The organism is Yoonia sp., assembly GCF_965660735.1.
Lineage (GTDB): Bacteria > Pseudomonadota > Alphaproteobacteria > Rhodobacterales > Rhodobacteraceae > Yoonia.
On sequence record NZ_CBFIBD010000018.1, the window covers coordinates 1 to 53,049 of the forward strand.

The following is a 53,049-nucleotide window of genomic DNA, read 5'->3' on the forward strand; positions in this document are numbered from 1 at the left end:
CAGGCGGCGTTGGGGGCCACACGTTGCAGGGCGCGTGTGGGCACCGCCTCGATCGTGATGTTGGCGGCAGGCGCGTCCGTCAGCCTGATATCAATCCGCGCCTCGTTGCGCAGACGGCCTAGCAGATCGGTCAGGTCGTTGACCATCGCCTGCGATACATCGCCCGCGACGCGCACGGTGATCGGTTCTTCGAAACGTGTCAGGGCGGGCAATTCGCGTCCGCTTTCCATCTGGAACGCCAGATCCATGAAATCCAGCGCGATTTCCGAATTGGGCCGCAGCGCGGGGCCGGGGCTTGCCGCGTCAAAACTGCGCATCGCGGGCATGTCCAGACGGACCGGCGCAGGGGTATCTGGCGGGGGCGCACAGCCGGCCAGCATCAACAGGGCAAGAGCAGCGCGCCGGATCATGCGCGGCGCTGGTATTTGATGAAACTGGTCACTTCGCCTACCTTGTCATAGGGCCTGCGGCCCGCGCCATGCCTGATCGTCTGCCGCCCGAAATGGGCCGGATCGTTATTCTTGCCGGGCCGGTCATGGTTCTAGCCTGTTCTTGTCTGCCTGCCCCCAAGAATACCGCGCTTTCGCCGCATGACCAGTCAATTAGCCGTGCAATTTTGCGCAGGCCGATTGATCTGGCGCAATTGCGTGCCCTGCACATCAAAATAAGACGGGCCTGCCAGCAAGAGGTATGCACATGTCCGACACCGCACCCAAGGAAAAAACCATCGTCATCGAAATCCCCGAGGCCGTGGGTGTCTTTGACAGCTTTGCCGACCTGCAGGCCGCGATCTATGACCTGCGCGCCGCAGGGTTCAGCCGCTATGACATCAGCATGCTGGGCGATGAAGAGGTGCTGCGCGAAAAACTGGGCTCGGCCTACTGGCGGTCCAGGGATCTGGAGGACGACCCCCACGCCCCCCGCGCGGCTTTCGTATCAGAGGAAGCGATCGGCGAATTGGAAGGCGCGATTGCCGGCGGGTTCTTTTTCCTTGGCTCGGCCATCGCCTGGGCGGCGCTCCTGACCCCGCTCAGCACGCTGGCGGCCTCTATTGCGGCGGTGGCGATCGGTGGGACGCCGGGGGCGGTGATCGGGTCGATCCTGGCGCGGCGGGTGGGCAAACACCACAAGGATTACTACCAGCACCAGATCGAAAACGGCGGCATCCTGCTCTGGGTTCGCGTCGCGGACCCCGAAAGACGCGATGTCGCGGTCAAGATATTGCAGGGTCATTCCGGCAAGGACGTGCATGTCCATGACTGGAGCGAGTAGAGCCTACAGGCCGTCGCCGCCAAATCTGCCGGAACACGCGCCAATCCATCAGTTCCATCCGGTACCATGTTTCAGCCACCCGGCCTTAACGCCCTGACCGCGCCATGAAGGCCAGACGTTCGAACAGATGCACATCCTGTTCGTTCTTGAGCAGCGCCCCGTGCAGTTTGGGTAGCGCATTCGCCGCGTCGCGTTTCAGGTCCTCTGGTGTCAGATCCTCGGCCAGCAGCAGTTTCAGCCAGTCCAGCACCTCTGATGTTGACGGTTTTTTCTTTAGCCCCGCAGTGTCGCGGATGTCGTAGAATTGCGTCAGTGCGGTGGTCAGCAGCGCATCCTTGATGCCGGGGTGATGCACGGCCACGATCTTGCGCATCGTGTCGATGTCGGGAAAGCGGATATAGTGAAAGAAACAGCGCCGCAGAAAGGCATCGGGCAGTTCCTTTTCGTTGTTCGAGGTGATGATCACGATGGGGCGGTGGACCGCCCTGACCGTTTCGCCGGTTTCGTAGACGTGGAATTCCATCCGGTCGAGTTCCTGCAACAGATCGTTGGGAAACTCGATATCGGCCTTGTCCACCTCATCGATCAGCAGCACGACGCGGCCGTCCGCGCCGAATGCCTGCCACAGCTTGCCGCGCTTGATGTAATTGGCCACGTCATTGACACGTGCATCGCCCAGCTGGCTGTCGCGCAACCGGCTGACGGCATCGTATTCATAAAGCCCCTGCTGCGCCTTGGTGGTGGATTTGATGTGCCATTCGATCATCGGCAGCCCCAGCGCGGCACTGACCTGGCGGGCCAGTTCGGTTTTGCCTGTTCCAGGCTCGCCCTTGACCAGCAAGGGCCGCTCCAGCGTCACCGCGGCATTCACCGCCATGGTCAGATCATCGGTGGCGACATAACTGTCGGTGCCAGTGAATTGCACGATTGATTTCCCTTACATTTTGGCCACCAACCTAGCAGTTTGCCGCAGATCATCAACACCCGCGCTTTGCATCAAATCAGGGGGTGACAGTTCATCAACAACCAAGTAAACCCCCGACAAAACAAGGGTGATGGCGCATGGTGGTGGGCCAGAATGTGTCGGACAAAAAAAGGTATGAAGATGAAAGCTGAAGCGTTTTTGCCGGAAGACTATCGCCCCGCCGATAACGAGCCGTTCATGAATGAACGACAGACCGAATATTTCCGCCGCAAGCTGCTCGACTGGAAGGCCGAAATTCTCGAAGACAGCCGCGACACCGTTGCCGGAATGAAGGACCAGACGCGCAACATTCCCGATGTTGCCGATCGCGCATCCGAAGAAACCGACCGGTCGCTGGAACTGCGCACCCGTGACCGGCAGCGCAAACTGGTCAGCAAGATCGACGCGGCGCTGCGCCGCATCGAAGAAGGCGAATATGGCTATTGCGAAATCACCGGCGAGCCGATTTCGCTGAAGCGGCTTGATGCCCGTCCGATCGCCACCATGAGCCTGGAGGCACAGGAACGCCATGAACGCCGCGAAAAGGTCCACCGCGACGACTGAACCCGGCTGTAATGCAGACCGCAAGATCGCCATCATCGGTGGTGGTATCGGCGGTCTGACGGCGGCGCTGGCGTTGGCCCGGCAGGGGGCTGAAGTCACTGTTTACGAACAGGCGCCCACAATCACGGCCGTCGGCGCCGGTATCCAGATCACGCCCAATGGCGCGCGTGCCCTGCATGATCTTGGGCTGGCGCAGGCACTGGATGATGCCAGTATCCGTGCGCAGGCTGTTGTGCCGATGGATGGGCTGACCGGGCGTCAGGTCGCCCGATTCGGTCTGGCAGGGCAGGCTCCGCCATATCGTTTCATCCATCGTGCCGCCCTGATTGATCTGCTGGCGTCGGCCTGTGCGGATGCGGGCGTTACGATCACACTGGATGCGCGGATCAGCGAATTGCACCCCGACGGGTCATTTCAGACCGCCGAGGGCCTCGTGCGCCCTGATCTGACCATCGGGGCTGACGGCGTCAAATCTGTTGTGCGCGGCCAGATCAACCGCGATGCAGAACCGTTTTTCACCGGTCAGGTCGCGTGGCGGGCGATCGTCAAACAGCCCGATGCAGAGGCCGTGGCCCGGATCTGGATGTTGCCCGACCGGCATATGGTGACCTATCCCTTGCCTGGTGGCATGATGAATGTCGTGGCTGTGCAGGCGCGCAGCCAGTGGGCCAGCGAAGGCTGGCACCACACCGACGAACCGGGAAACCTGCGGGCTGCCTTTGCCAATGCCAGTTGGGATATCAAGGGGATTCTGGGCGCTGTCGAGGACACCAATCTTTGGGGGTTGTTCCGCCATCCTGTCGCAGAAAACTGGTGGCAGGGGTCCATCGCAATACTGGGTGACGCCGCGCATCCGACGCTGCCATTTCTGGCGCAGGGGGCGAACCTCGCGATCGAGGATGCCTATGTGCTGGCGCGGTCCCTGAATGCCGCCGCGCAACTGGGCACCGGGCTGGACGCCTATCAAACGGCGCGCCGCGGGCGCGTGGTGCGCGCCATCGGGGCGGCCAATGCCAATGCGCGCAACTATCATCTGTCCGGCGTGCAACGGCATGTGGCCCACACCGGCCTGCGCGTGCTGGGGCGTGTCGCGCCCACCGTCTTCATGAACCGGCTGCGCTGGCTTTATGGCCACGATGTAACCGCCTGAACGTTTACCAATTACGGCCTGCCTGATCGGTGACGCGTTCCAGCACGGTGTGACTGCGCCAGTCCACCCGGTAGATATCATCGGCGATCCGCATATAGACCCAGCCATCGCGGGCGTCTGGCAGGCCATAGTAGCGGGCATTCATCAGCATCGAATACTGTCCGCGTTCCAGCGTATCACCGATGTCAACCGGGCCGGGACGCGGGATGGCCGGTTGCGGCACCGCCACGCAGGCGGTACCCGGTATCGTGATGCGGCATTGCGCGAACCCGACTGTCGGTATGATCGCGATGGCAAGCGCGGCGGTGATGGCGATATGGCGCATGACATTCCCACCCTGTCCGTTTCGACAAGGCCTGATTCTATCACATTTTGCCTGTGTCGTCACACCGCCAGATCAATCCAGACCGGTACATGATCGGATGGTTTTTCCCCGGCGCGGACCTCTTTCTCGATCCAGCAATCGTTCAACAGGTCGGCGCATTGCGGGGTCAGCAGGAAATGGTCGATGCGGATGCCGTCATTCTTGTTCCAAGCGCCGGCTTGATAATCCCAGAATGAATAGTGACCCGGGCCGGTCTCGCGGGCGCGAAACGCTTCGGTAAAACCAAGGTTGGTGATGCGTCGGAACGCCGCGCGGGTTTGCGGCAGAAACAGCGCGTCCTTGCGCCAGGCATCGGGGCGGGCGGCGTCCTCGGGTTGTGGGATGACATTGTAATCTCCGGCCATCAATGCCGGTTCTTCCTGCGCCAGCAGATCCTGCGCGCGGGCATGCAATCGGTCCATCCAGGCCAGTTTATAATCGTATTTCGGCCCCGGTGCCGGGTTGCCATTGGGCAGATACAGCCCGCAGATACGCACCGCCGTTGTTCCCACCACGGTCGCCTCGATCCAGCGGGCCTGGTCGTCGGCGTCGTCACCGGGCAGTCCGCGGGTCACATCCTCAAGCGGGAGTTTTGACAGGATTGCGACACCGTTGAACCCTTTTTGACCATGGGTTTCGACGTTATACCCCCTGTCCTCGAACATCTCGCGGGGGAAATTTTCGTCAATGGATTTGATTTCCTGCAAGAACGCGACATCCGGCTGTGCCGCATCCAGCCACTCCGTCAGCGCGCCGATGCGCGCCTTGACGCCGTTTATGTTGAATGTGGCTATTTTCATGACGCCCCCGCTTTGCGACCGTTCTGCCGCAGGGGGCGGCGCTGTGCAAGGCTCACATCGAAAACGATGTGCCGCAGCCGCAGGACGATGACGCATTGGGGTTGTTGATCACAAAGCGCGCGCCGATCAGTTCTTCGGTGAAATCAATCGTCGCGTCGGCCAGAAATGGCAGCGAGACAGCGTCAATGACCACGGTTTCGCCCTTGTCCGACAAGATCAGGTCATCGTCCTTGGGCGCATCAAGGTCGATTTCATATTGAAACCCCGAACAACCGCCGCCTTCGACCGCGACGCGCAGGGCTTTTCCCTGGGCTGCGGCGCCGATTTCGGCTAGCCGTTCAAAGGCGCGGGGGGTGACCTTGGGGGGGATCGTAAGCATCGGACAGACCTATCGGTTTGGGTTCACTTGCAATATAGGGGGCATAGGCAAGACGGACAAGGCAGGCAGAACAATGGCAGCGCCCTATGCAACAGACCCGGCCAATGCGCGCGGGCGGCTATACCCGGAAGAAGAAAGCACATTCCGGTCGCCCTTTCAGCGGGATCGTGACCGGATCATTCATGCATCCGCCTTTCGGCGGCTGAAACACAAGACCCAGGTGTTCATCGAACACGAAGGTGATTATTTCCGCACCCGCCTGACCCATTCGATCGAGGTGGCGCAGGTCGCGCGCACCGTCGCCGCCGCCCTTGGACTGAACGTGGAACTGACCGAGGCGGTCGCGCTGGCGCATGATCTGGGGCATACCCCGTTCGGGCACACAGGCGAGGAGGCGCTGGATGCCTTGATGCAGCCTTATGGCGGCTTTGATCATAACGCACAGGCGTTGCAGATCGTCACCAGCCTGGAACGGCACTATGCCGAATGGGACGGGCTGAACCTGACGTGGGAAACGCTGGAGGGGATTGCCAAACACAATGGCCCCGTGACGGGGGACATTCCCTATGCGCTGGCCGCCTACAACGCGCGTCACGATCTGGAACTGCACACCCATGCAAGCGCCGAGGCGCAGGCGGCGGCGCTGGCTGACGATATTGCCTATAATAACCATGACTTGCACGATGGACTTCGCGCAGAGCTGTTCAGCACCGACGATCTGGCAGAACTGCCGATCCTGCGCGATTGTTTCGCGCGGGTCGATGCAAAATACCCCGGCCTGAACTATTACCGCCGCCGGCATGAGGCGCTGCGCCGGTTTTTTGGCATTCTGGTCGAGGATGTGATCACTGTCAGCCGTCGCAATCTGTCAGGGCTGGCCCCGGCAACGGTGCATGATATTCGCCATGCGGGGCGGATGATGGTGCAGTTTTCGCCAGACGTGTGGACCGACCTCAAGGTGATCCGGCAGTTCCTGTTCGAACGCATGTATCGCGCACCTGCGGTGGTGGACATGCGGGTGGTCGTCACAAAGATGGTGAACGAACTGTTCCCGTTTTTCATGAAAAACACCGGCGAACTGCCAAAACAATGGCGCAAGGATGTGGCTGACGCGCCTGACCAGACCGCATTGGCGCGGATCGTGGCCGATTATATCGCGGGAATGACGGACAGGTTTGCCATTCAGGAACATAAACGCTTGATTGGTGGTGCCGATGTTCCGGCAGGAGTGATTGATGGCAATTGAGAGCGAAGCCGGCGCGATGGCGCCCGTCATGGCGATTGCGCTGGTTGGGGTCTTGGGCGTCGGCTCGCAGTGGCTGGCGTGGCGGCTGCGGATGCCGGCCATTGTGCTGATGTTGCTGGCCGGCATCATTGTCGGGCCGGTGGCGGGGGTCTTTGACCCGCAGCGCGATATCGGGCCGCTGATGGGGCCGATCATTTCCATTGCGGTTGCCATCATCCTGTTCGAAGGCGGGCTGACGCTGAACCTGCACTCGTTGCAGGGGGCGGCGGTCGGGGTCAAGCGGCTGGTCTTTGTCGGTGCACCGCTGGGCTGGCTGACATCGGCGCTGACATTGCATTATGCAGCGGGTCTGAGCTGGGAAAGCGCGGCTGTCTTTGGCGGCATCATGATCGTGACGGGGCCAACCGTGATTGCGCCCTTGTTGCGCACGGCGCGCCTGTCGAAACGTCCGGCCGCCCTGCTGCATTGGGAGGCGATCATCAACGACCCGGTCGGCGCCCTGGCGGCGGTTCTGGCCTTCGAAGTCGTGCTGGTGCTGCACACCGCAACGACGGTCAACGCCGCCCTGATCGATTTGGTCACCGGGGTAGGCGTCGCCACCGTGCTGGGTATTGCGGCAGGTTTCGGGCTGGCGCGCGCGTTCAAACGCGCCTGGGTGCCCGAATACATGAAGGTGCCGGTGCTTTTCGCGCTGTTGGTGGCGGTCTTTGCGGTTTCGGATTGGGTGCTGCACGAAAGCGGCCTGCTGGCCGTGACGATCATGGGGATCGTCATCGCCAACGCCAACCTGCCCAGCTACGAAGAAATGCGCCGGTTCAAGGAACATGCAACCGTCCTGCTGGTCTCGGGCGTTTTCATCCTGCTGGCTGCGCAGATGGATTTTGCGGCCCTGGCCCGGCTTGACTGGCATGCGGCTGTTTTCGTCGTGTTGGTGGTGCTGGTGGCGCGGCCGCTGACGGTGATGGTATCCCTTTTAGGGTCGGGTATCGCCTGGCGCGAACAGGTCTTGGTGGCCCTGACGGGTCCGCGCGGGGTTGTGCTTGTGGCGGTCGCGGGTCTGTTTGGCGAACGCCTGTTGGGTCTGGGTTTTGACGATGCGGCCTTGATCGGGCCGCTGGCCTTTGTTTTGGTGGCCTTTACCGTGATTGTGCACGGGTTCACGCTGGCGCCCTTTGCCCGCTGGCTGGGCCTGACCGGGGCGGATAAACCGGGTGTGATCCTGATCGGCGGATCCGAGTGGACCACCGCCTTTGCCGAGGCGTTGAAAAAGGCGGATGTACCAGTGCTGATGGCCGATCCGAACTTTGGCCACTTGCGCGCCGCCCGCCGTGCCGGAATCGAAACCTTTTCGGGCGATATCCTGTCAGAGGCAGCCGAACAGCGTCTGGAACTGGTCAGCTATGCCACACTTGTCGCGGCCACCGACAATGACGCCTATAATACGCTGGTCGCCACGGACCTTGCCCCGGAATTCGGCCGCGACAACGTGTTTCAGGTCACACGCGAAAAAAGCGACCGCGCCCGCCATCAACTGCCCAGCACATTGGGGGGCCGCGTCTTTGGCCCCGAAGAGACCCACGCCGGGCTGAACAGGATGATCCGCGATGGCTGGACCTTTCGGGTGACCCGTCTGACGGACGAATTCACCTTTGAGGATTGGCGCGCCAAACGTCCCCGCGCGCATCTTGTCGGGCGGATTTCGCCCGCAGGAGAGATACGCCTTTTGCGCAAGGACGAAGATGTCAAACCTGCCAAGGACGTGCGCATCATCGCCCTGCGACCGCCAGAGACGGAAAAATCCGGCAATCAGCCACCCTCGGACACATGAGCCACCCGCGCGCCGCGCTAATTGACGCCCGCGCGCGGGATGCTACACGGAGTTGGAACAAGTTGGACATGACACGATGAACCTTTTTGCCGATATCCGCGTCCTTGTGATGGATTGCCTTGACCAGTTGACAGCCGAAGGTTTTTTGCCCGGCGGACTGTCCACCGATGCTGTGGCCGTAGAGCCGCCCCGCGACGCGGCGCATGGTGACATGGCGACCAACGCCGCCATGGTGCTGGCCAAGCCCGCGAAAATGAACCCCCGCGCCATCGCAGAGGCGCTGGCGGCGCGGCTGCAATCCGATCCGCGTGTCGCTTCCGCCGAGGTGGCAGGCCCCGGATTTCTGAATATGCGCCTGGCATCCGGTGTCTGGCAGGATGTGGTGCGCACCGTGCTGTCGGATGCGGGCTTTGGCCGGTCCACGCTGGGGCAGGGGCAAAAGATACTGGTGGAATATGTGTCGGCCAATCCCACCGGCCCGCTGCATGTGGGCCACACCCGTGGCGCCGTTTTTGGCGATGCGCTGGCCAGTCTGCTGGGTTACGCGGGCTATGATGTGACCCGCGAATATTACATCAATGATGGCGGCGCGCAGGTCGATGTTCTCGCGCGGTCAGTTTATCTGCGCTATCTTGAGGCGCACGGTCAGGATGTCGCGTTCGAGGATGGGACCTATCCGGGTGATTACCTGATCCCGGTGGGGCAGGCGCTGAAAGACAAGGTCGGCGATGCCTATGTCGGCAAAAGCGAACAGGTCTGGCTGGAAGAGGTGCGCGCATTCGCCACCGATGCCATGATGGCGCTGATCCGCGACGATCTCGCGCAGCTTGGCATCATGATGGACAGTTTCTTTTCCGAAAAGTCCCTGTATGGCAGCGGCCTGATCGAAAAGGCGATTGCAGAGCTGGACGCCAAGGGGCTGATCTATCAGGGCGTGCTGGAACCGCCCAAGGGCAAGGTGCCGGAAGACTGGGAACCGCGCGAACAGACGCTGTTCAAATCCACTGCCCATGGCGATGACGTGGACCGGCCCGTGCAGAAATCGGACGGCGCATGGACGTATTTTGCCCCCGACATCGCATATCATTATGACAAGGTGCAGCGCGGGTTCGACGCCTTGATCGACGTGTTCGGGGCCGACCACGGCGGTTACGTCAAGCGGATGAAGGCGGCGGTGTCCGCGCTGTCGGATGGCCGCGTGCCATTGGATATCAAGCTGACGCAGCTGGTGAAGCTGTATAAGAACGGCGAACCTTTCAAGATGTCGAAGCGGGCAGGGACATTCGTGACCCTGCGCGATGTGGTCGATGCCGTCGGCAAGGATGTGACCCGGTTTCATATGCTGACGCGCAAGAACGACGCCCCGCTGGATTTCGATTTCGATAAGGTGCTGGAGCAATCCAAGGATAACCCGGTTTTTTATGTCAATTACGCTTATGCGCGGGTGAATTCCGCGGTGGGCAAGGCGGCGGCTATCGCGGATGTGTCCGATGCCACGCTGGTTGACGTGGATTTGTCGGGCCTGAGCCATGACGCCGAACTGACGCTGATCAGGAAACTGGCGGAATGGCCGCGTCTGGTCGAGATTGCCGCCAAGGGACACGAGCCGCACCGGATCGCATTTTATCTGTATGATCTGGCGTCGGATTTCCACGCGCTTTACCATCATGGTAACAGCCAGCCTGCACTGCGTTTCGTGCAAGAGGGTGATTCAGATACAACACAAACGAAAATTGCGCTGATCCGGGCCGTTGCGATTGTTATTTCGCAAGGTCTTGGTATTCTTGGTGTCACACCGGCAGAAGAAATGCGTTAAACGTGCACTGCCGGAACAGGCTGAATGAATTGACCCCAAAAGCCACAAGGCACGGGGCGCAGTGAGGCAAAGATGGCAGTTTATGATGAGGGGTTCGCCCCGCAAGATAGCGCGTCGCGCGCCGGTTCTTTCGTTAATTTTGCAGGGGCCGCCCTTTCGCTGACCCTGATCGTAGGCGTCGGTTTTTGGGGTTACAAGCTGGTGATGCGTGACGTCAGCGGCATTCCCGTGGTGCGCGCCATGGAAGGCGACATGCGTGTGCTGCCCGATAATCCGGGCGGTGACGTGGCACTTCATACCGGGTTGGCGGTGAACGAAGTGGCCGCAGTAGGCGAGGCTGGCGGCCCCGAGGACCGGCTTGTGCTGGCCCCCGCGACCAGCGGGCTGACAACCGAAGATTTTGATGTGCAGCCTTCTGACGCATCGGAAAATATCGCCCCGGCGCCCGAGGTTGGACAGGTGCCGGTGAACATGGCAGCCCCCGATGTGCCGGCAGCCGCCTTTGAAGATCCCGCCAACGCAGATATCCTTGCCCTGGCTGATCAGATTGCGGCAGACGTGGCAGCGGTCGGGACAGGCATTGAAACCGGCGATGAAACCGATGTGATCGCCCCGTCGGTACCCGGTGTCGTCATGTCACAGCGTCCGGTCTTGCGCCCGGCAGGGTTGCAGGCAACCGTGGCATCCTCCGCGACGGCCACTGTGCGGACTGACGAGGTTGCCATATCCACAACGGAATTTGCAGCCGGCACCAATCTGGTCCAACTTGGCGCGTTTCCCTCTCCGACGCTGGCCGCCGAGGAATGGCGCCGCCTGCAGGGCACGTTCGGGCAACTGATGACTGACAAGGGCCGGGTCATTCAGGTCAGCAACCAGTCCAGCGGCACGTGGTATCGTTTGCGCGCCAGCGGTTTTACCGACCGGGCCGAGGCGCGCCGGTTCTGCACAGCACTTGAGGCCGAAGGCGCGAACTGTATTGCTGTGCTGGTCAACTAGGTGGCGCTGACCGCGACGATCCTGGGGCCTGCGGGCCCGCGGGTCACGGACTGGGAGCGTGATTTTTTCCGCGATGCGGACCCGCTAGGGTTTATCCTGTTTTCCCGCAACGTCGACACGCCCGACCAGTTGCGCGGCTTGACCGCCGATCTGCGCGATGTGGTGGGCCGCGACGCGCCGATCCTGATCGATCAGGAAGGCGGGCGCGTGCAGCGGATGCGCAGCCCGCATTGGCGCGAATACCTGCCCGCACTGGACCAGTTGGCGCGCGCGCGTGATCCGATGCGGGCGCAATGGGTCCGCAGCAGGCTGATTGCGGCGGAACTGCATGATGTGGGCATCGACGTGAACTGCGCCCCGCTGGCCGATCTGGTCGAGGATGCGACCCATCCGATCCTGCGCAACCGGCTTTATGGCAGTGATATCGACACCGTCGTGCAGGCCGCACGTGTCTGTGCCGATGCCTTTGTGTCGGGGGGGGTGCTTCCGGTCTTGAAACATATTCCGGGCTATGGACGCGCAGCCGTGGACAGCCACAAGGCGCTGCCGACCGTAACCGCCCCGCGCGCTGAACTGATAGCGCGCGATTTCGCACCGTTTCAGGCGCTGAACGATATCGCCATGGGCATGACCGCCCATATCGTCTGCGCCGACATCGACCCGGTCCGGCCTGCGACAACGTCCCCCGCCGTGATGCAGGTGATCCGCGACGACATCGGCTTTGACGGGCTGATCATGACCGATGATTTGTCGATGCAGGCGTTGTCGGGCACCATCGCAGAACGGGCGGCGGCGTCGATTGCGGCGGGGTGCGATATCGTGCTGCACTGCAATGGTGACGCGGACGAGATGCGGGCCGTTGTCATGGCTTCTGGTGATATGACCCCGGCAGCGCATGCCCGCGCAGATCGTGCCCTGGCCCAGCGAAAGCCCCCCGAGACGATTGACATCCCTGCATTAGAGGCTGAACTTAACGCGCTGACAGCGTGAGGTGACATGCAGGGCGAGGATTTTCAGGAAGACACGATCAGTGTCAGCGAACGCGTCGCCGCCGAGGCGCTGATCGTGGATGTCGGCGCATTCGAAGGGCCGCTTGATTTGCTGCTGACCCTGTCGCGCACGCAAAAGGTGGATCTGCGCAAAATCTCGATTCTGGCATTGGCGGAACAATATCTGGCCTTCGTCGAACGGGCCAAGCAGTTGCGGCTGGAACTGGCCGCTGACTATCTGGTCATGGCCGCGTGGCTTGCGTTTCTGAAATCGCGCCTGCTGTTGCCGCCCGATCCCAAGGAGGAAGGCCCGTCAGGCGAAGAACTGGCCGCGCACCTTGCGTTTCAGTTGGAACGGCTGGAGGCGATGCGCAATGCCGCAGCACAACTGATGGCGCGCGACCAGCTGGGCCGCGATTTCTTTGCCCGCGGCATCACCGAAGATGTGCAGAGGGTGCGCCGCGTCACCTATACCGCGACGCTGCTGGACCTGATGCAGGGCTATGCGCGCATTCGCACCCGCGACGATTTCCGCCCCTTTGTGATGGACCGTCAGCATGTGATGACGATGGAACAGGCGCTGGAACGGATGCGCACGTTGATCGGCTTTGCCGGTGACTGGACCGATATCGTCAGCTATCTGCCCGATGGCTGGGACGCCGACCCGCAACGCAGACGATCCACAACCGCTGCGACATTCGCCGCCTCTCTGGAACTGGCCAAGGAAGGCAAGATCGAAATCAGGCAGGGCGATACATTCGCCCCGATCCAGATCCGCAAGAAAGACCCCCGCCCATGAGCAAACGCGATAACGACAGCCTGTTCGATGCCCCGCCCATGGGCGAACAGGAACGCATGGTCGAGGCAATCCTGTTCGCAACCGCCGATCCGGTCACGGTGCAGGAACTGGCCGGAAGGATGCCGCACGGCTGCGACCCGGCCGAGGCCATCGCCCATCTGCGCAAACGCTATGAGGGACGGGGGGTGAACGTCGTGCGCATTGACAGCGCCTGGGCGATCCGCACTGCCCCCGACCTTGGGTTCCTGATGCAAAAGGAAACGGTCGAGGTGCGCAAGCTGTCACGCGCTGCGATCGAAACCCTCGCGATCATTGCCTATCATCAGCCCGTCACCCGCGCCGAGATCGAGGAAATCCGCGGCGTCAGCGTCAGCCGCGGCACGATCGACCAGTTGATAGAACTGGAATGGATCAGGTTCGGCCGCCGCAAGATGACGCCGGGGCGGCCTGTGACCTTTGTCGTGACGCAGGCGTTTCTGGATCATTTCGGGTTGGAAAACGCCCGCGACCTGCCGGGGCTCAAGGAACTTCGGTCCGCGGGCCTTTTGGAAAACCGACCGCCACCCGGTTCGGGGGGGCTGACGGACGACGAAGATGATGATGACGATAACCAAAGCGAAATGTTCGAAGATTGAACTTCTTGGGCTATTTTGCCGGAAAAACCGAACAAAAAGGTTGAAGAATGAACATAAACCGTCTGATCAATTTGGCGCTGCGGATGCTGATGAAGCGTGGGGCTGGCATGACTGCCAACCGGAACGGCCCACCAAAAGGCACCGGTCCAGATGGCCGCAAATCGGGCTACGTCAACCGTCAGACCATGCAAAAAGCACGCCGCGGGATGCAAATCCTGCGGCGCTTCATGCGGTAGATTTGAAGTGTTTCGACAGCTTCAGCCCCTGACCTTGATAGTTTGATTTGATCTCGCGGCCATAAAGTGCCTGCGGCATCGCGGCCATGTTTTCGTAGATCAGACGCCCCACGATCTGCCCATGTTCCAGCACAAAGGGCGCTTCGTGGCAGCGGACCTCTAATACGCCGCGCGATCCGGCGCCGCCTGCATCGGCATAGCCAAAGCCCGGGTCGAAAAAACCTGCATAATGCACCCGAAATTCGCCCACCATCGCCAGATAGGGGGCCATTTCAGCGGCTTGCATCGGGGGAATGATGATCGCCTCGCGGCTGACAAGGATATAGAACGCACCGGGATCAAGGATGATCCAGCCGTGTTCGGTGTGCACGGGTTCCCAGAAATCTGCAGGTTCGTAATGGTCCAGCATTGCCAGATCGACGACGCCTGTATGTGGCTTGGCGCGATAGCCGACCAGATTGCCTTTGGCCGGTTTCAGATCAACGGAAAAACCCAAACCGTCTGAAATGACAGGATCACCCGATACGATGGGTGTTTGCGCATGAAGGGCGCGCAGGTCGTCATCCGACAGCCACGTCTTGCCCTGGCGAAAAATGATCTGGTTCAGCATCTGCCCGGGCTGCGCGACGACAGAAAACGACCGCGGGCAGATTTCGACGTATAGCGGGCCGTCATAGCCATCTGGCACACGGTCGAATTCGACGCCGTGATCGGTGATGATCCGGGTCAGCAGATCAAGCCGCCCGATGGACGATTTCGCACTGGCCGCCCCGGACATGCCCGTGGGCAGGGACAGGTTTTCCATCAGGGGCACCACATAGACACAGCCTTTTTCAAGCACTGCGCCGCCGTTCAGGTCGATGGCATGCATCTGAAAATCCGCCAGTCGCTGCTGCACCGTGCGGTGCCGCCCGGCCAGAAACGATGCGCGCACCCGGTATGCAGTGTGCCCCAGCCGCAGATCAAGCGAGGCCGGTTGTATCTGGCCATCAGTCACGGGGATACCGGCGGTGATTCCCCCTGACGCAATCAGCGCGCGGATCTGGTGATCGGCCAAAACACCGGGTTTGGTCATCGCATGGTCCTTTCGGATACCAAAACGCCCGCTGTGCGGTTGCACAAACGGGCGGTTATGATTGGTCGGGCTAGCAGGACTCGAACCTGCGACCTTCCGTCCCCCAGACGGACGCGCTACCAGGCTGCGCCATAGCCCGACTTGGGGCTTTCATAACGAAATTGCATCCGGGGGCAAGCCCGAAAACCTCAGGCAGCACACATCCTCGCACGCAAATTTTCCAGTCGTGCAACAAGGGGTGCGATTTCAGCCGCGCGCGCCTGAAGTCCTGCCAGATCGGCAGGCACACGGCCCAGTAACCTGCCCGGCACCGCAGGCATCGTATCGGGAAGCGGTGGCAGATCGCCAGGGGCGACCGGTGTGGTGTCTTCGCTTGCCGCAGGATGATGTGTGAAACCGGGTGCCGCAGAAGGGGTATCAAAGGGCAAGTTGTCCTGATGTGGTGTCGGCGCGTCGCTGGCGACCGGTCGGGCAGGGCCCTGATCCATGTCAGGTGTGGCAAGTTCGACGGTGATCGATGCCCCCAGCATGGCCACATGTTTCACGCCCTTTTCACGTAGCAATTTCTGGGCGCCCTTGATGGTCAGCCCGTCTTCGTGCAAAAGCTGTTTGATGCCGCCCAGCAGGTCCATGTCCTCGGGGCGGTAATACCGCCGACCACCGGCACCTTTGACCGGTTTGATCTGGCTGAATTTGCTTTCCCAAAAGCGCAGCACATGGGTGGGGGTATCCAGCCATTCGGCAACTTCGCTGATCGTGCGGAATGCGTCTTTTGCCTTGGCCATGTCTTAGCGTTTGTTGCCGGCTGCCACGCGGTCCTTCATCAGGTGCGAGGGGCGGAAGGTCAGCACGCGACGGGGGTGAATAGGCACCTCTTCGCCCGTCTTGGGGTTGCGCCCGATGCGCGCGGCCTTTTCGCGGACGGAAAATGTTCCGAAAGAGGATATTTTCACTGTCTCCCCTTCGACCAGCGCATCCGAGATATGCGACAGAACGCTTTCTACCAGATCGGCGCTGTCATTGCGAGAAAGTCCAACCTGGCTATGCACCGCATCGGCCAGGTCCATGCGCGTCAAAGTCTTGTCAGCCATCATAAAACCCCCGAGTGTTTGGACGAGCATACGCCCCAGCGAAATTCAGAGTCAATAACAACGACTTGGCGTTTCCGCAGAATACCAGTTTTCGCCTACCAGCGGATCACCACGGACCCCCACGCAAGCCCCCCGCCGATTGCTTCGGTCAGCACGATGTCGCCGGGTTTGATCTGCCCGCGCGCGACCGCCACCGACAAGGCCAGCGGAATTGATGCGGCCGATGTGTTGCCATGGTCCTGCACCGTGACAACGACGTGGTCCATGCTGACGCCCAGTTTCTTTGCAGTGGCCTGAATGATGCGGATATTGGCCTGATGCGGCACGACCCACGCGACGTCTTCAGGGGTCAGACCTGCCTTTTCCAGCGATTTATGGGCCGTCTGCGCCAGCTTTTCGACTGCATGACGAAAGACTTCCTTGCCTTCCATGCGCAGAACGCCGGTGTTCTGGGTTGCGACGCCGCCATCGACATACAGCAGATCGCGATAACGCCCGTCCGAATTCAGATCGGTGGCAAGGATGCCGCGGTCGTCAGAAGTGCCCTTGCCGTCTTGTCCTTCAAGGATCAATGCGCCGGCCCCGTCACCGAACAGCACACAGGTTGACCTGTCTGTCCAATCCATGATGCGGCTGAATGTTTCGGCCCCGATCACAAGAACCCGGTCTGCCTGACCGGACGCGATCAGCGCATTTGCATTGGCAAGCGCATATGTAAAGCCCGCGCAGACCGCTTGCACATCAAAGGCATAGCCGGTGGTGTTGCCGATATTATGCTGCACCATGGTGGCCGCCGACGGAAAGGTCATATCGGCGGTTGACGTGGCAAGGATGATGGCATCGATCTGGTCACCGGTCATTCCGGCATCATCAAGTGCGGCCTTTGCCGCACGCGTTGCCAGATCCGATGTCGTCTGGCCGGGTGCCGCAAAGTGGCGGCGTTCGATACCTGAGCGGGATCGGATCCATTCATCGCTGGTTTCAAGCGTTTTTTCGAATTCGCTGTTCGGGACAACCCGTTCGGGCAGATAGTGCCCGACCCCTTTGACGACTGCACGACGTGTCATGTTATTTGCCTGTCTTCGTAGAAGGGTCTTCGACCCTGCTTTCTTGACTTGTATCTTGGGCAAGGGATGCTGCCGATGCAACCCGCGCCGCCAGTTTGTCTGAAAAACCGTTCTGCGCCAAACGATAAGCCAGCAAAAGTGCTGCGGTCACGCCGGTCTTGTCGGCCGACCCATGGCTTTTGATGACGGTCTGGTTCAGCCCCAGAAACACCCCGCCGTTCACCCGGCGTGGATCAATCCGCTTGCGCAGCCGTTTCAGCGACCCCCGCGCCAGAAAGGCCGCCAGCATCGACATTGGCGATTTCATCAATGCCTCGCGCAGCAGGCCGGAAATCAGCGTTGCCGTGCCTTCGCCGGTTTTCAACGCCACATTGCCCGTGAACCCGTCGGTCACGATGACATCCACCCGGTCAGACGGCAGATCGCCGCCTTCGATGAAGCCGACATAATCGAATTCACCTTTTGCCGCCGCGTTCGCGATCAGCTCGTGCGCGACCTTGAGCTCGGCCCGCCCCTTGTGTTCTTCGGTCCCGACATTCAACAGGCCAATCCGGGGCCGTTCAATGCCCAATCCGTTGCGCGCATAGGATGCCCCCATCAGCGCATAGGTCAAAAGATCGTCCTGATCGGCGCGGATATCGGCGCCCGCATCCAGCATCACATTGAACCCCGAGGGATTGCGTGACGGCCACAGGCAGGCAATCGCAGGTCTGTTCACACCTTCGGCCTTGCGCAGGCGCAGCATCGACATGGCCATCAAGGCACCGGTATTGCCGCAACTGATACAGACCGCAGCCTGTCCGTTGCGCACGGCTTCGATCGCTGACCACATGGATGTGGTCTTGCCATGGCGCAACACGTGGCTTGGCTTGTCAGCCATTTTCACGACGTCGGATGCATCGTGGACCGTGACCCGGTCCGCGATGTCATGTTTCGTCAACATCGGCTGCAACACAGATGCCGGACCGTGCAGAATGGCGCGGGCACGAGGCGTTTTTGACAAAAACGCCGAAAGGCCGGCAACAACGGTTGCAGGCCCTTCGTCCCCGCCCATGGCGTCAACAGACAGCACGTGCGATGCCTCAGCCTGTGTCGGAGCAGTGTCCGTCTGGCCTTTGGTCATCATGCCCCGCGCCCGATCAGCAACTTATGCTGCGTCTTCGTCGAGGTCGATTTCCGTGGTGTCGGCGATCACTTCGCGTGTCGCATAGTGGCCGCAGGACGGGCACACGTGGTGGGGGCGCTTCAGCTCACCACAGTTGTCGCATTCGTTGGGGTTTGCTGCGACAAGCGAGTCGTGCGCACGCCGGTTGTTGCGGCGGGATTTGGATACTTTGTTCTGTTGGACGGCCATGGCTCAACCCTATGATAAATGGGCCGATGGCCCGCGTGTGTTGTTCTCTGGCGGGGTCCTATGCCATTCCGGCTGCCCTGTCGAGATGCGATCTGAAAGAGGCCGCGAACATACTGCGATTCACGCAGTGTGCAACCTTTTTTCCAAGGCCTTTCTTGGCGCGTTAATCGTCTTTGTTTTCAAGGCTGTCGCGCAATGCGCCCAACCCTGCAAAGGGTTTTGTGTCGTCATCGGTCAGCGGGGTCGCGCCTTTCGGGGCAGACACGGCTGTGGCCATTTCGGCACCTTCACTGCGCGGATAAACCGGTAACGCCAGCGCCAGCGCCTCGATCATCACCTGTGCAAGGTCGATCGCGGCCGGTAACGGTTCGACCGTGTCGTCCTCGGGCATCTCAACTTCGGCGCCTTCGGGTTCGGGCAGATCTGCAACATAGGACCGCGTGACAGTTTCATCGATCCGGCTGGTCACAGGGGCGAGTGTGACGACACACTCCTGAACAACGGTGGCCCCCAGATCGGCTGTCAAGGCCCAGTCGGTGCGACCGATCGGTTCCAACTGGCCGGCAAACCGCAGTTTCCTGATACCGGTGATCCCCAGCGTATCGGCAATGGCACGCCGTTCATCGGCCGTCGGCACCAATGTGAATGCGGTCGCGCGCCTGGTGGTCAGATCGGCCAAACGCAGCTGTGATCGGGGGAGTGTGGCCAAGGGTGCTTCCATTCTTGAATTGAGGTCAGTTTGTGCTGTAAGCGGGATAAAAGGCATAAGTCGCCAAAGCAAGAGGTCGGTCATGAGCAGAAACACAGGCAAGACAGGTATCTTGCCGCGCACAGCAGTGTTGGTGGCGGTGCTGGCGCTGTCGGTGGGGTGCAGCCCGATCACACGGTTTCACGGCTTTGCCCCCTCGGCACAGGATGTGGCTGCGGTGCAAGTGGGACAGGCGACCCGCGATACCGTGATTGCAAACTTTGGTCCGCCGACCTCGACCGGCGTTCTGGGCAATCAGGACTTCTATTATGTTTCTAGCACCTTCCGGCATTTCGGGGCCTTCGCGCCGCAGGAAACCGAACGCCAGGTGACAGTCGTGAGCTTTGACGCAGACAATGTTGTCAGCAACATCAGCCGCTACGGGCTGGAGGACGGGCAGGTCGTTGTGCTGGACCGCCGCGTGACCGAGGACGGGATCAATGATGTGACCTTCCTCAGCCAGCTTCTGGGGGCTTTCGGGCGCGTCGACGCGGGCGCTTTGCTGGGCGAAGCGCCGCAATAAGGTGACGGCGCGGGGGCGCGACATGTCCGAATCACCCGTTGGGGGCCGTGTCAGGTTTCGGGTGTGAACGTCATCGCCACACCGTTCATGCAGTAGCGCAATCCTGTCGGTGGGGGGCCATCGGGAAACACATGGCCCAGATGCGCGTCGCAGCGGGCGCAATGCACCTCTGTCCGTTTCATGAAAAAGCTGCGGTCCACGGTTTCGCCCACGACCTCTGGTGCGATCGGCTGGTAAAACGATGGCCAGCCTGTGCCGCTTTCGAATTTCGCGGATTGATCAAAGAGCGGCGCACCGCAGCACACGCACATGTAGGTGCCGGGATCCTTTGGAAAATTCTCATGCGTGCCAGCCCGTTCAGTCCCATGCTTGCGCGTGACCTTATAAGCCAGATCTGATAATTTCTCGCGCCATTCTGCATCGGTTTTGACGATCTTATCCATCAGTTTCGCATTCCTTTTACTTTGTTGGTTGTTAACCTAGGGCAGAGGCCGGTATTCGCCAAGGTGGGGGACGATGACAATTCCGTTTCAAAAGGGCCGCTATCGGGTTCGGTTCGCCACCAGCCCCGCCGATGTGGCGGCCTGTCAGAACCTGCGTCATCTGTCGTTCTTTGGCGCGCCGGGGCGGGATGCCGACCTGTTTGACCAGACATGCCGGCACCTGATGGTCGATGATCTTGCGGGCGCTTTGGTGGCGACGCTGCGGCTTTGGGTCCATCCGTACGGGGCGGCGGCCTGCGATGGGTATGTGGGGCAGTTCTATGATCTGGCGTGGTTGGCCCGGCAAAAAGGACCGGTCATCGAACTGGGCCGGTTTTGCGTCGACCCCGCTGTGCTGGATGCCGATGCGCTGCGTGTTATCTGGGGGGCGCTGACGGGGCTGGTCGACGATGAAAACGTGGCCTTGCTGTTCGGTTGCACCAGCTTTGCAGGGACTGATCCCGCCGTTTACGGGCGGGCCTTCGCACTGCTGGCCGCCCATCACCTTGGCCCCGGGGATCAGCGTCCGGTCCCCAAAGTGCCAGAGGCCCTGGCCTTTTCCCGGATCCCCGATCACGGCACCCGCCCGATGCCCGCCCTGCTGCGCAGCTATCTGGCGCTGGGGGGCTGGGTCGGTGATCATCTGGTGGTGGACCGGGCGATGAACACCCTGCATGTGTTCACCTGTGTCGACATTTCCGCCGTGCCGCCCGCGCGTGCACGGGCTTTGCGCGCGATTGCCGGCTGATCCCCCTTGCGGTTTCCCGCGCGCCGCCCTAGCTGACGGTCATGGCACGTGCACCCCTCCTTCAGCTTTCCGATATCGCCCTGACCTATGGCGGCGATCCTGTTTTCGCCGACCTGTCGCTGGTCATCCAGCCCGGTGACCGTGTGGCCCTTGTGGGCCGCAACGGATCGGGTAAATCCACCTTGATGAAAGTCATGGCCGGGCTTGTCCTGCCCGATGACGGCACACGCGTCGCATCGCCGGGCGTACAGGTCGGCTATATGGAACAGGACCCGACGATGGACGGTTTCGCCACGCTGGGCGACTATGCCGCCAGCGGGCTGGACCCGGACGAGGCCTACAAGGTCGACATGGTCGCCGAAGGGCTGAAGTTCGATCCGGCAGGGGCCGTGGCGACGGCATCGGGCGGGGAACGCAGGCGGGCGGCCTTGGCCAAGCTGATGGCCGAAGCGCCCGAACTGATGCTGCTGGACGAACCGACAAACCATCTGGATATCGAGGCAATCGCCTGGCTGGAAAACGAACTGAAGACAACGCGTGCGGCCTTTGTGTTGATTTCCCACGATCGGGCGTTCCTGCGGGCGCTGACCCGGGCGACGCTGTGGATCGACCGGGGCACGGTGCGCCGGGCCGAACAGGGGTTCGACGGGTTTGAGGAATGGCGCGACAAGATATGGGAAGAAGAAGACCAGCAGCGCCACAAGCTGAACCGCAAGATCAAGGCAGAGGCCCGCTGGGCCGTCGAAGGCATTTCCGCCCGCCGGACACGTAATCAGGGACGCCTGCGTGCGCTGGCTGATCTGCGTGCTGAAAAGGCCGGTCAGATTCGGCGGCAGGGGACGGCCGCCATGGCATTTGAGGGCGGGAGTTCGTCGGGCAAGAAGGTGATGGAAGCCACCGGTCTGAGCAAGACGTTTGACGGCAAGCAGATCATCCGCGATTTTGACCTGACCGTGCAGCGGGGCGACCGGGTGGCCTTTGTCGGGCCGAACGGTGTGGGCAAGACCACGCTGATCAAGATGCTGCTGGGGCAGGTGGCCCCGGATGCAGGGACCGTCACGCTGGGGACCAAGCTGGATATCGCCATCTTCGACCAGACCCGCGCGGCGCTGAACCCCGACATGTCACTGTGGGAAAATCTGGCCAACGATCCCGAACTCGGCGTCAGCGGCAAATCCGATCAGGTGATGGTGCGCGGACAGCCGAAACACGTCGTTGGCTACCTCAAGGAATTTCTGTTTGACGAGGCGCAGGCGCGCGCGCCCGTCCGGTCCCTGTCGGGGGGTGAAAAGGCGCGGCTCCTGCTGGCCCGTCTGATGGCCCGCGAAAGCAACCTTCTGGTGCTCGACGAACCGACAAACGATCTTGATATCGAAACGCTGGACCTGTTGCAGGACATTCTGGGCGATTACGACGGGACTGTCTTGCTGGTCAGCCACGACCGGGATTTTCTGGACCGTGTGGCGACTACGACCATCGCGATGGAAGGTCAGGGGCAGGCGGTGGTCTATGCCGGTGGCTGGACTGACTATCGTGAACAGCGCGGCGGTGATTTCACCGAAGCGAAAGAGGCGTCCAAGCCCTTGGCGAAAAAACAGAAACCCGCGGACAAGAAAACATCCGGCGGGTTGTCATTTACCGAAAGACACCGGCTTGATGAACTGCCCGGCGTCATCGACACGCTGACTGCGGAAATCACCAAACTGGAAGGTTTGCTGGCCGACCCTGACCTATTTACGCAAGAGCCGGTAAAATTCCAAAAGGCCACAGATGCCCTGGTCGCCCGTCAAAACGCCCTGTCGGACGCCGAAGACGAATGGCTGGCGCTGGAAGAGAAAGCGGCCGTTTAAAGCGTTTTCACCTTTATCCTTTTTCACAATGCGCAGCCTCTCCCTGACGATCGAACGGGGTCTGTATTGCTTGATGTCCCAAGTAAAAGGCGCAAAGCCATATCGCTTCTTCCGAGCGTAAATATCCTCGGGGGGAGACCCGGAACGGGTCGGGGGGCAGACAGCCCCCCTCCACGTCGGCGGCGGTCAGCCGTCGAAATTGACTTCTTCCATGATCCGCAATGCGGTGGGGCGATGGCCTGCCAGATCGCTCAGGTTCACGTCATCGGGCGTGAACTCACCCCAGCTGGCGACCAGATCGGATTGCGCAACGCCCTCCAGCACAGGATATTCATAGTTCAGTTCGGCATAAATCCGCTGTGCCTCCGGCGATACAAGGTATTCCATCAGTTGTAATGCCTCGTCACGGTTCGGCGCCGCGTTGGTCATCGCCATGCCGGATACGTTCACATGGGTGCCACCATCCGCAAATGTCGGGAAGACGATGCGCACCGCATTGGCCCATTCGGTCTGTTCCTCATTATTCAGCATCGCACCCATGTAATAGGTATTGCCAAGGCTGATGTCGCATTGCCCGGCCCAGATCGCACGGACCTGCGCGCGGTCGTTGCCTTCGGGCTTGCGGGCCAGATTTTCACGCACGCCAGCGGCCCAGTCGCGCGCCCCGTCCTGGCCCACATGGTCGATCACGGCCGACAACAGCGCAAGGTTATAATTATGCAAACCGGAGCGTGTGCAAATGCGCCCTTCCCATTTTTCCGAGGCAAGATCTTCATAGGTGGTGACTTCGCCATCAGCGACCCGGTCTTTCGAGGCATAGACGATCCGCGCCCGCGTCGTCAGGCCGAACCACAGGTTGTCAGGGCTGCGCAAGGTTTCGGGAACGGCGTTGGTCAGCACGTCACTTTCGACCGGCTGGATCACACCTGCATCCACGATCTGTTTCAGATTGGCGATATCCACCGTCATCACCAGATCGGCAGGCGACCGGTTGCCTTCGGCGCGCAGGCGTTCGACCAACCCGTCATCGACATAAGCCAGGTTCACGGCGATGCCGGTCTCGGATGTAAAGGCATCCATCACAGGCTGGATCAGTTCGGGCTGGCGGGTGGTGTAGATGTTCACATCAGCCAGGGCAGGTGCTGCGATGGCGGCACAGGTGCTGGCAAGAAGGATCGTGCGGAATGTCATGGGTTAGCTCCAGTTTCTGACTGATGCCTGTAAACCCGACACTTTTAGTCAGGTCAATACCTGAATTTTTTACTCGGAATTTATTTCCCGGTTTTCTCATGTGCCTTCGCGGCATCCCAAAGCGCGTCCATTTCTGCCAGATCACTGTCGGCGGGGCGCTTGCCCCGTTCGGCCAGCGCATCCTCGATGGCCGTGAAACGCCTTGTAAATTTGGCGTTTGCCCCGCGCAGCGCCTCTTCGGGGTCAATGTCGAGATGGCGTGCCAGATTGGCCATCACAAACAGCAGATCTCCAAACTCCTCTACCATCTCGACCTGTGTCAGCGTGTCGCGGGCCTCGACCAATTCGCTGGCTTCCTCGATGATCTTGTCAATCACATGGGTCGTATCGGGCCAGTCAAAGCCGACGCGCGCGGCGCGTTTTTGCAGTTTCACCGCCCGCATCAATGCAGGCAATCCAATGGCGACCCCGTCCAGCGTGCGGGTCTGCGCGCGGCCTGCGCGTTCGGCCGCCTTGATCTTTTCCCAGTCTGCCACCTGTTGTTCGGCCGATTTATCCCGCGATTCGTCGCCAAAGACATGCGGGTGCCGGGCGACCATCTTGTCCGATATCGCGCGCACGACGCTATGAAACGTGAAATGCCCGGCCTCGGCACCCATTTGGGCGTGATAGATGGTTTGCAGCAGCAGATCGCCCAATTCGCCTTCCAGATCGGTCCAGTCTGATCGGGCGATGGCATCGGCAACTTCGTAAGCCTCTTCGATGGTGTAGGGGGCGATGCTGGCAAAATCCTGCGCGATGTCCCAGGGACAGCCGGTGTCGGGGTCGCGCAACCGGCGCATGATTTCCAAAAGGCGCGGTAGTCCGCCGTCAGGATCGTGGATCAAACTGTCATCGGCCATTGCACAGGTCCCCTTGTTGCGGTCAAGTGCCACCGTATTGTCCTGACAGCCGGAGTGCCACCCATGCCCGTGATCAATCGGATCGCCGATTATGCCGATGAAATGACGGGCTGGCGCAGGCATTTGCACGCGCATCCGGAATTGAACTTTGATTGCCACCAGACCGCTGCCTTTGTCGCGGCGCGGCTGCGGGATTTTGGCGTGGACGAACTGCATGAAGGGATCGCCACAAGCGGTCTGGTGGCGATCATCAATGGCAGCGTGGCAGGGCCGACAATCGGGCTGCGTGCTGATATGGATGCGCTGCCCATGGACGAGACCACAGGGCTGGATCATGCCGCGACCGTGGCCGGGCGGATGCATGCCTGTGGCCATGACGGGCATATCACCATGCTGTTGGGGGCCGCGAAATATCTGGCGGAAACCCGCAATTTCGCGGGCCGCGTCGCGCTGATCTTTCAACCTGCCGAGGAATTGGGTGGCGGTGCGCAGGTGATGGTGAACGAAGGTATCCTAGACCAGTTTGACATTGCCCGGGTGTTTGCGCTGCATAACGCACCGGGCACGCCTGTGGGGGCGTTCTATACCACGCCGGGGCCATTCATGGCGGCGGTTGATTCGTTTGATATTCACATTACGGGGCGCGGCGGGCATGGCGCGATGCCGCATGAAACCGCCGATCCCATCATGGCCGCCGTGGGGATCGTGCAGGCGATCCAGACCATTGTCAGCCGCAACCACACCGCCACGAACGATCTGGTTGTCTCGGTCACGCAGATCCACACGGGCTCTGCCGACAACGTGATCCCCGGCACTGCCTACATCAACGGCACGGTGCGCACATTTGACCCGGCGGTGCAGGCCATGGTCATGGCGCGGCTGGATCAGATCGTCGCGGGGCAGGCGGCGGCCTATGGCGTGACGGCCGAATTGATCTATGACGTGGGCTATCCCGCGACGGTGAATGACCCTGAAAGCACCCGCTTTGCTGCTGATGTCGCGCGAACGGTATCGGCGGATGTGGTCGCGGACCACGGCCGCCAGATGGGGGCCGAGGATTTCGCCTATATGCTGGAAAAACGCCCCGGCGCCTATCTGTTCATTGGCAATGGCGATAGTGCGGGGCTGCACCACCCGGCCTATGATTTCGATGATGGTGCATCTCCGGTTGGGGCATCGTTCTTTGCGCGACTGGTGGAACGCGCCCTGCCTGTGGGGTGATCAATTTTTCAGGATTCGATATAAGACAGACCAGAACACGCAAAGAGGACCGACATGGCATTGGAAGACGCAAAAGGGCAGGTGGATCTGGCATTTACACGCGCTGACCGGCGGGGGCTGGCCTATGAAAACGCCTTTGGCGGGGCCACGTCATTTCTGCGTCGCAGCTATACCAAGGATCTGACGGGCGTCGATCTGGCTGTGACAGGTGTGCCATTCGATCAGGCCGTGACACACCGGCCCGGCTGCCGCTTTGGTCCCCGAGCTATCCGCGAGGCATCGTGCCTGCAACCCTATGATCCGCCCTATGGGTGGGACGGGTTCGACCCCTTGTCGGAATTCTCTATCGTCGATTATGGCGATATGGCGTTTGACTATGCCAATGTCGCAGGCGTGCCCACTTTGGTCGAGGCGCATATCGCTGCCATCATCGCCCAGGGCCCTGCCACCGTGACGCTGGGGGGCGATCACTTTATCACTCTGCCGATACTGCGGGCCTATGCGGCGAAATACGGGCCGTTGTCCGTGATCCAGTTTGATGCACATTCCGATCTCTGGGCCGATGATGACTTGGACCGGATTGATCACGGCACGTTCATGTACAAGGCCGTCAAGGCGGGGCTGGTCGATGTCGCCCGGTCCGTGCAGATCGGCATTCGCACGGAATGCGACGACTATCTTGGCATGCCCTATATCGACGCGCGCACCTGCCACGAAAAGGGGCCTGCCCATGTCGTGGAGCGGGTAAAGGACATCGTGGGCGATTGTCCGGCCTATATCACCTTTGATATCGACGCGCTTGACCCCGCCTTTGCCCCCGGCACCGGCACGCCGGTCTGGGGCGGGCTGGCCAGTTGGCAGGTGGCGGCGATACTGCGCGATCTGGCGGGGATCAACATGGTTGGCGGTGACGTGGTCGAGGTATCGCCCCCCTATGACACCACCGGTGCCACGGCTATTGCTGGCGCGCATGTCGCGATGGAACTGTGCTGTCTTGCGCTTTGGAATAAAAGGGGAAAAGCATGACGATGGCATCCCGTGTCCTTGCAATACTGTTCCTGATGACCCTTGCCGGCATGGCTTATATCCGGCTGGCACCGATGGACCCTGCGCGCGTGCATCAGGCGTCTGCCCCACGACCGCCGGGCGATTATGCCGCCACAGGCGGGTTCACTGCCGTCCGCAAGATCACGGCACCCGCGCCAAAGGTGCTGGCCACCCTTGAACAACGCGCCCTTGCCACACCGCGCACCCGATTGTTCGCCGGCAGCGTCGATGAGGGGATGATCACCTTTGTCACCCGGTCACTTGTGATGGGGTTTCCCGATTACACCACCGTTCGGGTCGGGGGTGACACCCTGACGATCCACGGGCGTTTGCGCTTTGGTCAGTCCGACCTGGGGGTGAACCGCGCGCGGGTGCAGGGGTGGCTGGATACGCTTGGCCCCTTGACCGAGCCGCTGTGATCGGCCAATCGGTGCCCTATGATAGCCTCTGACAAGATTGAACAACTGATCGACCGTTTCCAGTATCTGGAGGCCAGGATGGCCGAAGGTGCGGCGGGCAGTGAAATCGCGGCCCTCGGGCGCGAATATGCCGAATTGCGCCCTGTCGTTGAAACCGTGACCGCCTACAAGGATCTGCTGGCACAGATCGCGGACGCGCAGGCGATGCTGAAAGATCCCGAAATGCGCGAACTGGCCGAGGCGGAGTTGCCCGACCTGCGGGCGCGGCTGGAGGCATCCGAAGAACAGGTGCAACTTGCCCTGCTGCCCAAGGACGCGGCCGATGCCCGCCCCGCGCTGATCGAAATCAGACCGGGCACCGGCGGGGAAGAGGCCTCTCTCTTTGCAGCCGATCTGTTGCGGATGTATCAGCGCTATGCCGAAAAGCAGGGCTGGAAGTTTGAAATTCTTGAACACAGCGAAACCGAACTGGGCGGCATCAAAGAGGTCGTCGCACGCGTCGCCGGTGACGGCGTGTTTGCACGCCTGAAGTACGAAAGCGGCGTGCACCGTGTCCAGCGCGTGCCGGAAACCGAAAGCGGCGGACGTATCCATACATCTGCCGCAACGGTTGCCGTCCTGCCCGAGGCAGAAGACGTCGACGTGCAGATCAACCCGAATGATTTGCGGATCGATACGATGCGGGCCTCTGGATCCGGCGGGCAGCACGTCAACACCACCGATTCGGCCGTGCGGATTTTGCACATTCCCACCGGCATCATTGTTGTCAGCGCGGAAAAATCCCAGCATCGCAACCGCGAAATCGCGATGCAGGTGCTCAAAACCCGCCTGTTCGACCTTGAGCGCCAGCGCGTGGACAGCGCCCGATCCGCCGACCGCAAAAGCCAGGTCGGGTCGGGTGACCGGTCCGAACGCATCCGCACCTATAATTTTCCCCAAGGGCGCCTGACCGACCACCGGATCAATCTGACACTGTATTCGCTGGGGCAGGTGATGCAGGGCGATCTGGACGAAATCATCGACGCGCTGCAAGCAGAGGCACAGGCGACGCTGCTGGCGGAAATGGGCGCGTGACAGGCACGGTCCGGGACGGGTTGGCGGCGATCACCGCCTGTCTGCGCGACCATGACGCGCCCGATCCCCCGCGCGAGGCGCGCTTGCTGCTCGCGCATGCAATGAACGCGGCACCTGACCGGATCACGCTGATGGCACAAGACAGCCTGCCCGCAGCCACGCTGGTGGATGCGCGCGCACTTGCCGCAAGGCGCGGCGCTGGCGAACCGATCAGCCACATCATCGGACGGCGCGCGTTTTATGGCCGTGATTTCATAGTGAACGCGCATGTCCTTGATCCACGCCCCGAAACCGAATGCCTGATCGCAGAGGCCCTGCGCGGGCCGTTTTCGCACTTCCTTGACCTTGGGACCGGCAGCGGCGCCATCGCCGCAACACTGGCGGCAGAGCGCCCTGACAGCACCGGGGTTGCAACGGATCTGTCAGAACAGGCGCTTGCGGTGGCCCGGCAGAACGCCAGGGCCCTGGGCGTCGCAGCGCAGCTAGACTTTGTCCCGTCAGACTGGTGCGGCGCCGTGACAGGACAGTTCGACCTGATCGTCTCGAACCCGCCTTATATCGCGGCGGATGAAATGGCATCCCTGCAACGCGAGGTGCGCGTTTTTGAACCGCGCATGGCATTGACCGACGAAGGTGACGGTCTTGGCGCTTACCGCATCATCACTGCCGGTGCGCCGCACCATCTGACGCCCAACGGCCGGTTGATGGTCGAAATTGGCCCCACCCAGGCCAAAGAGATTTCAAGGATGATGCAGGCGGCGGGTCTGGTCAATGTCCGCGTCGTTCCCGATCTGGATGGACGGGACCGCGTCATTATCGGCCATATGCCCCCCCGTGCGGGCCACTGAGCGGGAAAATTCGTTTTTTGAACAAAATTTGACTTGTCATGAGGCAACCCCCATGTTTATTCAAGAGTGTCGGTAGGTAAGAGGGTCTTTGGCCTTCTCCCCGAACAGTCGCCAGAACATCGCAAGGCCAGATATTCACGACGCGCATCAGGGCGCGACATGGGGCCAGCGCAACGTAAGCCAAAGGCTTGAAAGCAGACTTATGAGATCATCGAAGTCACGGTCGCGGAACAAGAACCGCAATACCCGTCCTACGGGCGGAAATATCATCAATCGGGTGTTTGAAAGCAGCGGACCCGATGGCAAGGTGCGCGGAACACCGCAGCAGATCATCGAAAAGTATAATCAGTTGCATCGTGATGCGCAGCTGTCCAACGACCGTGTGAACGCGGAAAACTTTGCCCAGCACGCCGAACATTACACCCGCTTGCTGGCCGAAGCCCAACGCGAGGTAGACGCCAAACGCGAAGAAATGGAAGAACAGAACCGTCAACGTCAGGCCGACCGCGACCGCGAGCGGCAGGACCGCCTCAAGGCGCAGGAAGCTGCCTCGAACGATCCCGGGGCGTCTGAACAGCCGGACATCAATGAGGCGGCTGACCAACAAGACTCCGGGCTTGTCGAAACCCCCGAAGAAAAGCCAAAACCGCGCCCGCGCAAAACCCGTGCCCCGCGTAAGCCCAAACAGACCGAGGGCGATGACAACAGCGCATCTCCAGAGGCCGCAGAATAATCAAAACCCCTGATATCAGGGGTTTTATTCTGTCCCGGCGTCCAGTGACCGGGCCAGTGCACAAAATTCCTCCAGGCCAACTTGCTCGGCCCGCTCTGTCGGTTTGATCCCGACCGATGTCAGGTGGTCCTCGATTTCCGGAGACAGCGATCTTAACGCCGACCGCAGCATCTTGCGCCGCTGGTTAAAGGCAGCCGCTACCACTTTGTTCAAAGTGGCTGGGTTGGCCGGGTAACGCGGCGCGGGCAGGGCTGTCAGGTGGACAACAGCGGAATTGACCTTGGGTGGCGGGCTGAAAGCCTCTGGCGGCAGTTCCAGCACAATGCGCGCATCGGTGCGCCATTGCGCCAGCAACGCCAGACGGCCATACGCCTTGCTGCCCGGGGTGGCCACAATCCGCTGCGCGACCTCGCGCTGGAACATCAGGGTCAGACTGTCCCAGAATGGCGGCCAGGTGGGCGGGGTCAACCACCGAACCAGCAATTCGGTGCCCACATTATACGGCAGATTGGCGGCCACCTTGATCGGGGGCGTCAGGTGCGCCAACGGGTCGATCTCAAGGGCATCCCCCCCAATGACGGTCAACCGCCCCGGATAGGCGTGCGCGATCTCTTGCAGCGCGGGCAGACAGCGGGGGTCTTTTTCGATCGCCAGCACGTGGCGCGCGCCTTCGGCCAGCAACCCGCGCGTCAAACCCCCGGGGCCGGGGCCAATTTCGAGCACATCGGCACCCGTCAGATCACCCGCCAGACGGGCAATTTTTGCCGTCAGATTCAGATCAAGCAGAAAATTCTGACCCAGGGATTTCTTTGCCGCCAGATCAAATCTGTCAATTACCGCGCGCAGCGGTGGCAGATCATCAATGCCGCTCATCGCTTCTTCCGAGCATAAATATCCCCGCCGGAGGCTCCTGCGCCCACCATCACGCGCGCGCGTCAGCCATGTGGGCGGCCATTCTGATCGCGGCAATCATTGATGTGGCATCGGCCACGCCCTTGCCTGCGATATCAAAGGCGGTGCCATGATCGGGTGATGTGCGAATGATCGGCAGGCCCAGCGTGACATTCACGCCGCCGGAAAAATCAAGCGTCTTGATCGGGATCAGCGCCTGATCGTGATACATGCAGACGGCCACATCATATTGGTTGCGTGCGCTTGTGTGAAACATTGTATCGGCGGACAGGGGGCCGGTGACATCCAGCCCTTCGGCCCGCAGGGCGTTAAGCGTGGGGATGATCATGTCGATCTCTTCGCGCCCCATCTTGCCGTCTTCACCTGCATGGGGGTTCAGGCCCGCCACGGCGATCCGGGGTGCCGCGATCCCGAAATCGCGGCGCAAGGCTGCGTGCGTGATCAGGATCGTATCCGTCAGCAAGGCGGCCGTCAGCGATGTCGGCACGTCTGCCAGCGGAATGTGGATCGTGGTGGGCACCACCCGCAGCGCGTCGCATGCCAGCATCATGACCACCCGATCGGTGTTACATAAGGCCGCCAGATATTCGGTGTGCCCGGGATATGCGAAACCGGCCCCGTCAATCAGGGCCGCCTTGTGGATTGGGGCCGTGCAAAGGGCACGGGCCTGCCCGCTGCGGACAAGCGCCACGCCGGTGGCGATCGCGTCGATCACGCCTTGGGCATGATTGGGATCGGGGTTACCCGGGCTTGCGGCGGACCCAAAGTCGCGCACCAGAACAGGCAGCGCCTGGGAACAGACGGCGGCTGCCTGTGCGGCGGTCTTTACGGGTGCGACAGGCGTGCCGGCGGGCAGGTGCCGCGGGTCCCCTATCCAAAGCAATGGCAGATCCTCACGCACCGCAGCCCAGGTTGTGGCCGCGATTTCAGGGCCAATGCCTGCCGGTTCCCCACAGCTGATCACGATCGGGTTCATTGCGCTGTGATGGTCGCAGAGGCTTGAAGATCCGCCACCAGGGCACTCGCCAGCCCTGCCAGTCGTTCGCTGCGGATCTGGCTGCGCACCGTCTCGCGGTCCAGACCCTCCTGGCCGACCGCAGTGCGCCCGCACAACATCAACAAAACCAGTGTCTGCCCGTTGTCCCGCGTCAGATTGACCGAGATTTCACCCGGATCCAGCCTTGCCAGCTCCAGCGCGATGTCGTCGGGAATGTCCTGCGGCGGCAGATCAACCCGCGTCAGCACCTCGGGGGGCTGGTTGCGGGCGACCCCGTACAGGTCGTCGCAAGTATCAAGCTGACGGGCGATATCGGCCGCCTTTGCGCGGGCCGCTGCGGTCTGCCCGCCGGGAATAACATAGGTGGCGTAGGCTATGCGTGCCGGCGCTTGCACCCGAAGCCCTGTTTCACGGATGCCGCGCATCTGGAACAGGGCGATGCCGTTCGGTATGTTGATGGGCTGCGTCACCTCGCCGGGGCGCAGGCCCAACAGCAGGCTTTGCAGTTGCGGCGGGTAATTGCTGATCGGCAGCCACCCGAGCCGTCCACCATCCGCGCGCGACGGCAGCGCCGAGACCTGTCGCGCGGCGTCTTCGAATGCCGAAAAAGACCGCAACGCCGCAATCTGGCCTGCGACGCGCTGTGCGTCAGCGGCCCGTTCGGGTGGTGCGGGGATAATGATTTCAGACAAGAGCACCTCTATTCCGGCGCTGCCGGTGCCTTGACGGGCGATCGCCCGGTCAACGTCGGCTTCGGTCACACTCACCTGCCGGCCAAAGCGGCTGCGCACGTAATCCCGCCAGCTGACGCCGACGCGGACGAAATCCTGCAATGTCACCAGATCAACACCATTTTGCGCCAGCATCCGGGCAAATTGATCAAGGTTCATGTTGGCCCGGGCTGCAAAATCTTCCATCGCGGTGTCCAGGGCATCCTCGGACAGGCGCAGGCCCACACGGTCCAGTTCCTGTTCCTTGAGCCGGTCTTCGATCAGGGCATCGCGGGCGGTCTGCTCCAGATCACCGGGGGTGCGGAACACCTCCAGCAAACGGATCCGCTGGGTCAGTTCATAGCGGGTGATCACCCGGTCGTTCACGGTAATGGCGGGGTCGAACTGCCCTTGGGCCGTGGCTGATGTGGTCAGACCACCCGCCATCAGCATGGCCCAGAAAACGGCGATTATAGTAAAGGCGCGCATGCGGTTCCTCGTCTTCGTCATCAATTCATGCAGGCTGCGGCAGGCCCGCCCTGTGACCGGCCTGCCGAAAAGCCGGTGAGCGACCCAGAAAGCCCGAACGTCGTCGTCGGCTCGACTGTAGAGGAAGACGTGTAGCGGCGCGAGGCGGAAACGTCGATGGTCACACATTCGTTGCGCCATTCAAATCCGATTCCGGCGCGCACCGGTCTGTCCGCTGCCACGTCATAGCGACCGTCCAGTGTCATGGCCCACGCGGGCGAAAGTCGAAAGCCGGCGTCCAAAGTCCATTCCGACACGGTTTCGGGCCGGTCCTCTGTCAGGTCCTTGGCCTGCCAGATATACGCAGCGGCCAGTTTCACCGCATCGTTGCGCCATGCGATCCGGTTGTCCGCGCGTGTCAGACCGGTCGATCCATCCACAAGGGTGCGCGTGTCGAAAACGAACCCGTCCGGCGTGATGACCTGCCCCCCGATCAGCCAGTCCGATGTTGTGCCGTCCAGCCCCGAGGACGGTGAAAACGCACTGACGGCGCGATCGCGGAAAATCTTTCCAAACGTCAGCGACGACGTCGTGCCAGCGGCCCCCACGCGGGTCCATGTCAGGCCGACGGCCGCCTGCGTTCCGGTTTCGACGGCGTCATCGCCGGTAAATCGTTGCGGATTGAAAAGGTTGGCGCGGTCCAGTTCGCTGCGTGTGCTGTCTTCGTTCGGGGGGGTGCCGCCATAGGCCGCCGCCCAGCCGATACCGATCGTCGGTTCGATCAGATGCGCAACACCGCGGGCCCCGCTGCGCACCAGCGGATAGCGCAGTGTCAGACCTGCCGACGGGACAAACCGCAGATCGGTTCCGGGGTAGGTGCTGTCGTCTGAAACCTGAAACAGATCGGTGCGCGCCCCGAATGACGCGGTGCCCACGACACCACTGTTCAGGACCCAATCCTGTCGCCACGTGCCGCGCACACCTGCCCGTGTCACATCACGCCCCGCTTCCCCGTCGATCGTGCTGTAACGATAGGCGGTATCGACGCTGCCACCCAGTGTCAGCGAGCCGCCAAATCCGGGCCGGGTCCGTGTTTCATAGGTTGCCTCGGCCACGATGGGGGGCAGTGACGCGTTGGATTCGTCGTCGCGCAGGGTTTGGTAATACGTCAGGTTGGCGTCTTGCAGGGTGCTGTCGGTCACGCGCAGCAAGGCGATGGCACTGTCCAGCCGGTCCTTGCCGGAATAGCTGTAATCCAGCAGATAGGCTGGATCGCTGACCGCTTCGACGTCGAAATTCAACTGATACCCATCCGCCAGCCGGAAATCCGCGCGGGCGAATACATAGGACCGGTTTTCATCCACCAGCGTATCATCGCTGATTGCGCCTTCTATCCGCACATCCCCGCGGACAAAGGCCTGTCGATAGATGATTTCCAAGGTGCTGGTTTCGGACGACACATAAGGCGTCAGCGTCACGTCGCGATAATCGCCCAGCGTGATGAAATAGGGGATCTTGAAACCGGACCCCAACTGGCTTGTGTTGCGCTGGCGCGGGATCAGAAACCCGCTGGACCGGTCAAGCGCGGGATCAGGCAGGCGCATCCGGGGGAGCCAGAAGATCGGTACGCCGCGCACCCGAAAGGTCGCATTATCAAAGTAAAGCTGTTGTTCCTGCGCATCGCGGATCACCCGTTCGGCCCGGATTTCCCACAGCGGTGCGCGGGTCCCGCATACCTGACAGGATGTCGCGGCCGTCTTGTAAAGCTGCGCATAGCGTCCGTCGGTCTGGCTGATCTGATTGGCGACCAGTTGTAACTGTTGGTTCAAAACCAGTCGCGCACCAAGCAGAATGCCGTTTTCCAGCTTTGGATCAAGGGTCGCCTGATTGGCGGTCATAAGCGTGCCATCTGGTGTTCTGATCACGATTGGCCCGATGATCGTCAGCCGGTCGGTGGGTTGATCATAGACGATGCGCGCCGCACGCAGGCTGGTGCCCTGATAGAACGCCTCGATGTTGCCACTGGCGATCAACTGGTCCTGCCCGTTCAGCGTCACACTGTCCGCGACCAGCGTGGCGGCCCCCTGTGCGCTGGCCAGACCCGGCAGCAGGATGAGGAATAAAAATGCGATGATCCGCATCAGCCCTCCTCGTGATGCAAAAGAAAGCCCAGCGACAGGCCAACTGCGGCAATCGGCGGTGCCCAGGCGGCCAGCACTGCGGGCAACTGTCCGTTTTCACCCAGGACCTGAGCGAAATTGCGGATGAAATAGATCACAAAGGCCAACATGATCGCAAACATGACCATCAACCCGGTGCGCCCGCCACGTTGATGGCGCAGTGTGAAACTGGCACCGATCAACACCATCGAGACCAGAAAGACCGGCAACGCCAGTTCGGTATGGAACCAGACCAGATGCCGCTGGGCCGAAAACCCCGCCGTGCGGAGCCGGTCGATGAAAGCTGGCAGTTCCCAGATCGGGATAGACGCCGGGGTGCCGAAACTGTCGCGGATCTGGTCAGGGGTCAGCGCGGACGCAACAGAAAGCTGATCGCGTGTGATTGCCGATGCTTCGGGGACGGCGGCGGTTTCCAGATCCCAGATCTTGGCGTCGGTGACGGCCCAGGCGCCAGGGACCAATTCGGCCGATGCGGCCTCGATTCGCTGGCTGGGGCGACCATCGGGGGTGAAGGTCATGAAGCTGACATTCTTGAGCGCCGTGCCGTCGAGATTGGCGCTTTGGGCGCGAATGACGGTTTGCCCGTCGCGGCTGCCTTGCCGCAGCCACAGCCCAGAGGTGCCGATAGACAGCACCGATGTTGCACCGCGGATTGCATTTGCACGCGTTTCAAATTCCTTGGATGTGCTGGCCACGATGGGGTTCAACGCGGCGACCGCGACCAGACCGATGAGTAACGCCACGCCCAGCGGTGCCAACAGCGCCCGCAGCGCCGAACGCCCCGCAGCACGCGTGACGACCAGTTCCGATGACCGCGCGAGGCTCAGAAACAGGCCAATCGCCGCAAGGATCATAATCAGCGGCAGGATGCGATAGATCCCTTGCGGGACGTTCAGCAGCGTCAGCATGAAGATATCGACAAAGCTGGCTTCGGTGCTGGCGTAACGGCGCAGCTGTTCGACAAGGTCGAGGAATGTCATGGTGATAAAAAACACGGCAAATACGCCAAGAAACGTCATCAGGAAACGGCGCGCAAAATAACGATGCAGGATCATGGTGCCACACCCCCCTTGATCCGGCGTTTGAAAAGATAGGGCCGTGTTGCCGCAAACAAGAGAGCCCAGACGATCAGGGCGCCCGCAAGGACAGGGAGATAGGTAGCGAACCAAAGCGTTTCATTCGCCCGCGCCATGTTCAGCCCAGCGGTTTCAACCGCCTTGACCACGACGATAAGGCCAATGGCGGCGACGATCTGTCGCCAGACCCCGAACCGGCTGAACCCACCGACCATCAGGGCGGCGAACCCCAGCAGGGCCGCGACCATTCCCAGAAACGCCTGACTGAACCTGTCGTGACCACTGGATAACAAACGCGCCGCACTTTGCCCGGTTTCGGCAACCAGTGCAGGTGTGGGGCGCAGCAATTCCCACGTGGACAATTCGCCCGCGCGACGGCCAGTGCTGTGGCGGCGGGTGATCAGGTCCGTAATGTCATAGGCCAGATCGGTGAATGAGGTGGTGAACAACCGTTTGTCGTCGCGGCGCAGCGTCTGGGCCATACCGTCGATCATGACAAGATGCGTTTCATCGCCTTGCCGCAGCAAAAAGGCGCGCGACGCCGTGTATGTGACCTGTTCTTCCGCGCTGCGGGTGTCGGATACGAAGATGTCCAGCAATTCGCCGGTTTCCGTGATGTCACGGATATAGAAAGTGACACCCCCTACCGGTTCGATGAACTGCCCCGGCGTCAGCAACCGTGCGGTCATGTTTTCCGCGATATCCGCCTGCCGTTCCGATAACCGCGCATTACTGAGCGGGACAAGTAAATGCATCAGCACCGACATCAACACAGCCACGATGATTCCAAAGTAAAGCACCGGACGCGCCAGCCGGAAAGGCGAATAACCTGTGGCCTGAACCACAACCAATTCCGAGTCCGTCGTCATGCGATTGGTCACATAGACGGCCGCTGCAAAAGCGGCCAATGGCAGCGCCAGCCGGATCACGGAAGGCAGCGAAAGGGCTGTGAATTCGACGAAAACAGCCGCCGATTGCCCGTCTGCGATCAACTGATCGAACAGGACGACCGCCTTGTTGATCCAATAGACCATGACCAGCACCAGACTGAAAAAGCCAAACAGCATCATCAGTTGCGACAGCAGATATCTGTCAAATCGGCCCAATGCCCGGTGTCCTTTGCGCTGCCTGCCTCGCGGTGTTGCGGCAAACTAGCCCATCCGCGTGGCGGTTTGAACAGCTATCTGGTCATTGTGCCGGTGGCGGGCTACCAATTGCGCAACGAACCGTTCACATGAAGGAGCCACCATGACCACCCCCGCAGAAATCCAGTTCAAAGAGGTCGATCTTGACGCAGTGGCCACCGCGACGGGAAAGGTGGCGGTTTTCATCGGCCCCGACGGCAAACTGGATGCGGGCGCGCGCAAGGTGAACACGTTGACCCGCAAGGTGCTGAGCCGTTTTGTGCAAAGCGATGCCTTTGAAAAGATGGCAATGGGCGATCTGACGGCACTGGCCTGGCCGGCCGGATTGGCGGCACAGGCAGTGCTTGTGGTCAAGCTGGGGCGCCGCCCGTCGGTGCAGGATGCCCGCAAGGCCGGCGCGCAACTGGCCAAGGCGCAAAACGGCAGTGATCTGTTGATCTGCGCAGGCAGCATCGCCCATGCCGATGAAATCGCATTGGGGCTGGCGCTGCGGGCCTATACGTTCGATGCGCATAAGACAGGTGAAAAGAAACCGGCGGGGGACGTCACTTTCATGGCGGCCAACCCCGAAGCCTTGGCAAAACGCGCAGCCCCCATGGCCGCAATTGCCGAAGGCGTGTTCTTTACCCGCGATCTGACCAATGAACCCGCCAACATCCTGACCACCCATGATTTCGCGGCCCGTCTGGCCGCGATGCAGGAACTGGGGCTCGATGTGGAAATCCTCGAGGAAGAAGAGCTGACCAAACTGGGGATGCGCACGCTGCTGGCTGTCGGCCAAGGGTCGATCAGCCCTTCCAAGGTGGTGGTCATGTCATGGAACGGTGGCGGCGACGAGGCCCCCTTTGCGCTGGTGGGCAAGGGTGTCGTGTTCGATACGGGCGGGATCAGCATCAAGCCCGCAGGCGGCATGGAAGACATGACCATGGACATGGGCGGTGCCGGCGTCGTGGCGGGCGTCATGCGCACGGTCGCGCTGCGCAAGGCCCGCGCCAATGTCGTGGGCGTCGTGGGGATCGTTGAAAACATGCCCTCGGGCAGTGCCACCCGCCCCGGCGATGTGATCCGGTCCATGAAAGGTGACACGATCGAGGTGATCAACACCGACGCCGAAGGGCGCATGGTGCTGGCCGATGTGCTTTGGTATACGCAAGAGCGGTTCAAACCAAAGGCCATGATAAATCTTGCCACGCTGACGGGTGCGATGCTGGTGGCACTGGGCCATGAAAACGCGGGCGTCTTTTCCAATTCCGACGACTTGTCGGGTGCGTTCATCAAGGCGGCGGGTACCGAGGGCGAAGGCGCCTGGCGGATGCCGATGGGGCCTGCCTATGATGAATTGCTGAAATCACGCATCGCGGATATGAAAAATGTGGGCGGTCGGTTTGCCGGGGCGATCACGGCGGCGCAGTTCCTGCAACGCTTCGTCAAGGATGATGTGCCATGGTGCCATCTGGATATTGCCGGTGTCGCCAGCATGAAAAAGGAAACCGCACTTGCGCCTGCCGGGGCCACCGGCTGGGGTGTCATGGCGCTGAACCGGCTGATCGCGGATAAATACGAGACCTGATATGGGGGCTGTATTTTTCTATCACCTGACTGACAGCCCGCTGGAGGGCACCTTGCCGATGCTGATCGGCAAAGCGCGCAGTGCGGGTTGGCGGGTGTTGGTGCGTGCGCCTGATGCCGGTTCGCTGACGCGGCTGGACGAAATATTATGGCAGGGCCCAGAGGATGGGTTTTTGCCACACGGCATGGCGGGGGGCGCGCATGACGCCGATCAACCGGTGCTGCTGGGCAATGTAGCAGCCACGGGGTTTGCCTGCGTGATGAGCGTGGGCGGCGCCGATGTCAGCCCTGAAGAGGTTGGCACGTTGGAACGGACCTGTATCCTGTTTGACGGGCATGATGCGGCCGCAGTCGATCGCGCACGCGGCCAATGGAGGGCGCTGACCGATGCGGGCTGTGCGGCGCAATATTGGGCGCAACAGGATAGGCGCTGGGTGAAAAAGACTGAAAAAGGGTAGGGCACGCAGACCCGCGACCTAGGGTTCAGCGCCGAAATCGTCGAAACTCGGGTCAAATCCCTGCGGCAGCTGTGGCGCCGGTGCGGCGCAGGCTGCAAGCAGCAAAAAGGTCAGCGCAGCCCGGATCATCGCGACAGCACCAATTGGTCATTCGCAATCTCGATCCGGCCGAACCGGCCCAGATAATCCATTCCGAGCAGGGATGCATCCATCTGGCCCCCGTTGACCACCGCAGGCACCTGCGTGTCGATGATGGGCCCCAGCGCGACCCTGCCCAGCGTTACCGGCGCTGTGCGCACCAAACCGTTTGCCGTGCTGGCCGTACCGAAAAATTGCAGGCTGGCCGGGTCGATCCCGACGCGCTGTGCATCGGCTTGCGACAGTACCACCTGCGATGCGCCGGTATCAACGATGAAACGCACGGGCTGGTCGTTGATGTTCAGGGTCAGGTGATAATGCCCGTTCGCACTGCGCGGCACTGCGATCTGGCTGTCCGTAATGATCGCCTGCCGATTGGTGACATCGCGGCTGATGTCCTCCCACAAACCATAGGCGCCGATGACGCCAATAAAGATCAGCACCCAGATTGCGCCTTGTTGCAACGTCTTGCCCAGATTATCGCGGTTGGCCACGAAAAAGGCCCCGGCAATCGCCGTGCCAAGAAGGCCAAGGTAGACAAGCTGCATGATCTGGTCGGTGCTCATGACGGGTATATAGGGCTTAACCGCCGATACCAAAACCGCGCAGGCCATCAAGGATGAATTGCACGGCCAATGCGGCGAGCAACATGCCCAATACCCGCGTGACGATATTCAAACCTGTTTTGCCCAAGGCCCGTTCGATCGCGGGCGCGGCAAGAAAGGCCAGCAATGTAATCAGCAAGACAGCCAGCAACACCCCGGCGATGGCCGCGAAATCGGCCGCATGATCTGCCTGACCGGCCAGCAGAATGATCGTGGTGATAGCACCCGGACCCACGATCAGCGGCAGGGCCAGGGGAAAGACCGACGGGTCGTCATGATGTTCGGCCTGACCTTCGGCGGCATTTTCCTCGCGCCGGGCCTGCCGTTTCTGAAACAACATATCCAATGCCGTCAGGAACAGCAGAACCCCGCCCGCGATCCGGAACGCATCCATTGAAATGCCGATAAAGCCCAGCACCGCCTCGCCCAGAAACAGGAACAACAGCATCAGCGCGGCAGAGACAACGCAGGCGCGGATCGCGATGATGCGGCGTTGCGCGGCTGTCATTCCCTGGGTCAGCGCGATAAACACAGGGGCCAGCCCGGGCGGGTCCATGATGATGAACATCGTGGTAAAGGCGGCAATCAGGGCGGGAAGTTCGGTCATGGTGTCCTGTCTGACAGGGATGGGATCAGATTTCTAGAAACTTGCAGCCTTGGCGGGCGTTTTTTTAGTCAAGATCGATATCAGGCTTTTTGGGCCTTTTCGAGTTTTTCAAGGGCGGCCATCCACATCGCTTCGGCCCGTTCCAACCCGTCCATGACTTCTGCATATTTCTTGTTCCAGGTCGCAAGCTCGCCCGCCTTGCCGTCCTCGTAAAGCGCTGGGTCGGCAAGTTTCTTGGCAAGTTTGTCGCGCATGTCATTGATTTTCTTGACGCGCTCTTCGTTTTTGCGCACATCGGCGCGCAGCGTTTGCAGCGCCTCGCGCGTGGGCTTGGGGGCGGTTGCAGGTTTTGGCTTTTCCTTGTCCGCCGGCTTGTCAGGGGTCAGAAGCATCTTGCGATAGGCTTGCAGATCGTCGTCATACGGGGTGACGTGGCCGTCCTTGACCAGCCACAGACGGTCGGCGACCATCGACAACAGGTGCATGTCATGGCTGACAAGGATCACAGCACCCGAATACGCGGTCAGCGCCTCGACCAGGGCTTCGCGGCTTTCGATATCAAGGTGGTTGGTCGGCTCATCCAGGATCAGCAGGTGCGGCGCGGGCAGGGTGGCCAGCAGCAGCGACAGACGCGCCTTTTGCCCGCCTGATAGCCGCCCGACGGCGGTGTCGGCCTGATCAGCGCCCAGCCCGAAACCGGCCAGACGCGCGCGCAGGCGCGCCTGCCCTTCGTTGGGGCGTTCGCGGAACAGGTGATCGAGCGGGGTTTCCTCGATCCGCAATTCATCCACCTGATGCTGCGCGAAAAAACCGATACGCAGCTTGTTCGATGTCACCATCTTGCCGCGTGCAATGGGCAGCCGGTCAGACAGCATTTTCGACAGGGTCGATTTGCCCTCGCCGTTGCGGCCCAGCAGTGCGATCCGGTCGTCCTGGTCGATGCGCAGGTTCAGGTCGTGTAGCACAATATGGTTGCCATAGCCTACTGCGGCACCTTCGGTGGCGATGATGGGGGGCGACAGTTCCTCGGGTTCGGGAAAGGTGAACACGGTGCGTGCGGCGTCTTCGGGCGCGCGGATGGTTTCCATTTTTTCCAGCGCCTTGACGCGCGATTGCGCCTGTTTGGCCTTGGAAGCCTTGGCCTTGAACCGGTCCACAAAGGCCTGCAAGTGGGCGCGCTGCGCATCCTGTTTCTTGGCCGCTGCCGCAATCACCGCTCGGTTCGCCGCGCGCTGCTTGGCAAACATGTCATAGGTGCCGGTGTAGTAGATCAGCCCCTTGTCTTCCAGATGCAGGATGCCGCCGACGGACCGGTTCAAGAGTTCGCGGTCGTGGCTGACGATCAGCACGGTATGGGGGTATTTGACCAGATATGCCTCGAGCCACAGCGCACCTTCAAGGTCAAGATAGTTGGTCGGTTCGTCCAGCAACAACAGGTCAGGTTCGGAAAACAGCACGGCAGCAAGCGCCACGCGCATCCGCCAGCCGCCCGAAAAGGCCGAACAGGGCATTTTTTGTTCGTCATGGGTAAAGCCAAGCCCCCTGAGGATCGTCGCGGCGCGTGCCTCGGCTGACCAGGCGTCGATATCGGCCAGACGGGTCTGCACCTCGGCGATGCGGGCGGGATCGGTGGCGGTGTCGGCTTCGGCCAGCAGCGCCTCGCGTTCGGTATCGGCGCGCAGGACGGTGTCGATCAGCGATACCTCGTTGCCGGGCACCTCTTGGCTGACGCCGCCGATTTTCCAGCCGCGCGGGATGCTGACGGTGCCGGTGTCGAGCACCATTTCGCCGCGGATAATCCGAAACAGCGTGGTCTTGCCCGACCCGTTGCGCCCCACTAGCCCGACCTTGTGGCCGGTAGGGATGGTGACGGTGGCGTGTTCGACCAGTGTGCGGCCTTCGACGGAATATGTGATGTCTGAGATTTTGAGCATGGTCGCGCTTTGCCTGATGTGGCGGGTGCCGTCAATCGGCCTTAGCCATTGGTGGGCCAATGGTGATGTTCATCGTCGATAATCAGGGCATGAGCGTGCTGTTTTTGCCCGCTCTGCAGATGCGGATGATCGCGCGGCAGATCGGGATGCGCATGTGGGACAATGACGGGATCGCCCAAAGGCCATAACCGCCACGCCGCAATGACCCCGACACCGCCAAGCAGGGCCAGGATACCCAGGGTGGCCTGGGCCCCGAACAGGGTCATCGCCTGTCCCGCCAGCGGATATGTGAGCAGCCAGCAGCTGTGCGATAACGCGAATTGTGCGGTAAAGACCGCAGGACGGTCGGCGCTGTGGGCGGAACGCCGCAAAAGCCGGCCTTGCGGGGTAAGCGTCGTGCCGTATCCAAGGCCGGTCAGCGCCCAGAGAAACAGGAGCATCGACCAGTTCGGGGTGACGAACGCCTGCGCGCCCATCAGTCCTGTCAGCAGCAGCGCGCCGCCCATCATCACGGGCCGGTCCCCGGTGCGGTGCAGCAGGCGCGGCAGCGCCAGGGCCGCCAGCATGGACCCAAGGCCAAAGGCGGCAAGTGCCAGGGCCACGTCGCCTTCGCTGCCACCAAGGCGTGTGCGCACAACGACCACTGTATTGACGATCACAAAGGCACCGGCCGCCGCCGCTGTCAGGGTCAGCGCCAGTAGCCCGCGCAACCGGGGTGTGGCCAGATAGATCACCATGCCGCGCGTCAGCCGGTCGCGAAACGGGCGGGTCTTGCCGGGGGGGCGTCGGGGCAGGGTGGTGGCACCAATCAAAAGCGCCGAGCCGATGAACCCCAGCACCGTGCCGCCAAACAGGCCGTGATAGCTGATGAACAACAGCAGCAGACCGGCCAGCGCAGGGCTTATCAGGTTTTCCAGATCATAGGCCAGCCGCGACAGCGACAGGGCGTTGGTGTAGTCATCCTCGTCCGGCAACACATCGGGGATGGTGGCTTGGAACGTTGGGGTGAAAATCGCCGATGCGGTTTGCAGCACAAAAATCGCCAGATAGATCTGCCAGATATCCGTGATGAACGGCAGTGACAGGGCAACGCCGCCACGGATCAGATCGGCCCCGATCAGGACCGGTTTGCGCGGCAAATGCGCGACCAGTGCACCGGCAACCGGCGACAGGCCGACATAGGCCACCATTTTGATCGCATAGGCCGTGCCCAGCACCGATCCTGCGGCTTGCCCTGCCAGATCATAGGCCAGCAGGCCAAGTGCAACCGTCAACAGCCCCGTGCCGGTCAGTGCGACAACCTGCGCGGCAAACAGCCTGCCGAAAACGGGATGAACAAGAAGGTGCCACATCGATGCACGCTAGCCCGTGTCGCAGGCATGGGCAATTCGCGGCTTTTCATGGGCGGGGCTGCGTGGTAGGGCGCAGCCATCATTTACCCGGGGCTTTTCCCGCAGCAGACAAGAGGCTTACATGGCTATTCAGCGCACTTTCTCGATCATCAAACCAGACGCGACCAAGCGCAACCTGACCGGCGCAATCATCGCCAAATTCGAAGAGGCCGGCCTGCGCGTCGTCGCCTCCAAGCGGATTCAGTTGACGCTGGCGCAGGCGCAGCAGTTTTACGGTGTGCACAAGGAACGCCCGTTCTTTGGTGAACTGTGCGAATTCATGATTTCCGAACCGATCGTTGTGCAGGTTCTGGAAGGCGAAGACGCGATTGCAAAGAACCGTGAAGTCATGGGCGCCACCAACCCCGCAGACGCCGCAGCCGGCACGATCCGCAAGGAATTTGCACTGTCGATCGGCGAAAATTCGGTTCACGGATCGGATGCACCTGAAACCGCTGCCGAGGAAATCGCATTCTTCTTTTCCGGTCTCGAACTGGTCGGGTAAGTCAGGTTCAACCCCGAACTGCGGGAAAATCCGAGTCAAACAGAACCGTCTGCACCTGTGGTGCGGGCGGTTTTTTATTGCGCTCTGCCTTTGGTGATGCCCGCATGTCCCGACAGATATGCTTGATCGACGACCCCGCGTTCAAATGCGCACGCCTGACGCTGCCGATCGTTGCCACTACCGATATCCTTCTGAACAAGCACCACCTTTCAAGAATGGCACACCCGTGTGCGCTAATTGTGTTGCCCGGTCTTTCGCAAGACGTCGGCCAAGGCATGCGGTGACAACTCCCTTGCGCCGATCTGGGCCAGTGTGATGCTGACTTCGTCGCGCAAGACCTGCCACAGCTTTTGCAGCCCTTCTTCGCCCTCTGCCGCGATGGCGAATTGCAGGATGCGGCCCAGAAAGGTGAAACCGGCCCCTTGCGCGTAGGCCTTTACGATATCTTCGCCCGACCGCAGCCCACTGTCAAAGAACAGCGGAAAATCAGGGCCAAGTGCTGCTCGAATTTCCGCAAGCATGGCAATCGGGGCTGGGGCGCTTTCCAGCTGCCTTGCACCGTGGCTGGACACCTGAATGGCATCGACACCCGCGTCGCGCAGCAGCAGCGCGTCTTCGGTGCTCAGCACGCCTTTGACGACCAGTTTGCCCGGCCACATATCGCGCAGCCGTTTCAGCGTGTCGAAATCGGCCCTGGCGCGGCTTTCGGTGCGGTCAAAATCGAAACCTTCCATATCGAAATTCGCCATTTGCGGGCGGCCTTTGAACAGTGCGGCCAGTGACCAACGTGGATGCAGGGCAAAGTCGATGAACTGTTTCGGCCCGATCTTGAATGGCATGGTGAAACCATGACGCAATTCGCGGGGGCGGCGTCCGACCTCTGGCACGTCCACCGTCAAGACAATAGTCTGATACCCGGCGGCCTTGGCCCGTTCGACCAGTTTGAACGTGCCGGTGCCGTCGCCGCTGAAGTAAAGCTGGAACCAGGCGTGCCCTTCGGCGGTTTCGATCAACGGTTCCATTGCTGTCGATGCCACCGTCGATACCCCGAGCGGCACCTTTTCGCGCGCAGCCAACCGGGCCAGCATCAGGTCGGCCCCGACGCCGGACAGGTTGCACATGCCCATGGGGCTGATACCGAAGGGGGCACCAGTGGGTTGACTGAACAGGGAAGATGCCAATGACCGCTGGCTGACATCGCGTAGAATGCGCGGCCGGAATTCCAGCGCGTCAAAGGCCGCGCGGTTGCGCGCGGCCCCTGTTTCGGCGCCAGCGGCACCGTCGATATAGTCGAACACCATCCAAGGCAGACGCCTGCGCGCGATCCTGCGGGCATCCGCGCTGGAATGAATGCCGGACGCCATTCTAGCTGGCGACCGCTTTCATGAACCTGTCGCGGATGACCACGGGGTCCATCGTGATGACGGGCAACTTGATGTTGCCGCTTTCGCATTTCGATACGATCACGGTCATTTTCTTGCTGTCGATGGCCGCCTGCAAGACCTTGCCGGTGTCTTGGGCCTGACAGGTCACGACGTTTTCGCACCCGCAGGCAGCGGCCACGGCTTCGAGCTTGGTTTTCTTGCCCGCATAGGTGGGCTGGTCGCCGGTGGACCCATAGCTGCCATTGTCGATGATCAGCAGGATATAGTTGTCGGCCACGTTGTTGGCGATCGTCGGCAAAGTGCCAAGGTTGGTCAGCACCGATCCGTCACCGTCGATGGCAATGACGGTCTTGGGCTGCGCCAGCGCAAGCCCCAGCCCGATGGATGATGACAGCCCCATGGTGCCCAGCATGTAGAAATTCGTTGGCTGGTCGTCGATCATATGCAGTTCCTGACTGGGCAGGCCGATGTTGCAGACAACCAGTTGGTCACGAAGAATGGGCGCGATCTCGCGCAGGATTTCAGAACGGATCATTGGTCGCCGTAGCCTCCCCAGAAGGACGCATCCGTCAGGATCGCCACAGGTTTGTTGCACATGAAGGTGTATTTCAGGATCGCGTCCAGCTCGTCCGCATCGCTTTCGCGGTGGAAGTGATAGGTTGGGATATGCATCTGCGCCAGCAGCGCCTTGGTATGCACGGCCATTTCGACCTGACAGGCGACGGGTTCGCGCAATTCACCACGGTAGCTGATCAGCATGGGCAGGGGCATACGGTAGAACTGGGTCAGTGTGGCCAGCGTATTGATCGTGACCCCGATGGCGGTGTTCTGCATGATGATCGCGGGCCGCTTGCCCCCCATGAAGGCCCCGGCGCACAGGCCCATGCCTTCGTCTTCCTTGTTGGCGGGGATATGAAAAATTTCGGGTCGGGCTTCGACTTCGTCGATCACCCCGGCCAGTTGTTTGCACGGGACCGTCGTGATGAACGACACGTCATTGGCGACGAAGTCATCGACGATTTTCCTGGATATGCTCACTTTGTAAAGTCTCCTGTTTTGCGCCTTTCAGGCACGTTGAGCGTGACGATTGTCAGGGTGTTGTGCGCAGCACATGCACCGCACAGGGCGCATGTCGCACGACGCGGGCGGCGGTGGACCCCAGCAGGTAATCCCGCAGGCCCGGTTTGTGCGAGCCCAGAACGATACAGTCGATCCCGTTGCTGGTGGCGTAATCAATGATGGATCGGCCGCTGTGGCCCTGGATGGTTGCGGCATCGACATCGGGCATATCCCTGACACGGTCCTCCATCCGCGCCCTGGATTTGGCAAATGCGGCTTGCACGTCGGCTTCGTCCAGATAGGCGCGCACGGATCCTTCGGGGGCTTCATGAATATGCAGGGCGGTAATCCTGCCACCTTCGGACAGCAATGTGCGCGCCACATCCAGGGCGCTGATACCGATGCCGTGGTCAAGTGCCATTGGAACTAGGATATTCTTATACATGAGAGGTCTCCTGCGGTGTCATGACTGGGGTTCGAGAATGATTTTCGGGGCGGCGCTACGGCCTGCACGGATATCGTCAAAGGCGGCAGCCCCATCGCCCAGTGGGCGGGCTTCGGTCCAGTCCAGCGGGCCAAGGCGGCCGTCAAAAATCGCCGCGGCGGTGTCGCGGAAATCCTGTGCGGTGTAGGTATAAGTGCCGATAAAGGTGATTTCCTGCAAGGTCATCCGCCGGATATCAAGCCCGCCTTTCGCCTCGCCCAGGCCGATGTGACCGATCACGCCGCCGGGGCGCGCATGGGCAGAGGCCGTGGCGCGCGTCGCGGCATAGCCGACCCCGTCGATGACGATATCGAACAGGGCGGTTTCGCGCAGATCGTCGGGCGAGATGGCGTTTTGTCCGCAATGATCCACCAGATAGGCCCGGCGCAGCGGGTTGGGTTCCAGCACAGTGACATCCGTGATCCCTTGGGCGGTCAGCGACAGTGCCGCGCCCAGCCCGATCGCCCCGCCGCCGATCACCAATGCGGTGCCGTCGCGGCCAAGGGCCTGTCGCGCCAGCCGCACCGTGTGCCAGCCACAACCGATCGGCTCGGCCAGCGATGCTTTGGCAAAGCTGACGTTATCGGGAATTGTCACGAGGTTTTCGGCGCGCATTGTCACATATTGCGCGAATGCACCTTCGCGTGGCGGCATGGAAATGATCATGCGGTCGGGGCACAGATTGTCGCGCCCCGATGTGCAGGCAGTGCAAGCGCCGCAGGTGACCAGCGGGTTCAGCGTGACACGTTCGCCTGCACGGTCCCCGCCGACGATCACGCCCGCCGCCTCATGCCCCAGGATCAGCGGGGCAGGGCGCCGTTCGTCATGGCCCAGGTAGGCATGCATGTCCGACCCGCAGATGCCCACCGCCTCGATGCGGATCAAGTGTTCACCGGGGCCTGCCACCGGGTCTGGCGCATCGCGAAAGCCAAGCTGTTCGGGGCCGTCATAAATGAGTGCCTTCATTTCGCGGTAAACCCCCCGTCAACCATCAGAACCTGGCCCGTGACATAGGCCGAAGCCTTGGAACATAGAAAAAGCATCGGCCCGTCGATGTCAGACAGATCACCGTTGCGCCCGATGCATGTCTGTGCGGCGTTGCGCGCGGCGCGGTCGGGGTCGGAAAACACCGCATTGGTCAGTTCGGTGGGGAAAAACCCCGGCCCGATGGCGTTGGCGGTGATGCCGTCGCGCGACCATGCCTCGGCCATAGCGCGGGTCAGCTGGCCAATGCCGGCCTTGGACGTGCCATAGGCGATGCCGCCGGGAAACGCCCGCGTCGTCTGGAGCGAGGCAAAGTTCACGATCCGGCCCCAGCCCTTGGCCTTCATCGCAGGCACCAGTGCCTGTGACAGAAAAAACGGTGCGGCAAGGTTAAGGTTCATCGTGATGTCCCAGCCATCGGGGGTGACGTCATCCGCCGCTTGCCGCGTATTGATGCCCGCCGCATGCACGATGATATCCGGCGCGCCAAAGGGGGCGGCGACGGCCTGTGCGATGTCAGCGATCTGGTCGCGTTGCGACAGATCGGCGGCGACGGTGGCGGCATCTGCACCCGTGGCATCGGCCCAATCGGCCAATGCTTCGGCCCGGCGGGCAACGCCCACGACCTTTGCACCGGCAGCAGCCAGCACGATGGCCGCCCGCTGACCAAGCCCCGCAGAGGCCCCGGTCACGCAGGCGACACGGCCCGTCAGGTCAAACAGGGTGCGCGGATCAGCCATCGGCGCTGAGGTCAAAGTTTTCGCCGGGAAAGTATTTGGCAAGGCGCACATCGGCGGCGCGCGCGTGGCCTTCCATACCTTCCAACCTTGAAATCCGGGCCGTCGCCTGACCCACACGCTTGGATCCTTCGCGGGTGGCGCGCTGCCACGTCACAATTTTCATGTATTTATGAACCGACAGGCCACCGGTATAGGATGCAGCCCCCGATGTGGGCAGCACGTGGTTGGTGCCGCTGGCCTTGTCACCATAGGATACGGTCGTTTCCTCGCCCAGAAACAGCGAACCGTAGCAAGACAGCCGGTTCAGCCACCAATCAAGGTCTTCGGCCTGCACGGTCAGGTGTTCGGGGGCGTAATCGTCAGAACAGGCGGCCATGTCCTCGCGGTCGGCGCAGACAATCACTTCGGCATAATCGCGCCATGCGGCGGCGGCGTTTTCGCTGTTGACCGGCGGCAGATCGGCAATCAGGCCGGGGACCAGATCCATTACCTTTTCGGCCAGCGCGCGATCATCGGTGACCAGCCAGACGGGCGAGTTGTAGCCGTGTTCGGCCTGGCTGACCAGATCGGTGGCCACGATGAACGGATCTGCGGTCTTGTCGGCCAGAACCAGACTGTCGGTCGGGCCGGCGATCATATCGATGCCCACGCGCCCGAAAAGCGTGCGTTTCGCTTCGGCCACAAACTGGTTACCGGGGCCGACAAGGATGTTGGCCTTGGGCAGGCCGAACAGGCCGAATGTCATTGCCGCAATCGCCTGCACCCCGCCCATCGCAAGGATCGTGTCCGCGCCGCTGATATGGGCGGCATAGACGATGGCCGGGTTGATCCCGACGCCGGGACGGGGCGGGGATGCGGCCATGATGTGATTGCAGCCCGCGACCTTGGCGGTGGTCACGGTCATGATGGCGCTTGCCACGTGGCTATAGCGCCCGCCGGGGGCATAACATCCTGCGGCATCCACCGGGATCGCCTTTTGGCCGGCGATCAGACCGGGCACGATTTCCAGTTCCACATCGGTCAGCGTCGATTTCTGCGCTTCGGCAAAGCGGCGCACGTTGTCCTGGGCAAACTGGATATCCGCCTTGAGTTTGTCAGGCACCAGATCGGAGGCGGCAGCGATTTCTTCGGCAGTCAGGATGATGTTGCCATTGTATTTGTCGAATTTCGCTGCGTATTCGCGGGCGGCGTCGTCACCGCCGGCCTCGATATCAGAGAGGATCTTGTTGACGATATCCCGCACGTCAGATGCGTCCGAGGTCGCGGTCAGGGTTGCCTTCTTGAGGTATTCTCTTGCCATTGGTTTTGGTCCTACTTGTAGATGTCTGGCAGCAATGTGGTTGAAAGGGCCGGGATATACGCGATCATCAGCACGACGATCAGCATGAAAAAGACGAAGGGCACGGCGCGTGCCGCGATCTTGAGGATGGATTCGCCGGTGATGCCCGACACCACGAACAGGTTCAGCCCCAGCGGTGGCGTGATGAACCCGACACCCAGTGCGGTGATCATCATGATGCAGAACTGAATTTCGTTCATCCCGATATTGTCGGCCAGCGGTTTCAGGATCGGTGCAAGGATCACGATATTGGGCGTCGTTTCCATTACGCAGCCCGCCGCGATCAGGATGCCGATCATCATCAGGATCAACAACCATGGTTCATTGGTCAGCGACGTGACCGAGGTCACGAACCCCTGCGGCACACCCATGATGGCCAATGCCTCTGCCAAGGGGGCGGAAAAGGCGATGATCGGCAGGATGATCCCGTTGACCTTTGCCGAACTTAGCAACATGGCGGGAAAATCGCTCAGCTTCAGGGTTTTGAGGATAAAGCCCATGATGATCGTGACCACCACGGCGGTCGCGCCTGCCTCGGTCGGGGTCAGACGCCCCGAAAAGATGCCGTAAAAGATGATGCCGGGCACGATGAACGCATACCAGCCGGATTTCAGCGACGCCAAGAGGTTGGCGAAATATTCGGCCATGGTGACGTTCCCGCCGCCCTCATAGCCATAAATCCGGTTGACGACCACATTGGTGATCAGGATCGAACACAGGATCGCAAGTCCGGGGATCAGCGCCGCCAGAAACAGGGTGGAGGCCGATATGCCAAGCACCAGACCGATGATGATATAGGCAATGGATGGCGGGATCAGGATGCCGGTACAAGCCCCGGCCGCGACAAGCGCACAGGCATAGGGGCGGGGATAACCCGATTCCACCAGCCGGTCGATCGTCATCCGCCCGACGGCGGCGGCACCCGCCGCATCAGACCCGGAGATCGCGGCACACATACCACAGACCAGCACGGTGGCCGATCCGAAACCGCCCTTGGCAAAGCGGGTCAGCGCCTCGGCCACATCAAGGAATTTGCGCGACAGCCCCGTGCGCACCAGAACGTCGCCGGTCAGAATGAAAAGCGGCACGGCGGTCAGGGCAAAGGCATCAATGCCGGAAAAGAGGCTTTCGCCAACTGCGCTAAGCGGCATGTCGCCCGACATTTGCAGCATGGTGATGGCAGCGGCGCCAATCGCCGCCCAGACCGGTACGGCCAGCGCGATCAGGCCCACAAACATGAGAACAGGCAGGTAAAAATCCCAACCGAGTTCAACGGTCTGACTGAGAGTGTTGAAAAGCATTGATTATCCCCTCAATCAAACAGCTTGTCGCCTTCGTAGACGGGTGTGCCGTCGCGAAGGCTGCGCAGATCACGCAGGAAGGATTGGATCAGTCGCAGGATCATCAGGGCAAAACCAATCGGCACCGCCATCAGAAACCAGACCTTCGAGACGCGCAGGCCATCCGTGACAGAGCCGAATTTGGCCGAGACATGGACGGTCTCAAACGACCAGTAAAGCGCGATGACAGCAACGAGGAACATCACCAGATCGCCAAAGATATAAAGCAGCGCCTTGGGCCGTGGTCCAAGGTAATGCATCAGCACATCGATCCGGATATGGGCGCGCTCCTTGACGGCGACAGCGGCCCCGATCCACGCCAGATAGATAAAGGAATAGCGCACGATTTCTTCGCCCCAGATCGACGAATAGGAAAACAGCTCGCGGCGCAGAACCTCGACCGCCATTGTCAACACAAGCATCACGTAAAAGACCAGAAGGGCCCACCGTTCAGCGTTGCGGTTCAGGATACGCAGGAAATGCATGGATCACCTCTTGATGGCAGGACGCGGCCAGCGCGCATGGCGACAACGGGGTCGTCGCGTTGGGGCGGCGGGCACCGGCTTTCGCGGTGCCCGCCCATCTGCATTATGCGTCGTGGACGTAGTAGCG

At 61.2% G+C, this 53,049-nt stretch carries 56 protein-coding genes and 1 tRNA gene; 22 read left to right on the forward strand and 35 right to left on the reverse strand.

What is annotated here, in order from left to right:
• Positions 1-410 (reverse strand): DUF2927 domain-containing protein (locus ACTG4B_RS08390; protein WP_439155248.1); only part of this gene is annotated, 410 nt, incomplete at its 3' end.
• A gap of 286 nt (positions 411-696) precedes the next feature.
• Here ACTG4B_RS08390 and ACTG4B_RS08395 point away from each other — a divergent pair.
• Positions 697-1,272, forward strand: a complete 576-nt coding sequence (locus tag ACTG4B_RS08395; RefSeq protein WP_439155249.1) for a hypothetical protein — start codon at positions 697-699, stop codon at positions 1,270-1,272.
• An 85-nt stretch (positions 1,273-1,357) separates the two neighbouring features.
• Here the strand turns inward: ACTG4B_RS08395 and ACTG4B_RS08400 are convergent, their stop codons facing one another.
• A complete protein-coding gene (locus ACTG4B_RS08400; protein ID WP_439155250.1) occupies positions 1,358-2,197 on the reverse strand; it encodes an AAA family ATPase in 840 nt (279 codons plus the stop codon).
• A 180-nt stretch (positions 2,198-2,377) separates the two neighbouring features.
• On the opposite strand from ACTG4B_RS08400, the gene dksA reads away from it, so the two are divergent.
• Entirely contained in the window at positions 2,378-2,800 is a 423-nt protein-coding gene (dksA, locus tag ACTG4B_RS08405) for an RNA polymerase-binding protein DksA (protein ID WP_439155251.1), read from the forward strand.
• Positions 2,766-3,950: an FAD-dependent oxidoreductase gene (locus ACTG4B_RS08410; protein WP_439155252.1), complete on the forward strand. Its 1,185-nt coding sequence runs from the start codon at positions 2,766-2,768 to the stop codon at positions 3,948-3,950. The genes dksA and ACTG4B_RS08410 overlap by 35 nt, the downstream gene beginning before the upstream one ends.
• 4 nt (positions 3,951-3,954) lie before the next feature.
• Here the strand turns inward: ACTG4B_RS08410 and ACTG4B_RS08415 are convergent, their stop codons facing one another.
• From ACTG4B_RS08415 to ACTG4B_RS08425, 3 genes are read right to left on the reverse strand one after another with little or no spacing between them, the layout of a single operon-like run.
• Positions 3,955-4,275: a hypothetical protein gene (locus ACTG4B_RS08415; RefSeq protein WP_439155253.1), complete on the reverse strand. Its 321-nt coding sequence runs from the start codon at positions 4,273-4,275 to the stop codon at positions 3,955-3,957.
• 59 nt (positions 4,276-4,334) lie between these two features.
• Entirely contained in the window at positions 4,335-5,114 is a 780-nt protein-coding gene (gene xth / locus ACTG4B_RS08420; RefSeq protein WP_439155254.1) for an exodeoxyribonuclease III, read from the reverse strand.
• A 52-nt stretch (positions 5,115-5,166) separates the two neighbouring features.
• Positions 5,167-5,493, reverse strand: coding sequence for a HesB/IscA family protein (locus ACTG4B_RS08425; RefSeq protein WP_439155255.1), 327 nt, complete (start codon positions 5,491-5,493; stop codon positions 5,167-5,169).
• Positions 5,494-5,566: 73 nt separating this feature from the next.
• Between ACTG4B_RS08425 and ACTG4B_RS08430 the strand changes: the two genes are divergently transcribed.
• From ACTG4B_RS08430 to scpB, 7 genes are all read left to right on the forward strand, one after another.
• The gene (locus ACTG4B_RS08430; RefSeq protein WP_439155256.1) at positions 5,567-6,739 is read left to right on the forward strand and encodes a deoxyguanosinetriphosphate triphosphohydrolase; all 1,173 of its coding nucleotides are present in this window, start codon (positions 5,567-5,569) and stop codon (positions 6,737-6,739) included.
• Positions 6,729-8,567, forward strand: a complete 1,839-nt coding sequence (locus ACTG4B_RS08435; RefSeq protein ID WP_439155257.1) for a cation:proton antiporter — start codon at positions 6,729-6,731, stop codon at positions 8,565-8,567. Before ACTG4B_RS08430 ends, ACTG4B_RS08435 begins: the two co-directional genes overlap by 11 nt.
• Before the next feature lie 76 nt (positions 8,568-8,643).
• Positions 8,644-10,383 carry an arginine--tRNA ligase gene (gene argS, locus ACTG4B_RS08440; protein ID WP_439155258.1) on the forward strand — a complete coding sequence of 580 codons (1,740 nt, stop codon included), beginning with the start codon at positions 8,644-8,646 and terminating at the stop codon, positions 10,381-10,383.
• 72 nt (positions 10,384-10,455) lie between these two features.
• Positions 10,456-11,379 carry an SPOR domain-containing protein gene (locus tag ACTG4B_RS08445; protein WP_439155259.1) on the forward strand — a complete coding sequence of 308 codons (924 nt, stop codon included), beginning with the start codon at positions 10,456-10,458 and terminating at the stop codon, positions 11,377-11,379.
• A complete protein-coding gene (locus ACTG4B_RS08450; protein ID WP_439155260.1) occupies positions 11,380-12,369 on the forward strand; it encodes a glycoside hydrolase family 3 N-terminal domain-containing protein in 990 nt (329 codons plus the stop codon).
• Between the two features lie 6 nt (positions 12,370-12,375).
• Positions 12,376-13,167 (forward strand): segregation and condensation protein A, encoded by a 792-nt coding sequence (locus tag ACTG4B_RS08455; RefSeq protein WP_439155261.1) that lies wholly within the window; start codon positions 12,376-12,378, stop codon positions 13,165-13,167.
• Positions 13,164-13,802, forward strand: coding sequence for an SMC-Scp complex subunit ScpB (gene scpB, locus ACTG4B_RS08460; RefSeq protein WP_439155262.1), 639 nt, complete (start codon positions 13,164-13,166; stop codon positions 13,800-13,802). The genes ACTG4B_RS08455 and scpB overlap by 4 nt, the downstream gene beginning before the upstream one ends.
• Positions 13,803-14,027: 225 nt before the next feature.
• On the opposite strand, the gene ACTG4B_RS08465 is transcribed toward scpB, so the two are convergent.
• The 8 genes from ACTG4B_RS08465 to ACTG4B_RS08500 all read right to left on the reverse strand — a co-directional run bounded on the left by ACTG4B_RS08465 (position 14,028) and on the right by ACTG4B_RS08500 (position 19,346).
• Positions 14,028-15,113 (reverse strand): 2'-deoxycytidine 5'-triphosphate deaminase, encoded by a 1,086-nt coding sequence (locus ACTG4B_RS08465; RefSeq protein ID WP_439155263.1) that lies wholly within the window; start codon positions 15,111-15,113, stop codon positions 14,028-14,030.
• Between the two features lie 62 nt (positions 15,114-15,175).
• Positions 15,176-15,252, reverse strand: a tRNA-Pro gene (locus tag ACTG4B_RS08470).
• Positions 15,253-15,301: 49 nt separating this feature from the next.
• Positions 15,302-15,898, reverse strand: a complete 597-nt coding sequence (locus ACTG4B_RS08475) for a MerR family transcriptional regulator (protein WP_439155264.1) — start codon at positions 15,896-15,898, stop codon at positions 15,302-15,304.
• Between the two features lie 3 nt (positions 15,899-15,901).
• Complete coding sequence (gene ihfA, locus ACTG4B_RS08480; RefSeq protein ID WP_439155265.1) at positions 15,902-16,204, reverse strand: integration host factor subunit alpha; 303 nt, start codon at positions 16,202-16,204, stop codon at positions 15,902-15,904.
• 95 nt (positions 16,205-16,299) lie between these two features.
• On the reverse strand, positions 16,300-17,271 hold the full coding sequence (locus ACTG4B_RS08485) for a beta-ketoacyl-ACP synthase III (protein WP_439155266.1): 972 nt from the start codon (positions 17,269-17,271) through the stop codon (positions 16,300-16,302).
• Between the two features lies 1 nt (position 17,272).
• Entirely contained in the window at positions 17,273-18,397 is a 1,125-nt protein-coding gene (gene plsX / locus ACTG4B_RS08490; protein WP_439155267.1) for a phosphate acyltransferase PlsX, read from the reverse strand.
• A 21-nt stretch (positions 18,398-18,418) separates the two neighbouring features.
• Positions 18,419-18,625 (reverse strand): 50S ribosomal protein L32, encoded by a 207-nt coding sequence (rpmF, locus tag ACTG4B_RS08495; protein WP_090198591.1) that lies wholly within the window; start codon positions 18,623-18,625, stop codon positions 18,419-18,421.
• 163 nt (positions 18,626-18,788) lie between these two features.
• The gene (locus ACTG4B_RS08500) at positions 18,789-19,346 is read right to left on the reverse strand and encodes a YceD family protein (protein ID WP_439155268.1); all 558 of its coding nucleotides are present in this window, start codon (positions 19,344-19,346) and stop codon (positions 18,789-18,791) included.
• A 70-nt stretch (positions 19,347-19,416) separates the two neighbouring features.
• Between ACTG4B_RS08500 and ACTG4B_RS08505 the strand changes: the two genes are divergently transcribed.
• Positions 19,417-19,896: an outer membrane protein assembly factor BamE gene (locus tag ACTG4B_RS08505; protein WP_439155269.1), complete on the forward strand. Its 480-nt coding sequence runs from the start codon at positions 19,417-19,419 to the stop codon at positions 19,894-19,896.
• A 50-nt stretch (positions 19,897-19,946) separates the two neighbouring features.
• On the opposite strand, the gene msrB is transcribed toward ACTG4B_RS08505, so the two are convergent.
• Positions 19,947-20,339 (reverse strand): peptide-methionine (R)-S-oxide reductase MsrB, encoded by a 393-nt coding sequence (gene msrB / locus ACTG4B_RS08510; RefSeq protein ID WP_439155270.1) that lies wholly within the window; start codon positions 20,337-20,339, stop codon positions 19,947-19,949.
• 73 nt (positions 20,340-20,412) lie between these two features.
• On the opposite strand from msrB, the gene ACTG4B_RS08515 reads away from it, so the two are divergent.
• On the forward strand, positions 20,413-21,126 hold the full coding sequence (locus tag ACTG4B_RS08515) for a GNAT family N-acetyltransferase (protein WP_439155271.1): 714 nt from the start codon (positions 20,413-20,415) through the stop codon (positions 21,124-21,126).
• A gap of 41 nt (positions 21,127-21,167) precedes the next feature.
• Positions 21,168-22,976 (forward strand): ABC-F family ATP-binding cassette domain-containing protein, encoded by a 1,809-nt coding sequence (locus ACTG4B_RS08520; protein WP_439155272.1) that lies wholly within the window; start codon positions 21,168-21,170, stop codon positions 22,974-22,976.
• A gap of 186 nt (positions 22,977-23,162) precedes the next feature.
• Here ACTG4B_RS08520 and ACTG4B_RS08525 read toward each other — a convergent pair whose 3' ends face one another.
• Both ACTG4B_RS08525 and mazG read right to left on the reverse strand, forming a co-directional pair.
• Positions 23,163-24,167, reverse strand: a complete 1,005-nt coding sequence (locus tag ACTG4B_RS08525; protein ID WP_439155273.1) for a Fe(3+) ABC transporter substrate-binding protein — start codon at positions 24,165-24,167, stop codon at positions 23,163-23,165.
• Between the two features lie 80 nt (positions 24,168-24,247).
• On the reverse strand, positions 24,248-25,069 hold the full coding sequence (gene mazG / locus ACTG4B_RS08530; protein WP_439155274.1) for a nucleoside triphosphate pyrophosphohydrolase: 822 nt from the start codon (positions 25,067-25,069) through the stop codon (positions 24,248-24,250).
• Between the two features lie 63 nt (positions 25,070-25,132).
• Here mazG and ACTG4B_RS08535 point away from each other — a divergent pair, with 63 nt between their 5' ends.
• The 6 genes from ACTG4B_RS08535 to ACTG4B_RS08560 all read left to right on the forward strand — a co-directional run bounded on the left by ACTG4B_RS08535 (position 25,133) and on the right by ACTG4B_RS08560 (position 30,411).
• On the forward strand, positions 25,133-26,290 hold the full coding sequence (locus tag ACTG4B_RS08535; protein ID WP_439155275.1) for a M20 aminoacylase family protein: 1,158 nt from the start codon (positions 25,133-25,135) through the stop codon (positions 26,288-26,290).
• A 54-nt stretch (positions 26,291-26,344) separates the two neighbouring features.
• Positions 26,345-27,316 (forward strand): agmatinase, encoded by a 972-nt coding sequence (speB, locus tag ACTG4B_RS08540; protein ID WP_439155276.1) that lies wholly within the window; start codon positions 26,345-26,347, stop codon positions 27,314-27,316.
• Positions 27,313-27,756 carry a DUF1499 domain-containing protein gene (locus ACTG4B_RS08545; protein WP_439155277.1) on the forward strand — a complete coding sequence of 148 codons (444 nt, stop codon included), beginning with the start codon at positions 27,313-27,315 and terminating at the stop codon, positions 27,754-27,756. Before speB ends, ACTG4B_RS08545 begins: the two co-directional genes overlap by 4 nt.
• Positions 27,757-27,774: 18 nt before the next feature.
• The gene (gene prfA, locus ACTG4B_RS08550; protein WP_439155278.1) at positions 27,775-28,830 is read left to right on the forward strand and encodes a peptide chain release factor 1; all 1,056 of its coding nucleotides are present in this window, start codon (positions 27,775-27,777) and stop codon (positions 28,828-28,830) included.
• Positions 28,827-29,678, forward strand: coding sequence for a peptide chain release factor N(5)-glutamine methyltransferase (prmC, locus tag ACTG4B_RS08555; protein ID WP_439155279.1), 852 nt, complete (start codon positions 28,827-28,829; stop codon positions 29,676-29,678). The genes prfA and prmC overlap by 4 nt, the downstream gene beginning before the upstream one ends.
• 202 nt (positions 29,679-29,880) lie before the next feature.
• Positions 29,881-30,411: a DUF4167 domain-containing protein gene (locus tag ACTG4B_RS08560; protein ID WP_439155280.1), complete on the forward strand. Its 531-nt coding sequence runs from the start codon at positions 29,881-29,883 to the stop codon at positions 30,409-30,411.
• Positions 30,412-30,435: 24 nt separating this feature from the next.
• On the opposite strand, the gene rsmA is transcribed toward ACTG4B_RS08560, so the two are convergent.
• The 6 genes from rsmA to lptF are packed head-to-tail and all read right to left on the reverse strand — an operon-like array spanning position 30,436 to position 37,860.
• A complete protein-coding gene (gene rsmA / locus ACTG4B_RS08565; RefSeq protein ID WP_439155281.1) occupies positions 30,436-31,284 on the reverse strand; it encodes a 16S rRNA (adenine(1518)-N(6)/adenine(1519)-N(6))-dimethyltransferase RsmA in 849 nt (282 codons plus the stop codon).
• A 49-nt stretch (positions 31,285-31,333) separates the two neighbouring features.
• Positions 31,334-32,299 carry a 4-hydroxythreonine-4-phosphate dehydrogenase PdxA gene (pdxA, locus tag ACTG4B_RS08570; RefSeq protein WP_439155282.1) on the reverse strand — a complete coding sequence of 322 codons (966 nt, stop codon included), beginning with the start codon at positions 32,297-32,299 and terminating at the stop codon, positions 31,334-31,336.
• Positions 32,296-33,540 carry a peptidylprolyl isomerase gene (locus ACTG4B_RS08575; RefSeq protein WP_439155283.1) on the reverse strand — a complete coding sequence of 415 codons (1,245 nt, stop codon included), beginning with the start codon at positions 33,538-33,540 and terminating at the stop codon, positions 32,296-32,298. Before ACTG4B_RS08575 ends, pdxA begins: the two co-directional genes overlap by 4 nt.
• Positions 33,540-35,639, reverse strand: coding sequence for an LPS-assembly protein LptD (locus ACTG4B_RS08580; RefSeq protein WP_439155284.1), 2,100 nt, complete (start codon positions 35,637-35,639; stop codon positions 33,540-33,542). Before ACTG4B_RS08580 ends, ACTG4B_RS08575 begins: the two co-directional genes overlap by 1 nt.
• The gene (gene lptG / locus ACTG4B_RS08585; RefSeq protein ID WP_439155285.1) at positions 35,639-36,733 is read right to left on the reverse strand and encodes an LPS export ABC transporter permease LptG; all 1,095 of its coding nucleotides are present in this window, start codon (positions 36,731-36,733) and stop codon (positions 35,639-35,641) included. Before lptG ends, ACTG4B_RS08580 begins: the two co-directional genes overlap by 1 nt.
• Complete coding sequence (lptF, locus tag ACTG4B_RS08590) at positions 36,730-37,860, reverse strand: LPS export ABC transporter permease LptF (RefSeq protein ID WP_439155286.1); 1,131 nt, start codon at positions 37,858-37,860, stop codon at positions 36,730-36,732. The genes lptG and lptF overlap by 4 nt, the downstream gene beginning before the upstream one ends.
• A 142-nt stretch (positions 37,861-38,002) precedes the next feature.
• Between lptF and ACTG4B_RS08595 the strand changes: the two genes are divergently transcribed.
• Together ACTG4B_RS08595 and ACTG4B_RS08600 are read left to right on the forward strand one after the other, a co-directional pair.
• Entirely contained in the window at positions 38,003-39,469 is a 1,467-nt protein-coding gene (locus ACTG4B_RS08595; RefSeq protein ID WP_439155287.1) for a leucyl aminopeptidase, read from the forward strand.
• A 1-nt stretch (position 39,470) separates the two neighbouring features.
• Positions 39,471-39,926 carry a DNA polymerase III subunit chi gene (locus ACTG4B_RS08600; RefSeq protein WP_439155288.1) on the forward strand — a complete coding sequence of 152 codons (456 nt, stop codon included), beginning with the start codon at positions 39,471-39,473 and terminating at the stop codon, positions 39,924-39,926.
• A gap of 125 nt (positions 39,927-40,051) precedes the next feature.
• Here the strand turns inward: ACTG4B_RS08600 and ACTG4B_RS08605 are convergent, their stop codons facing one another.
• The 4 genes from ACTG4B_RS08605 to ACTG4B_RS08620 all read right to left on the reverse strand — a co-directional run bounded on the left by ACTG4B_RS08605 (position 40,052) and on the right by ACTG4B_RS08620 (position 44,562).
• Positions 40,052-40,630: a retropepsin-like aspartic protease family protein gene (locus tag ACTG4B_RS08605; protein ID WP_439155289.1), complete on the reverse strand. Its 579-nt coding sequence runs from the start codon at positions 40,628-40,630 to the stop codon at positions 40,052-40,054.
• A 16-nt stretch (positions 40,631-40,646) separates the two neighbouring features.
• Complete coding sequence (locus tag ACTG4B_RS08610; RefSeq protein WP_439155290.1) at positions 40,647-41,276, reverse strand: MarC family protein; 630 nt, start codon at positions 41,274-41,276, stop codon at positions 40,647-40,649.
• Positions 41,277-41,356: 80 nt separating this feature from the next.
• Complete coding sequence (locus tag ACTG4B_RS08615; RefSeq protein ID WP_439155291.1) at positions 41,357-43,210, reverse strand: ABC-F family ATP-binding cassette domain-containing protein; 1,854 nt, start codon at positions 43,208-43,210, stop codon at positions 41,357-41,359.
• 41 nt (positions 43,211-43,251) lie between these two features.
• On the reverse strand, positions 43,252-44,562 hold the full coding sequence (locus ACTG4B_RS08620; protein WP_439155292.1) for an MFS transporter: 1,311 nt from the start codon (positions 44,560-44,562) through the stop codon (positions 43,252-43,254).
• A 121-nt stretch (positions 44,563-44,683) separates the two neighbouring features.
• Here ACTG4B_RS08620 and ndk point away from each other — a divergent pair, with 121 nt between their 5' ends.
• The gene (gene ndk, locus ACTG4B_RS08625; protein ID WP_439155293.1) at positions 44,684-45,106 is read left to right on the forward strand and encodes a nucleoside-diphosphate kinase; all 423 of its coding nucleotides are present in this window, start codon (positions 44,684-44,686) and stop codon (positions 45,104-45,106) included.
• Positions 45,107-45,339: 233 nt separating this feature from the next.
• Here ndk and ACTG4B_RS08630 read toward each other — a convergent pair whose 3' ends face one another.
• From ACTG4B_RS08630 to ACTG4B_RS08670, 9 genes are read right to left on the reverse strand one after another with little or no spacing between them, the layout of a single operon-like run.
• Positions 45,340-46,470 (reverse strand): alpha-hydroxy acid oxidase, encoded by a 1,131-nt coding sequence (locus ACTG4B_RS08630; RefSeq protein ID WP_439155294.1) that lies wholly within the window; start codon positions 46,468-46,470, stop codon positions 45,340-45,342.
• 1 nt (position 46,471) lies between these two features.
• A complete protein-coding gene (gene comE, locus ACTG4B_RS08635; protein ID WP_439155295.1) occupies positions 46,472-47,026 on the reverse strand; it encodes a sulfopyruvate decarboxylase subunit beta in 555 nt (184 codons plus the stop codon).
• Complete coding sequence (locus ACTG4B_RS08640; RefSeq protein WP_439155296.1) at positions 47,023-47,529, reverse strand: sulfopyruvate decarboxylase subunit alpha; 507 nt, start codon at positions 47,527-47,529, stop codon at positions 47,023-47,025. Before ACTG4B_RS08640 ends, comE begins: the two co-directional genes overlap by 4 nt.
• A 52-nt stretch (positions 47,530-47,581) precedes the next feature.
• Entirely contained in the window at positions 47,582-47,995 is a 414-nt protein-coding gene (locus ACTG4B_RS08645; protein WP_439155297.1) for a universal stress protein, read from the reverse strand.
• An 18-nt stretch (positions 47,996-48,013) separates the two neighbouring features.
• Positions 48,014-49,000, reverse strand: a complete 987-nt coding sequence (locus ACTG4B_RS08650; protein WP_439155298.1) for a zinc-dependent alcohol dehydrogenase — start codon at positions 48,998-49,000, stop codon at positions 48,014-48,016.
• Positions 48,997-49,758: an SDR family NAD(P)-dependent oxidoreductase gene (locus ACTG4B_RS08655; RefSeq protein WP_439155299.1), complete on the reverse strand. Its 762-nt coding sequence runs from the start codon at positions 49,756-49,758 to the stop codon at positions 48,997-48,999. The genes ACTG4B_RS08650 and ACTG4B_RS08655 overlap by 4 nt, the downstream gene beginning before the upstream one ends.
• Positions 49,751-51,058 carry a histidinol dehydrogenase gene (gene hisD / locus ACTG4B_RS08660; protein WP_439155300.1) on the reverse strand — a complete coding sequence of 436 codons (1,308 nt, stop codon included), beginning with the start codon at positions 51,056-51,058 and terminating at the stop codon, positions 49,751-49,753. The genes ACTG4B_RS08655 and hisD overlap by 8 nt, the downstream gene beginning before the upstream one ends.
• A gap of 11 nt (positions 51,059-51,069) precedes the next feature.
• Complete coding sequence (locus tag ACTG4B_RS08665) at positions 51,070-52,398, reverse strand: TRAP transporter large permease (protein ID WP_439155301.1); 1,329 nt, start codon at positions 52,396-52,398, stop codon at positions 51,070-51,072.
• Positions 52,399-52,409: 11 nt separating this feature from the next.
• The gene (locus tag ACTG4B_RS08670; protein ID WP_439155302.1) at positions 52,410-52,922 is read right to left on the reverse strand and encodes a TRAP transporter small permease; all 513 of its coding nucleotides are present in this window, start codon (positions 52,920-52,922) and stop codon (positions 52,410-52,412) included.
• Positions 52,923-53,049 lie beyond the last annotated feature (127 nt).

What these genes read in the sequence shown, in the direction of transcription:
- ACTG4B_RS08425 (WP_439155255.1), bottom strand. Translation starts at nt 5,493, where the DNA reads ATGCTTACGATCCCCCCCAAGGTCACCCCCCGCGCCTTTGAACGGCTA.
- ACTG4B_RS08655 (WP_439155299.1), bottom strand. Translation starts at nt 49,758, where the DNA reads ATGGCTGATCCGCGCACCCTGTTTGACCTGACGGGCCGTGTCGCCTGC.
- mazG (WP_439155274.1), bottom strand. Translation starts at nt 25,069, where the DNA reads ATGGCCGATGACAGTTTGATCCACGATCCTGACGGCGGACTACCGCGC.
- plsX (WP_439155267.1), bottom strand. Translation starts at nt 18,397, where the DNA reads ATGATGACCAAAGGCCAGACGGACACTGCTCCGACACAGGCTGAGGCA.
- ACTG4B_RS08620 (WP_439155292.1), bottom strand. Translation starts at nt 44,562, where the DNA reads ATGTGGCACCTTCTTGTTCATCCCGTTTTCGGCAGGCTGTTTGCCGCG.
- ihfA (WP_439155265.1), bottom strand. Translation starts at nt 16,204, where the DNA reads ATGGCTGACAAGACTTTGACGCGCATGGACCTGGCCGATGCGGTGCAT.
- ACTG4B_RS08410 (WP_439155252.1), top strand. Translation starts at nt 2,766, where the DNA reads ATGAACGCCGCGAAAAGGTCCACCGCGACGACTGAACCCGGCTGTAAT.
- ACTG4B_RS08395 (WP_439155249.1), top strand. Translation starts at nt 697, where the DNA reads ATGTCCGACACCGCACCCAAGGAAAAAACCATCGTCATCGAAATCCCC.
- ACTG4B_RS08560 (WP_439155280.1), top strand. Translation starts at nt 29,881, where the DNA reads ATGAGATCATCGAAGTCACGGTCGCGGAACAAGAACCGCAATACCCGT.
- ACTG4B_RS08535 (WP_439155275.1), top strand. Translation starts at nt 25,133, where the DNA reads ATGCCCGTGATCAATCGGATCGCCGATTATGCCGATGAAATGACGGGC.
- ACTG4B_RS08665 (WP_439155301.1), bottom strand. Translation starts at nt 52,398, where the DNA reads ATGCTTTTCAACACTCTCAGTCAGACCGTTGAACTCGGTTGGGATTTT.
- msrB (WP_439155270.1), bottom strand. Translation starts at nt 20,339, where the DNA reads ATGGATAAGATCGTCAAAACCGATGCAGAATGGCGCGAGAAATTATCA.
- dksA (WP_439155251.1), top strand. Translation starts at nt 2,378, where the DNA reads ATGAAAGCTGAAGCGTTTTTGCCGGAAGACTATCGCCCCGCCGATAAC.
- ACTG4B_RS08415 (WP_439155253.1), bottom strand. Translation starts at nt 4,275, where the DNA reads ATGCGCCATATCGCCATCACCGCCGCGCTTGCCATCGCGATCATACCG.
- ACTG4B_RS08525 (WP_439155273.1), bottom strand. Translation starts at nt 24,167, where the DNA reads ATGACATTCCGCACGATCCTTCTTGCCAGCACCTGTGCCGCCATCGCA.
- ACTG4B_RS08595 (WP_439155287.1), top strand. Translation starts at nt 38,003, where the DNA reads ATGACCACCCCCGCAGAAATCCAGTTCAAAGAGGTCGATCTTGACGCA.
- ACTG4B_RS08465 (WP_439155263.1), bottom strand. Translation starts at nt 15,113, where the DNA reads ATGACCAAACCCGGTGTTTTGGCCGATCACCAGATCCGCGCGCTGATT.
- xth (WP_439155254.1), bottom strand. Translation starts at nt 5,114, where the DNA reads ATGAAAATAGCCACATTCAACATAAACGGCGTCAAGGCGCGCATCGGC.
- ACTG4B_RS08615 (WP_439155291.1), bottom strand. Translation starts at nt 43,210, where the DNA reads ATGCTCAAAATCTCAGACATCACATATTCCGTCGAAGGCCGCACACTG.
- ACTG4B_RS08435 (WP_439155257.1), top strand. Translation starts at nt 6,729, where the DNA reads ATGGCAATTGAGAGCGAAGCCGGCGCGATGGCGCCCGTCATGGCGATT.
- ACTG4B_RS08455 (WP_439155261.1), top strand. Translation starts at nt 12,376, where the DNA reads ATGCAGGGCGAGGATTTTCAGGAAGACACGATCAGTGTCAGCGAACGC.
- ACTG4B_RS08545 (WP_439155277.1), top strand. Translation starts at nt 27,313, where the DNA reads ATGACGATGGCATCCCGTGTCCTTGCAATACTGTTCCTGATGACCCTT.
- hisD (WP_439155300.1), bottom strand. Translation starts at nt 51,058, where the DNA reads ATGGCAAGAGAATACCTCAAGAAGGCAACCCTGACCGCGACCTCGGAC.
- ACTG4B_RS08430 (WP_439155256.1), top strand. Translation starts at nt 5,567, where the DNA reads ATGGCAGCGCCCTATGCAACAGACCCGGCCAATGCGCGCGGGCGGCTA.
- pdxA (WP_439155282.1), bottom strand. Translation starts at nt 32,299, where the DNA reads ATGAACCCGATCGTGATCAGCTGTGGGGAACCGGCAGGCATTGGCCCT.
- lptG (WP_439155285.1), bottom strand. Translation starts at nt 36,733, where the DNA reads ATGATCCTGCATCGTTATTTTGCGCGCCGTTTCCTGATGACGTTTCTT.
- ACTG4B_RS08515 (WP_439155271.1), top strand. Translation starts at nt 20,413, where the DNA reads ATGACAATTCCGTTTCAAAAGGGCCGCTATCGGGTTCGGTTCGCCACC.
- ACTG4B_RS08475 (WP_439155264.1), bottom strand. Translation starts at nt 15,898, where the DNA reads ATGGCCAAGGCAAAAGACGCATTCCGCACGATCAGCGAAGTTGCCGAA.
- ACTG4B_RS08605 (WP_439155289.1), bottom strand. Translation starts at nt 40,630, where the DNA reads ATGAGCACCGACCAGATCATGCAGCTTGTCTACCTTGGCCTTCTTGGC.
- ACTG4B_RS08630 (WP_439155294.1), bottom strand. Translation starts at nt 46,470, where the DNA reads ATGGCGTCCGGCATTCATTCCAGCGCGGATGCCCGCAGGATCGCGCGC.
- scpB (WP_439155262.1), top strand. Translation starts at nt 13,164, where the DNA reads ATGAGCAAACGCGATAACGACAGCCTGTTCGATGCCCCGCCCATGGGC.
- ACTG4B_RS08610 (WP_439155290.1), bottom strand. Translation starts at nt 41,276, where the DNA reads ATGACCGAACTTCCCGCCCTGATTGCCGCCTTTACCACGATGTTCATC.
- rsmA (WP_439155281.1), bottom strand. Translation starts at nt 31,284, where the DNA reads ATGAGCGGCATTGATGATCTGCCACCGCTGCGCGCGGTAATTGACAGA.
- ACTG4B_RS08485 (WP_439155266.1), bottom strand. Translation starts at nt 17,271, where the DNA reads ATGACACGTCGTGCAGTCGTCAAAGGGGTCGGGCACTATCTGCCCGAA.
- prfA (WP_439155278.1), top strand. Translation starts at nt 27,775, where the DNA reads ATGATAGCCTCTGACAAGATTGAACAACTGATCGACCGTTTCCAGTAT.
- ACTG4B_RS08670 (WP_439155302.1), bottom strand. Translation starts at nt 52,922, where the DNA reads ATGCATTTCCTGCGTATCCTGAACCGCAACGCTGAACGGTGGGCCCTT.
- ACTG4B_RS08505 (WP_439155269.1), top strand. Translation starts at nt 19,417, where the DNA reads ATGAGCAGAAACACAGGCAAGACAGGTATCTTGCCGCGCACAGCAGTG.
- ACTG4B_RS08500 (WP_439155268.1), bottom strand. Translation starts at nt 19,346, where the DNA reads ATGGAAGCACCCTTGGCCACACTCCCCCGATCACAGCTGCGTTTGGCC.
- ACTG4B_RS08580 (WP_439155284.1), bottom strand. Translation starts at nt 35,639, where the DNA reads ATGCGGATCATCGCATTTTTATTCCTCATCCTGCTGCCGGGTCTGGCC.
- rpmF (WP_090198591.1), bottom strand. Translation starts at nt 18,625, where the DNA reads ATGGCCGTCCAACAGAACAAAGTATCCAAATCCCGCCGCAACAACCGG.
- ndk (WP_439155293.1), top strand. Translation starts at nt 44,684, where the DNA reads ATGGCTATTCAGCGCACTTTCTCGATCATCAAACCAGACGCGACCAAG.
- argS (WP_439155258.1), top strand. Translation starts at nt 8,644, where the DNA reads ATGAACCTTTTTGCCGATATCCGCGTCCTTGTGATGGATTGCCTTGAC.
- speB (WP_439155276.1), top strand. Translation starts at nt 26,345, where the DNA reads ATGGCATTGGAAGACGCAAAAGGGCAGGTGGATCTGGCATTTACACGC.
- ACTG4B_RS08650 (WP_439155298.1), bottom strand. Translation starts at nt 49,000, where the DNA reads ATGAAGGCACTCATTTATGACGGCCCCGAACAGCTTGGCTTTCGCGAT.
- ACTG4B_RS08645 (WP_439155297.1), bottom strand. Translation starts at nt 47,995, where the DNA reads ATGTATAAGAATATCCTAGTTCCAATGGCACTTGACCACGGCATCGGT.
- ACTG4B_RS08520 (WP_439155272.1), top strand. Translation starts at nt 21,168, where the DNA reads ATGGCACGTGCACCCCTCCTTCAGCTTTCCGATATCGCCCTGACCTAT.
- ACTG4B_RS08575 (WP_439155283.1), bottom strand. Translation starts at nt 33,540, where the DNA reads ATGACGAAGACGAGGAACCGCATGCGCGCCTTTACTATAATCGCCGTT.
- comE (WP_439155295.1), bottom strand. Translation starts at nt 47,026, where the DNA reads ATGATCCGTTCTGAAATCCTGCGCGAGATCGCGCCCATTCTTCGTGAC.
- ACTG4B_RS08600 (WP_439155288.1), top strand. Translation starts at nt 39,471, where the DNA reads ATGGGGGCTGTATTTTTCTATCACCTGACTGACAGCCCGCTGGAGGGC.
- ACTG4B_RS08445 (WP_439155259.1), top strand. Translation starts at nt 10,456, where the DNA reads ATGGCAGTTTATGATGAGGGGTTCGCCCCGCAAGATAGCGCGTCGCGC.